The following is a 48,375-nucleotide window of genomic DNA, read 5'->3' as shown; positions in this document are numbered from 1 at the left end:
ATGACCGTCCTCCTTTGTGGATCATCGCAGACCCACCTTGGCACATTGATGCCGTCGGGGGGCGGTCACATCATCAAGGACTTGCAGAAACTCAGTCAGCCGCTGGACTGAAGAACACGGAATTTGACTTGTTTGCGCATATTCTGTTTGCTAACTGCGGCCTTGCTCGGTTTCTGGCGGTTGTCAGGTTGCAGGTTCTAAACCTGTCACCCCGACCAGTGATCTGGCAATCCGACCGGCCCGAGAGGCGCAATCCCGACCCGGCTTGGCGGCTGTCAGTCTTGCCGTGAGGGCAGGCCGATCCCTTGACCGGCGCCATGCCTGTTCCGGGTCCGCCCTGATGGAAATGCCCGTGCGTGAACTGCCATGGAGTGCGAAGAGATCAACATGTCACCAGTATGTAATTTCGGTTTCGGCAGGGTGCGGGCGTGACGCCGGCGGCGCGGGTGCAGGCGGCGATCGAGGTGCTGGACCGCATAGGTCCGGAGCTGGCGGCCGAGCAGGTGCTGACCAATTGGGCGCGGGGGGCGCGGTTCGCCGGATCCAAGGATCGGGCTGCGGTGCGCGACCATGTCTACGATGTCCTGCGCCAGCGGCGCAGTGTGGCGGCGCTTGGTGGCGGCGACAGCGGCCGTCAAGCTCTGCTGGGACTGCTTCGGATGACCGGCACCGATCCCGACACACTCTTCTCCGGCACCGGCTATGGTCCCGCCGCCCTGTCCGAGACCGAGCGCCAGGCGGGGCGGACGCCCACCGGGGCCGAGGCGCTGGACCTTCCGGATTGGCTGGCCGAAATGCTGACATCCGATCTGGGCGAGACGGCGACCGCCGTCGCGGAGGCGCTCAGGAGCCGCGCGCCTGTGTTTCTGCGGGTCAACCAGGGCCTGAGCACGGTTGCACAGGCGATCGAGTCGCTCGCGGCAGATGACATCACGACCCAGCCGCACCCGTTGTCTGCGCTGGCGCTGGTCGTGACCGGAAACGCCCGTCGGGTCGGGCAGTCCACAGCATATCTGAATGGCTGGGTCGAATTGCAGGATGCGGCCAGTCAGGCCGTCGTCGACCTGCTGCCGCTGCAACACGGACAGCGGGTGCTGGATTATTGCGCCGGCGGCGGTGGCAAGACTCTGGCGATGGCGGCCCGGCTGGCCGGACCGATAGACGCACATGATGCAAACCCCGCGCGCCTGCGCGACCTGCCGGTTCGGGCCGAACGGGCCGGGGCCGACGTCGCCATTCTCGACCAGCCCGCTGGCCCCTATGATCTGGTGCTCTGTGACGTCCCGTGCTCCGGCAGCGGGGCCTGGCGGCGGTCACCCGAAGGCAAGTGGACCCTGACACCGGAAAAGCTGGCCGGTTTGCACCGGGTGCAGGCGCAAATTCTGCGTGACGCCAGTCGGCTGGTACGACCCGGAGGCTGTCTGGCCTATGTGACCTGTTCGCTGCTGAACAGTGAGAACGCCAGCCAGATCGCCGCGTTCCTGTCGGAAAATCCTGGATGGGCGCAGCGTGAGCACCGCCAGTTCCTGCCTTCCGACGGGGGAGACGGATTTTTCGTCTGCTGCCTGATCCGAGAGTGACCTAAACCTTGCGTCGCCGCGATTCTGCCACATACTCAACCTGAGCGCGATATTTGAGCTTAAGCAGGGGTTAACCTTTCTCGGTGCTACTCTGTGACGGCAATAATGCGGAAGGTCGATGCAGAGTGTTTGACGCCACGCTGTCAACTCAGGGAACGGGACCACGCCGACGTGGCATGCTGTGGCGGTTGGTCCTTGTGCTGGCGCTTTCCGGTCTCAGTTTTCTGGGTGCGTTGCTGGCGCCCGGTGACGCAGTCCGTTTCGGGCTGCTGGCGTCCGGCGCGGCGTTCGTGGTCATGGCGCTGGCCAGCGGCTTGCTGATGCTGTGGTCGCTCTGGTCGCGCAACAGGATGTTCCGGACCATTTCGGATTTTGTCGAACGCGACAGTGCGGCCTGCATCATCACCGATGATGACGGCGCCATCATCTACACCAATGCCTCGGCCCGCAGTCGTTATGCCGTCGAAGGCGACCAGACCATCGCCGCGGCGCTGCGGCCGGTCCTGGCCAATCCGGCAGGGGTGCTGTACCGGTTGCAGTCCGGAGCCAGGGACACTGTTGTGGCGACCGAGGATGTACCGGTGCGCGGCGGACACATCCGGATGAGCGCGCGCGGCATGCTGGAACGCTGCATCCTGTGGCGGGTCGAGTTCTTTGATGAAAGCGCCGCCAATGCCGCGGCGGGTTACGGTCCGCAGGTGCCGGTCCTGACGCTGGGGCGCAACGGCGCAATCCTGTCGATGAACGAGGCGGCGCGTATCCTGATCGGCAAACGCCCCAAGCGGCTGGAAGAGGTCATTCCCGATCTGCCGCTGCGCACGGGCGCGCCGAATGATGTGATGACCCGGACCGGCGCCTGCCCCTACCTCATCAGTCAGGTCGATGCCGGACCCGGGCGGCAGGAACTGGTGTTGCTCGCCGTACCCGAAACCGCCGGACCGCCGGATCCGGACACCGATTTCGAAACGCTGCCGGTGGCGCTTCTCAAGCTTGGACAGGACGGTTTGATCACGCGGTCGAACCGCGAGGCGCGCAAGCTTCTGGACACGGATTCGACCGACGACCGTGCCATGTCGGAATTCATGGAGGGGCTGGGACGCTCCATCCGCGGCTGGCTGGAGGACGCCGCAGCGGGACGCAGCCTGAACCGGTCCGAATTTCTGCGCCTCACCCGCTCGGACCGCGAAGTGTTTGTACAGGTGACATTGAACCGGGTCATGGAGCTGGGGCAACCGGTGCTGGTCGCGGTCCTGAACGATGCGACCGAACTCAAGACACTCGAAGCGCAGTTCGTGCAAAGCCAGAAGATGCAGGCCATCGGCCAGCTGGCCGGCGGAATTGCGCATGATTTCAACAATCTGCTGACGGCCATTTCCGGGCATTGCGATTTGCTGCTGCTGCGCCACGATCAGGGCGACCCGGATTACGGCGACCTGGTGCAGATCAACCAGAACGCCAACCGCGCCGCGGCGCTGGTGGGCCAGCTGCTGGCGTTTTCGCGCAAGCAGACGTTGCGCCCCGAAGTGCTCGACCTGCGGGACGCATTGTCCGATCTGACACATCTGCTCAACCGTCTGGTCGGCGAAAAGGTGTCTCTCACGCTGCGGCATGATCCCGTGCTGCCCCCCATTCGCGGTGACAAGCGGCAGCTCGAACAGGTGATGATGAACCTCGTCGTGAACGCGCGGGACGCAATGCCGCGCGGTGGCGCCATCGTGATCGAGACAGAGCGACTGGTGCTGAAGCAACCGCTGACCCGCGACCGGGCCGTGGTGGCGCCGGGGTCCTATGTGTCGGTCAAGGTCACGGATGCCGGGGAAGGCATTCCGACGGACAAGCTGCAAAAGGTGTTTGAACCCTTTTTCACCACCAAGCGCACCGGCGAAGGCACCGGTCTGGGCCTGTCCACCGTCTACGGCATTGTGAAACAGACCGGCGGTTTCATTTTTGTCGACAGCGTTGTCGGTTCAGGAAGTTGCTTTACCCTGCTGTTTCCCAGCCACGAGATTGCCCAGTCAGCCGCCGAGCAACCGGTACATAAACCGACCAGAACCAAGGTCTGCCAGGGCAATGGCGTCGTTCTGCTGGTAGAGGACGAAGCGCCGGTGCGCGCCTTTGCCTCGCGCGCCCTGCGCCTGCGCGGCTATACCGTCATCGAAGCCGAATCCGCAGAGGATGCGTTGCAGACCCTGGCGGACCAGGGCCTGCTGGTCGACATCTTTGTCACAGATGTGGTGATGCCCGGCATGGATGGTCCGACCTGGGTCCGGCAGGCCCTGGAGGCACGGCCGGACGTGAAGGTGGTTTTCGTGTCAGGGTATGCCGAAGAGGTCTTTGGCGATGACAAGAACCGGATCCCGAATTCGGTGTTCCTGCCAAAACCCTTTTCCCTGAATGAGTTGACAGACACAGTTTATCAACAACTGAGCTGACCGGCCGCACTCCAGAGGGCAAAGTCGTCGGCATTCTTGCGCCGCAGCCTGGCGTCGATGCGCGGTGACAATGACAGCGGAGCAGAGAGCGAGACATTGCTGCGCGGCAGGTCCAGACGCACCTTCAGCCTGTCCTCAAGAAACGCCACCAGCGCGGCCTGGTTTTCGTACTGAAACAAGTGCGTGACGCCGGTCCCGTTCGGGCGCGGCTCGACAAATTTCGACTGACTGCCCACGTTGGCAAAGGCCGGCTGATCGCCGCGGGTATAGGCCTCGACGAATGCGTCAAAGCTCAGATCCCTGGTTGACGTCGGCTTGCCGTCTAGAAACGGGCGCTGACGGTAACGGTACCAGCTGCCGAGCCAGCTCACCGGTTCACGGATCACCGCGATCACGTCCATCTGCCCGGCACCCATCTTCTCGAACATCGGACGGAAGAAACGGTTGTAGCGATAGACCGGCGCATGCTTGAGCTCTGGCGGATCCAGCACGCTCACCGAGGCATGAGGCGCAAGGGCTGTCTCATATGCGGTGGTCCCGGTCTTCGGCACCGCCAGAAAGACCAGCCGCTGTTTCCAGAATACCAGCAATTGTCATCTCCGCAGTCGAAACAGTGGCGTAAACCACTCTTTAACAAAATCCCGCAAAAGTGGAACGAGGAAAATTTACCTTGATATGTTCTCTTTTTGATCTCATATAGTCGAGAACAAGAGGTGAACGAAAGCAGCGATTGTCGCCCGCATGCGGGTGTGGAATAAGGACATGGAAAACATGGCAACGGCAGATCTTTTGACAATGGATAGCAAGAAGACCGCGGACAAGCAAAAGGCGCTCGACAGCGCTCTGGCGCAGATCGAACGGCAGTTCGGCAAGGGGTCGATCATGAAGCTGGGCGGCGACAATGTCATCAAGGACATTGAATCGACCTCCACAGGGTCGCTTGGTCTGGACATCGCGCTTGGCATCGGCGGTCTGCCCAAGGGGCGCATCATCGAAATCTACGGCCCGGAATCTTCGGGCAAGACCACCCTGACCCTGCATTGCGTGGCGGAAGAGCAGAAAAAAGGCGGCGTCTGTGCCTTTGTCGACGCGGAGCACGCGCTTGATCCGCTTTATGCCCGCAAGCTTGGGGTCGATCTGGACGAACTGCTGATCTCGCAGCCCGACACCGGCGAACAGGCGCTGGAAATTGTCGATACGCTGGTGCGGTCGGGCGCGGTCAGTCTGGTTGTCGTCGACTCGGTCGCGGCGCTGACCCCCAAGTCCGAACTCGAAGGGGACATGGGGGATTCCTCGGTGGGGGTGCATGCCCGTCTCATGAGCCAGGCCATGCGCAAGCTCACCGGCTCCATCAGCCGGTCGAATTGCATGGTGATCTTCATCAACCAGATCCGCATGAAGATCGGCGTGATGTTTGGCTCGCCGGAAACCACCACCGGCGGCAACGCCCTGAAGTTTTACAGCTCGGTCCGTCTGGATATCCGCCGCATCGGCGCCATCAAGGACCGGGATGAGGTTGTGGGGAACGCGACCCGCGTGAAGGTGGTCAAGAACAAGGTGGCGCCGCCCTTCAAGCAGGTCGAGTTCGACATCATGTATGGCGAGGGAATCTCGAAAACCGGCGAGTTGCTGGATCTGGGTGTCAAGGCCGGTGTCGTTGACAAGTCCGGTGCCTGGTATTCCTACGGCGACGAGAGGATCGGGCAGGGGCGCGAAAATGCCAAGACCTTCCTGAAGGAAAACAGCCGAGTCGCCAACGAGATCGAAGACAAGATCCGGGCGGCTCACGGGCTGGATTTTCACATGTCAGAGGACTCGGACAGCGGTGACGGCGACCTTGTGGATGGCTGACACCCCGTCGGGGCGCGGTTTCCCCGGCGGCCTCTGAAGCCTCCGGCGGCCATGTCCGGGACGGAAAAGACACGGATCGGGCGCCCCTGCGTGGGGCGCCTTTTGCGTTGCTCCGGCATGTGATGCCGACGCCGCCGTTACAAGGCGGTTTCCCGGAGTCCCGCCGCCACCGGCGGTGTGCAGCAGCGCAATGGCCCCCACAACAGGGCAGATCACGGTCATAGGCTTATGGACAGGCGGCAGGTGCGGCGATACACCTGCGCGAACCTTGTCATCATGATCCGGAAGTGACCTTACCAGATGCCCAGCCTGAACGACATCCGCTCGACTTTCCTGAGCTATTTCGAGAAACAGGGACACACGGTTGTGCCGTCGAGCCCTCTGGTCCCGCGCAACGATCCGACGCTGATGTTTGCAAATTCGGGCATGGTGCAGTTCAAGAACCTGTTTACCGGGGTTGAACGCCGGGACTACACCCGCGCCACCACGGCACAGAAATGTGTGCGCGCGGGCGGCAAGCACAACGATCTGGACAATGTCGGCTACACCGCGCGCCACCACACGTTTTTTGAAATGATGGGCAATTTCAGCTTTGGCGATTACTTCAAGAATGAAGCGATCCCCTTTGCCTGGGAGCTGATCACCAGGGACCTTGGCATCGACAGGAAACGCCTGCTGGTCACGGTCTATCATACCGACGATGAAGCGGTGGAGATCTGGAAGAAGACCGGCGTACCCGAAGACCGGATCATCCGCATCGCCACCAACGACAACTTCTGGATGATGGGCCCGACCGGTCCCTGCGGCCCCTGCACCGAGATATTTTACGACCACGGCGACCATATCTGGGGCGGGCCTCCGGGCAGCCCCGACGAAGATGGTGACCGCTTTGTCGAGATCTGGAACCTCGTGTTCATGCAATACGAGCAGTTCGAAGACGGCAGTCGCAAGGAACTGGCCGCGCAGTCGATCGACACCGGCATGGGGATCGAGCGGGTTGCAGCCCTGTTGCAGGGCACCAACGACAACTATGCAACCGACCTGATGCGCAGCCTGATCGAGGCTTCGGCGGACGCCACGTCCAGCGATCCCGACGGTCCGGGCAAGACCCACCATCGGGTCATTGCCGACCATCTGCGCTCGACCTCGTTCCTGATCGCGGACGGGGTGATGCCGTCCAACGATGGCCGGGGCTACGTGTTGCGGCGGATCATGCGCCGGGCGATGCGACATGCGCATATGCTGGGCTCGCAGGATCCGGTGATGCACAAGCTGGTGCCGGCGCTGGTGCGCCAGATGGGCGCAGCCTATCCCGAACTGGGCCGGGCACAGGCATTGATCCAGGAGACGCTGCGGCTCGAGGAGACGCGGTTCAAGCAGACCCTGGACCGCGGCCTCAAGCTGCTGGACGACGAACTTGCCGGCCTGGGCGAAGGGGACGCGCTGCCAGGTGCTGCGGCGTTCAAGCTGTATGACACCTACGGCTTTCCGCTTGATCTCACGCAGGATGCCATGCGCGAACGCGGCCGCACGGTCGAAACCCAGGGCTTTGATGCCGCGATGGCCGAACAGAAGGCCAAGGCCCGCGCGGCCTGGTCCGGCTCGGGAGAGGCGGCGGACGCAACGATCTGGTTCGATCTGGCGGAAAAGCACGGTGCCACGGATTTCCTCGGCTATGACACGGAAACCGCCGAAGGCCAGATATTGGCCTTGGTCAAGGACGGCGGCACGGTCTCGGCGGCAAGCGCCGGAGACACGGTGCAGATCGTGCTGAACCAGACGCCTTTTTACGGCGAAAGCGGCGGTCAGGTCGGCGACGAGGGTGTCCTGAAGACCGAGGCGGGTGTGGCAAGGATCACCGACACCAAGAAGGTGGCCGGGGTGTTCATCCATTTCGCCGAAGTGTCCGAGGGAGAGATGAAGCCGGGGCAAGCGGCGGTTCTGACGGTGGATCATGCACGCCGCACGTCGATCCGCGCAAATCATTCGGCCACGCACCTGCTGCACGAGGCCCTGCGCCGCGCGCTCGGGGACCATGTGGCGCAGCGCGGCTCGCTCAATGCGCCCGACCGGCTGCGCTTTGACTTTTCCCACGGCAAGGCGCTGACCCCCGCCGAGATCGCGCAGGTCGAAGCCGAGGTGAACGAATACGTCCGCCAGAACAGTCCTGTGGACACGCGGATCATGACACCGGACGATGCGCGCGCGATCGGTGCGCAGGCGCTGTTTGGCGAGAAATACGGCGACGAGGTCCGGGTGGTGTCGATGGGTGCCCTGCCGGGCTCGGGCAAGGGCAGCGATGGGGCAACCTATTCGCTGGAACTGTGCGGCGGCACCCATGTGCGGCGCACCGGCGACATCGGGATGTTCGCCCTGACCTCGGAGACGGCATCGTCGGCCGGGGTGCGGCGGATCGAGGCGCTGACCGGCGCGCTGGCCATGGCGGAACTGCGCAGCCGCGACAAGGCGCTGGCAGATATCGAAACGATGCTCAAGGTCACCGGGCCAGAGGCCGTGAAACGTGTTCAGGCGTTGCTGGACGAACGCCGGACCCTGAGCAACGAAGTGTCGCAGCTGCGCCGGGATATCGCCATGTCCGGTGGAACGGGGCAGGGCAATGATGTCGAAGCACAGACCATCAACGGCGTGCGCTTTGTGGCCCAGGTTCTCAGCGGCGTGTCGGGCAAGGATCTGCCGCCGCTGATCGACGAACACAAGGCGCGGCTGGGTTCGGGCGCGGTGCTGCTGATCGCCGATACCGGCGGCAAGGCGGCCGTGGCGGCAGGGGTCACGGATGATCTGAAAGCCCGGCTGTCAGCGGTTGACCTGTTGCGCGCGGCAGTCACCGAGCTGGGGGGCAAGGGCGGCGGTGGCCGCCCGGACATGGCGCAGGGCGGTGGAGCCAGCGCGGAAAATGCCGTTGGCGCGATCGCCGCTGCGGCAAAGATTCTGGAAGGATAAGCTATGCCCGCACTCTGGATCGCACATGTGCATGTGACCGACGCCGAAGCCTATGGCAAATACGCCAAACTCGCAGGGCCCGCGATTGCCGCCCATGGCGGCAGTTTCATCGCCCGCGGCGGCAAGTATGTGACGCTCGAGGGAAAGGAACGCGCGCGCCATGTGGTTGCCCGGTTCCCGAGCGTCGAGGCGGCCGAGACCTGCTATCACTCTCCCGCGTATCAGGAGGCGCTTGACCATGCGCGCGATGCCTCGGAACGCGATCTGATCATCGTCGAGATCACCGAATAGGGCCTTGGCCTTGCTGATGCGCGACCTGCTTCGGCGTCACCACGCGCCGGGGCGGATCGTCTGGATCGGAGTGCGCGCCGCGCGGCTGGCCGACCTGCGAGACGTCGAGTCCTGCGCTCTGTCGGACTCCGGTCTGGAGGGGGATCACGCGCGGCCCGGCAAACGTGCCCTGACGCTGCTCCAGGCCGAACATCTTCCTGTCATCGCCGCCCTGGCCGGGCTGGCGGAGGTCACGCCACAGATGCTGCGCCGCAACATCGTGGTCGCGGGCATCAATCTCTCGGCATTGCGGGGGGCGTCTGTCTGTCTTGGAGCGGCGGTGATCGAAATCACCGGTCCCTGCGCGCCGTGTTCGCGGATGGAAACCATGCTGGGACGCGGGATGTACAACGCCATGCGCGGGCACGGAGGCTGGTGTGCATCGGTCACCGTCCCCGGGCGCATCGCACGCGGGGACAGTGTTGTTCTGAACGATTAGAGGGTTTTGGCCATCCGCTTGCGCTCATGCGGGTCAAGGTAGCGTTTGCGCAGACGCACGGACGTCGGCGTGACTTCGACCAGTTCGTCGTTGTTGATGTAGGCAATGGCCTGTTCCAGCGTCAAGGTGACCGGCGTGGTCAGGCGCACGGCCTCGTCGGTGCCGGAGGCCCGGACGTTGGTCAGCTGCTTGCCCTTGAGCGGGTTCACTTCAAGGTCGTTCTCGCGGGCATGTTCGCCAATGATCATGCCGGTATAGACCGGAGTCTGCGCCCCGATGAAGAACTTGCCGCGATCCTCGAGCTTCCAGAGCGCATAGGAAACGGCAGTGCCATTTTCCATCGAGATCAGCACACCGGCACGGCGGCCCGGGATCGGTCCCTTGTGCTTGGCCCAGCTGTGGAACACCCGGTTCATCACACCGGTGCCACGCGTGTCGGTGAGGAATTCGCCGTGATAGCCGATCAGTCCACGGGCCGGCACATGCGCGATGATGCGGGTCTTGCCGACGCCGGCCGGCTTCATCTCGACCAGTTCACCCTTGCGGCTGCCGGTGATCTTTTCGATGACCGCACCCGAATATTCGTCATCGACGTCGATGGTGACTTCTTCGATCGGCTCTTCCACACCGTTCGCGCCGTCGCGGGTGATGACCTGCGGACGCGAGATCGACAGTTCGAAACCTTCGCGGCGCATGTTTTCGATCAGGACGCCCATCTGGAGTTCGCCACGCCCGGACACTTCGAAGGCTTCACCACCCGGTGTGTCGGCAATCTTGATCGCGACGTTGGATTCGGCCTCTTTCATCAGGCGCTCGCGGATCACGCGGGACTGCACCTTCTTGCCTTCGCGCCCGGCCAGCGGGCTGTCGTTGATGCCGAAGGTCACGGTGATCGTCGGCGGGTCAATCGGCTGCGCCTCGAGCGGTTCGTCCACGGCCAGTGCACAGATGGTGTCGGCCACGGTGGCCTTGGTCATGCCGGCAAGGCTGACGATGTCGCCGGCCATCGCCTCTTCGATGTCCTGCTGGCCCAGACCGCGAAAGGCGGTGATCTTGGTCACGCGGAATTGTTCGATCTTCTGGCCGATGCGCGACAGGGCCTGCACCGTGGCGCCGACCTTGATCTTGCCCGATTCGACACGGCCGGTCAGGATGCGGCCGACAAAGGCGTCGTTGCCCAGGGTAGTGGCGAGCATCCGGAAATCCTCGTCCTGACGCTTCAGCTGCTTGGGGGCGGGAACGTGATTCAGGATCAGCTTGAACAGCGCATCAAGGTTCTTGCGCGGCCCGTCCAGTTCGGCATCGGCCCAGCCGGAGCGTCCGGAAGCATAGAGATGCGGGAAATCAAGCTGGTCCTCATCAGCGCCGAGGTTGGCGAACAGGTCAAAGCATTCGTCCAGCGCGCGATCCGGTTCGGCATCGGGCTTGTCGACCTTGTTGAGCACCACAATCGGGCGCAGGCCCAGGGCAAGTGCCTTGGAGGTCACGAATTTCGTCTGTGGCATCGGGCCTTCGGCGGCGTCGACCAGCAGCACCACACCGTCGACCATCGACAGGATCCGCTCGACCTCGCCGCCAAAGTCGGCGTGGCCCGGCGTGTCGACGATGTTGATGCGGTGGCCTTTCCATTCGACCGAGGTGGCCTTGGCAAGAATGGTGATGCCGCGTTCGCGCTCAAGATCGTTGGAATCCATCGCCCGTTCGGTCGTGGCCTGGTTTTCCCGGTAGGTGCCGGATTGTTTCAGAAGCTCGTCCACCAGCGTCGTCTTGCCGTGGTCCACGTGAGCGATGATCGCAACGTTGCGAAGGTCCATATCGGGTCTGCCTTTTGGGATGTGTTGCGCGCGGCCTAGCGGCCAGGGCGCCAAAAGGCCAGCCCCTAATGCGTCGCAGTGCTCGAAAACAGGTTTATGGTGGCGATTCCGGCAATGATCAAGCCCATTCCGAGAATGGCCGGCAGATCGAGCCTCTGTCCGAAGGCAATCAGGCCGATCACCGCGATGAGGACAATGCCCAGCCCCGACCAGAGAGCATAGGCGATGCCGACCGGAAAGGTCCGCAGCGACACCGAGAGCAGATAGATCGCGACGCCATACCCCAACACGACGATCAGTGAAGGCAGGGGGCGGGTGAACTGCTGGCTGGCCTGCAGAGCCGTGGTGGCGATGGTTTCCGCCAGGATCGCGATTGCGAGGATAAAATAGGGCATGACGGATCCTTCTGACGGCATGTGCAGTACCTGTTGCGGGCGCGGGTCGCCTCCGGCGGGAGTATTTGGCAAGAGAAGAAGACGGCGACGGCGCAGCCTGATGCTCTGGTTCCAGATACGCAAATTCGATAGGGTCCGCCAGCGTGGTCACCGCCGCGGGCCGGGAAAGGTTCAGAGGCGGAGAGGATGCGTCGCCGTGACCGCCGGGGCGCCGCGCGATGGCCCCCGGCACGGTGACCGGGTTTCAGACCGGCAGGTGAATGGTGTAGCGGGCCCGCAGCGCCGCTTCGGTGACGGCGTCGAAACGCGCCGCACTGGGTTGCGACAGGATGCGCGTCTTCAGGGCGGTGGCCCGCTGCAGCAGGTCGGGGCGGTCCCGCTCGAGCCATTCCTTCGGCGAGGTGCGGTCACCGAGGGTGGGGTAGACGTAATCGGTCTGCATCAGGGCGAGGGTCTGGTCCGAGCCGAGGTAGTGCCCCGGCCCGCCGATGCAGGTGGCGCGCATCACCTCAAGCGAGACACTGTCTTCGCTGACCTCGATTCCACGCAGGCACCGCAGGGCCTGACCGATCAGATCGTCGCCGAGGATCAGCGATTCATGGCAGAATCCCAGCAGCGAGGCGTGCATGCCCGCCGCCTCGTAGACCATGTTGAGCCCGGACAGGCCCGCCATGACGTTGGAACACATCTGCTCCCAGCCGGCCTGCATGTCGGGCAGTTTGGCATCGGCGATTCCGGCGGCGGCGCCGCCGGGCAGGGCGTAATGCCGGTGCATCTGCGCGCAGCCGGCGGTGAGAAGCGCCTGTTCGCCGGATCCGCCCGACATCGCGCCGGTGCGCAGGTCCGACACAAACGGCCAGGTGCCGAAGATCGCCGGATGCCCGGGCGCGATGGCGTTGACATAGACCAGACCGGCGAGGCATTCCGCCACCGCCTGCACGATGGCGCCGGCGATCGAGGCGGGCGCCGTGGCGCCGGCCTGGCCGGCCGAGAGCAGCAGCACCGGCATGCCGCCGCGGATGCAGGTTTCCATCACCTCGCAGGATTCGGTGGCGAATTTCATCGGCGGCACCACGAAGCAGTTGGAGTTGCTCACGAAGGGACGCGCACGCCAGGCGTCCTCGCCGCCCGCGATGATGTGCAGCATCTCGAGCGCATCACGGGCAAAGGCGACCTCGGTAAAGGAGGTGCCGACATGTTTTGTGGTGCCGGCACAGCAGGCATAGATGGTGTTCAGGTCCATCTCGCGGTTGTCGGGGATGTCGCGGCACACCATCGGCCGCTGTACGAAGTGGATGTTGTCCAGTCGGTCGGCGATGCGGGCGGCGTCATGCAGGTCCTGCACGGTGCTGTCGCGGTAGGTGCGCCCGTCGACGTCGACCATGTGCACGGCGGCGCCGGCCGTGCCGTAATGCACGCGCGAGCCACTGAGGTGCAGATCGTGTCTGGCGTCGCGCCCGCACAGCGTCACCGACCGGTTGGCCCGGGCAATGGTGTCTTCCACCAGGGGCGCCGGGAAGCGGAGGCGGCCGTCATGACCCAACACCGCTCCGGCGGTGGTCATTGCCGCGATGCCCGAGGCCGGGGCATTGGCGAGACCGATTTCGGACAGCGCCGCCAGCGCGGCCTGATGGATGCGGGCAACGCCGGCATCGGTGAGCGGGCTGTACTGGCCGCCGCTCAGCCCGGCGCGGACCGGGCGCAGGTGATCGGCCAGAGGCGCGGTGCGGGCGGAAAAGCGGGCGGCGCGGCCGCCGGAGCGGCGGGAGGTCTGAACAGTCATTACGGGATCTTTCGCAGGAGGGCAGGGTGCGTGGTCATCCGTTGCGCTCAGGGACGCCCCCGCGCCGCGCGCCCGCGCCGGGCGCCGATGGTCCTGACAATCAGTGCGAGTCGGGCACGCGCCATTGGGCAGAGATCCTAGCTGGGTCACTGCATCCTGCGCCGAATCGTCGCGCTGTCTGTGTCATTTGCGACGGCTGGTCGTTTTTGTGCCGCGGTGCCTGGGGGCGGCTCTGCCGGTCTCTGGCGATGGACGGCCAGTCGCACGGGGCATGTCCGGCAACAGCAGGTGGCTGCGGCAGGGGGCGTTCGGCATGCCCTGGGCACTGACTGGCCGAACAGCGATACCGGCGGGCCCCATGTCGGCCGCGGGTCGGTCCGGCAGGGTTCCCGAAATACCTGTCGCGGCGCGCGGATCGCCCGCCGCGACAGGTGAGCGGTTGTTCAGCGCGGCAGGGCGGCGGCTTCGCGGGCCAGCTCTTCGATGGCTTTCCAGTCGCCCTTGGCCACCAGATCCTTGGGGGCGACCCAGCTGCCGCCGACACAGATCGTGTTGGACAGGCTGAGGTAGTCGTTGGCGTTCTTCAGCGAGACGCCGCCGGTCGGACAGAAACGGACCTGGGGGATCGGCGCGCCGATCGCCTTGAGCGCCGGCGCGCCGCCATTGGCTTCGGCCGGAAAGAACTTCTGGACGGTGTAGCCGCGTTCCAGCAGCCGCATCACCTCGGATGCGGTGGCAACCCCGGGAAGCAGCGGCAGGTCGGCCTCTTCGCAGGCGGTGAGAACGGTTTCGGTGGCGCCGGGTGACACGCCGAACTTGGCGCCAGCGGCCACGGCGGCCCTGACGTCCGCTGGGGTCAGCAGGGTGCCCGCCCCGACAACGCCGCCTTCGACCTTGGCCATCTCGCGGATCGCGTCCAGAGCGGCCGGAGTGCGCAGGGTCACTTCCAGCGCGGGCAGGCCACCGGCGATCAGCGCCTCGGCCAGCGCGCGGGCGCTGGAGGCATCGTCGATCACGAGGACAGGGACAACAGGGGCGAGGCGGCAGAGTGCCTCGGACTGGATGCTTGCATCTTTGGGGGTGAGCATGACGGCCCTTTTCAAGTTTGGTTAGGTCGGAGAGTGAGTATTTTCAAAGAGAAGAAAGCCCGGAGGGGTTCAGACCACAACCGCAGCCCCATTCGAGGCCAGTCCGACATTGCGGCGGAAGACGTCGAACAATTCGCGCCCGACGCCATGGCCATTGTCGGAGAGATCGGCGGTGACCGCGTCACGGCTGTCGAAATCGGCGGCGAGGCAGTCGATGGTGCCGCTGACCGCGTCCAGCCGGATCACATCGCCGTCCCGCACCCGGGCCAGCGGGCCGCCGTTGGCGGCTTCGGGGCTGACGTGGATGGCCGAGGGAACCTTGCCGGAAGCGCCGGACATCCGGCCGTCGGTGACCAGCGCCACCTTGAGACCGCGGTCCTGCAGAACTGCCAGTGTCGGTGTCAGGCTGTGCAGCTCGGGCATGCCGTTGGCCGACGGTCCCTGGAAGCGGACGACAACAATGGTGTCCTCGGTGAACTCGCCGGCCTTGAACGCCTTTTTGACGTCATTCTGGTCCTGGAAGACCCGGCACCGGGCTTCGATGATGTGGCGCGACGGATCGACCGCCGAGATCTTCATCATGCCATGGCCAAGATTGCCTTTGAGTTGCTGCAGGCCGCCGGTCTTCTGGAACGGATCCCTGGCCGAGCGCAGAATCTTGTCGTTGAGCGACGCACCCGCGCCGGGGGCGTAGGTCACCCGCCCGTCCGTGAGTGTCGGCTCCTGGGTGTAGAGTGACAGGCCATCGCCGGCGATGGTCTTGACGTCGTCATGCAACAGGCCTTCGGTCAGCAGGTCACCGATCATGTAGGCCAGACCACCTGCGGCGTGGAAGTGGTTCACATCCGCCAGGCCGTTGGGATAGACCTTTGCCATCAGCGGCACGGCGTTGGAAATCTCGTCGAAGTCTTCCAGTTCCAGCGCGATCCCGGCGGCGCGGGCCATGGCCGGGAGGTGCAGCACAAGATTGGTCGAGCCGCCGGTGGCCATCAAACCGACAATGCCGTTCACGAAGGCCTTGGCATCGAGGATGTCGCAGACCGGGCGGTAATCATTGCCCAATGCGGTGATTTCCAGTGCGCGTTCGGTGCCGGCCACGGTCAGAGCCTCGCGCAGCGGCGTGTTCGGGTTGACAAAAGAGGCGCCGGGCAGGTGCAGGCCCATGAACTCCATCAGCATCTGGTTGGTGTTGGCGGTGCCGTAGAAGGTGCAGGTGCCCGGGCCGTGATAGCTCTCCATTTCCGCCTTCATCAGCGCGTCGCGGCCGACCTCGCCATTGGCGAACTGCTGGCGGACCTTGGCCTTCTGATCGTTCGGCAGACCGGAGGTCATCGGCCCGGCGGGCAGGAAGATGCCGGGGATATAGCCGAAGGTTGCCGCGGCAATGATCAGGCCGGGCACGATCTTGTCGCAGACCCCGAGGTAAAGCGCCGAATCAAAGACGTTGTGCGACAGGCCGATGCCCGCAGCCAGCGCGATCACGTCGCGTGAAAACAGCGACAGCTCCATGCCCACCTGACCCTGGGTCACGCCGTCGCACATCGCGGGCACGCCGCCCGCGACCTGTGCCGTGGCGCCCTGCGCGCGGGCAGCGGCGCGGATGATCTCGGGGTAGGTTTCAAAGGGCTGATGTGCCGAGAGCATGTCGTTGTAGGCCGAGACAATCCCGATATTGGGCGCGCGGCTGTCGGAGAGCGCCGGTTTGTCACCCCCCATCGCGGCGTAGGCATGGGCCTGGTTTCCGCAGGTCAGATGCGCGCGGCGCGGGCCGTCTTCGGCGGCGCGGCGCATGCGATCAAGGTAGCGGCTGCGCATTTCGGCGCTGCGTTCTTCGATGCGGTCGGTGACTCGGGCGATGGTGGTGTGCAGGGTCATGGATCTGTCCTTGTCCCAAAATGGCGGTTCGGATCGACACTAGATGAGTTAGCGCTAACAGTAAAGGTTGCTCATGCGGCTGTTTTCGCGGGTGCGGCGGAATGCGGTGCCAGGCATTTGCAGTGGAATTCGTCGCGTCAAATACAGAAAGACTTTCCTAAATTTTTGCCCGCTCCACAAGGGCCGGGTGAAAAGTACCCTGCGCCGGTCAAAGATTCGTCCCTGCGGAGTCGTCTCCAGCGCATGTGAATGCTTTCCAGTGCCCCCGGGACCGTCTATGAGGGCGCCATGACAGAGCCCCTTCTCCCCACCGTCCGCCTGAAACCCAAAGCCAATGCCCGCGCCGTGCGGCGCGGCTTCCCCTGGGTATTCGCCAACGAAATGGTCGTCGACCGCCGCACCGGTGCGCTGCCACCGGGCAGTGTCGCGCTGCTGGAGGATGCCGAGCGCACGCCGATGGGGCTGGTCGCGGTCAATCCGGCCTCGAAGATCATGTGCCGGATGCTGGATCCGGCGGGCACACAGGCACCGGACAAGGCTTGGTTCGCCGAGCGGATCAGCCACGCTCTGGCGTTGCGCACACGGTTGTTCGATACGCCCTATTACCGGCTGATCCATGCCGAAGCCGATGGTTTGCCCGGCGTGATCATCGACAGGTTCGGTGATCTGGCGGTGGTGCAGCCGAATGCCGCCTGGGCGGACCTGTACCTGGAGGCGATGGTGGAAGCGCTGGTCGACGTCACCGGAGTGACCACCGTTCTCAAGAATGCCGGTGGCCGTGGCCGCACTCTGGAAGGGCTGGACGATGTCGATGCGGTTCTGGTCGGCACGGCCCCCGCAGCGCCGTTGCCGGTGCGGATGAACGACGCCACCTATCTGGCTGATGTCACGGGCGGACAGAAGACGGGACTGTTTTTTGACCAGCGTTCCAACCATGCGTTTGCCGCGCGTCTGGCAGGCGGCGCGCGGGTGCTGGACGTGTTTTCCCACGTTGGCGGCTTTGCCCTTGCGGCTCTGGCGGGCGGGGCCGAGTCGGCGCTTGCGGTCGATGGATCCGCTCCGGCGCTGGCGCTGGCCTCTGACGCCGCGGCGCAGATGGCGGCGGGCGATCGGTTTGCCACCCGCCAGGGCGATGCCTTTGACGTGATGATGGGGCTGGCCGAGGAAGATGCGCGATTCGATCTGGTGATCTGCGACCCGCCCGCCTTTGCCCCGTCCAAACCGGCACTGGAAAAGGGGCTCAGAGCCTATGAGCGGGTGGCGCGGCTGTCGGCCGGGCTGGTGCAGGAGGGCGGTTATCTGGTTCTGTGTTCTTGCAGTCATGCGGCGGACCTGACCGTGTTTACAGGTGCTTGCCTGCGCGGAATCGGTCGTGCGGGACGACGCGCCCAACTGGTGCACACTGGCTTTGCCGGGCCGGACCATCCGCTGATGCCGCAATTGGCAGAAAGCGGTTACCTCAAGGCGCTGTTCTTCCGGTTGTGAAGGTTCTGATCGACACCTGTGTGATGTATCCGACGGTGATGCGGTCGGTTGTGCTGGGCGTTGCGGCCACCGGCGCGTTTACGCCACTCTGGTCCGCGCGCATTCTTGAGGAATGGGCGCGGGCGGCGCGCAAGCTGGGACCGGGCGGCGAAGCGCAGGCGCGTGCTGAAATTGCGCTGCTGCGGGTGCAATGGCCCCGGGCCGAGGTCGTGTGGAAGCCGTCCCTTGAAGCGGGCCTGTGGCTGCCGGATCCCAATGACGTGCATGTGCTGGCGGCGGCGGTGTCCGGTTCGGCGGATGTGATCCTGACGCTGAATGCGTCTGATTTTCCGCGCAACGTTCTGGCCGACGAGGGGCTGAGCCGCGCCGATCCGGACGCCTTTCTGCTGGGGCACTGGCAGGCACATCCCGAGAGGGTCGCGACAGTCTGCGCGGATGTGTTGGCCGAAGCGCAGCGGCTCTCCGGCAAGGATTGGGAGATGTGGGCCTTGCTGAAAAAGGCGCGACTGCCGCGGTTGGCCAAGGCTGTTTCCGGATAATGCTGCGCCCGGGAAACTTTTGCTACTGACTTGGAAATAAAGGGATTCCTGTGGAAGTTTCCGGCCCGGACCCGATGCGATCCGGTGCATGGGTTGCAGAGCGGCGCACCGGCTGCTAATCCGCCTGAAACCCGATGAATTTCATCGGATACAATGCGAGGCAGGCGTGAGCGTACCCCCCCCGAGACTGGAAATCCGAAATCTGGTCCGCCGCTTTGATGGCAAGGCGGTGGTGAATGATGTCTCGCTGAGCATTCTGCCGGGCGATGTCACCTGTCTTCTGGGGCCCTCGGGGTGTGGCAAATCGACGACGTTGCGGATGATCGCCGGCGTCGAAATGCAGGACACCGGGCAAATCTATGTCGATGGGAATCTGATTTGCGACACCCAGTTCCGTGTGCCGCCCGAGCGCCGCTCGATCGGATTGATGTTCCAGGATTTTGCGCTTTTTCCGCACCTGACCGTGGGGGACAATGTCGCCTTTGGTCTGAGCGGCACCAAAGCCGAAAAACGCAGGCGAGTCTCGGAACTTCTTGAACGTGTGGGACTGTTTCACTTTATCGACGCCTATCCTCATGCCCTGTCGGGAGGAGAACAACAGCGGGTCGCGCTGGCGCGGGCGCTGGCGCCCCGTCCCCGGGTGATGCTCATGGACGAGCCGTTTTCCGGGCTCGACAACCGGCTGCGCGACGGCATCCGCGATGAAACCCTGGCTCTGCTCAAGGAAGAGGGCACCAGCGTGCTGTTGGTCACCCACGAGCCCGAAGAGGCGATGCGCATGGCCGACGAAATCGCGCTGATGCGCGACGGACGGATCGTGCAGCGCGGCGCGCCCTACAACATCTACAAGGCGCCGGCCGACAAGGAAGCGGTCGCTTTCTTCAGTGATATTAACGTCTTGGAAGGGGTTGTTCAGGGCGCTCTTGTGGACACCGCCTTTGGTCAGTTCCTGGCGCCGGGCTTCGCGGATGGCAGCGCGGTGGACATCGTGTTCCGGCCGCAACATGTCGGCATTGATTTTGACCGCGCCGGTCGCGGTCCGAACCCGACGCCGCTGCAAGGCAGTCCGGCGCGCGGCATCGTCGAGCGGGCGCGGTTCATGGGTTCGGAAAGCCTTGTCGAGTTCCGCATGGATCATGACAACGAAGTGCTGAAGGCGACAGTTCCGAACGTCTTCCTGCCCAAGGTCGGCGTCGCCATGTGGTTGACCGTTCGGCGCGACCGCTGCTTCATCTTTCCCCGCAAGGGGTGATGACTGTCGGCGCATCCACCGAAACGGTGGCGTTCAGCTGGCGGGAACGTAGTCTTTCAGCCGCTTTCCCGGTTCGTCGACAAACAGACCCGGAACGGTGCTGAGCGCCGTGATCCTGTCGATGCGGAAACTTGCAAAATCCCGGGTGGTTTCATCCCAGACAACACAGGTCCAGATCCGGCCCCAGTAATCGATGTGCAACGGGCGGACGACATGTGCAGAATTGGCATCCGCCAGTGTCACCATGAGCTTTTGCCGCGCGCGGATCGCGGACCGGAACGCCGGCATATGGCGAAAGCCCTGCGCCGCTTCGGCAAAGGGGTAGGTGGCAAAGCCGAAACGACCCGGTGCAGGTCCGGCATCCTGCGGCAGGACGGCGTCGATCTTGGCGCTGAGCCCGCGCGCCGCATCGGCGAGGTCGGGCAGGGCACCGGCGCCAACGGCGGCCAGGCCCAGATGCAGGGCCTCGAGCTCTGTCTCGGTCAGGTTCAGCGGCGGCAGGGTGATGGCCGCACGGGCGGTATAGCCGTGTCCACGGGCGCCTTCGACCGGAACGCCCGAGGCCGCCAGCGTGTCCATGTCACGGTAGATGGTGCGCACCGACACCCCAAGCGCCTCGGCAAGGTCTTCGGCGCGGTGCAGGTCTCCGTCCTTGAGGCGCATCATCAGGGCATAGAGGCGGTCTGCGCGTTTCATCGGGTGCCTTTGCATAGGGTGATTCGGCTGTCGATCTGACCGAATACTGACAAAAACCTGTCAGCTGACAACCTCTTGACATACGGCGCGCTCAAATGCTCTGCAATCCACCGTGATCGGCGGGTATAAGCGCTTTTCGCTGGTGCGGAAAACCACTAGAACCCGAGGGTGATTTTCGCGGGCCGTCAGCGCCCGCACAGGTAGGAGAGAGAGATGCTCAACAATATCGGCCTTCCCGGCCTTCTGCTGATTGCGGTTGTGGTGCTGGTCCTGTTCGGACGCGGCAAGATTTCCAGCCTGATGGGCGAAGTCGGCAAAGGCATCACCGCCTTCAAGAAGGGTGTCAGCGACGGCAGCAAGGAGCTTGAGGACGAGCAGGCAGAAAATGCCAAGGACGTCACACCGCAAGAGAAAGACAAGGTGTAACGCCACATGTTCGATCTTGGCTGGTCCGAGCTGTTGCTCATCGGGGTCGTTGCCCTGATCGTGGTGGGTCCAAAGGACCTGCCGGTGCTGTTCCGTAATGTCGGGCGCTTCATGGGCCGGGCCAAGGGCATGGCGCGCGAATTCTCCAAGGCGATGAACGACGCCGCGGATGAGACCGGCGTGAAGGATGTGGCCAAGACCTTCAAGGCGGCGACCAATCCGGTGTCGTCGGCGATGGACGGGGTGCGGGATGCGGCAAAGTCGATGACCAGCCTCGACCCCGACAGCGAAACCGGCAAGCTGGCGCAGGAGCGCGAAGCGGATCGCAAGAAGATCGAGGTGTCGACCGCGCGGGCCGCTGCCGACCGCAAGAAGCGCGAAGCCGAGGACGCGACCAGGCGCGCAGACGAGATGGAAGCCGCGATGAAGGCCGAACAACAGGTTGGACCGTCCAGCGATGTGCCCAAGGGTGACGCATGAGTGTGAAGGACGACATCGAGGATTCCAGCGCGCCGCTGATCGAGCATCTGGCCGAATTGCGCACGCGGCTGATCCGGTCCGCCGTGGCGTTCATCATCGGCATGGTGCTGGCCTTTACCGTGGCCGAGCCGATCCTGCAGTTCCTGCTGGGCCCGATCGAAGAGACATTGCGCGCCCTCGGTGATCCGTCGCCGACAATGCAGTACACCTCGCCGCAGGAATATCTGTTCACGCTGTTCCGGATCTCGATGGTGTTCGGCTTTGCGCTGGCGTTTCCGGTGATCTCTTTCCAGATGTGGCGGTTTGTGGCGCCCGGGCTCTACAAGTCCGAAAAGGGGGCCTTCCTGCCCTTCGTGATCGCCTCGCCCTTCATGTTTCTGCTGGGGGCGAGCTTTGCACATTTCATCGTCACACCGCTGGCGATGGCCTTCTTTCTCGGATTCGCGGATGTGAGTTCGATCTTTGCGAACCTGCTGCAGTCGGCACCGGTGAACCTGCCCGAAGGGTTGGTTGACGGCTTGCCGGCCGATGCGGCGGTGGTGCCCGAAACCACCGAAGGCGTGCGCATCACCTTTTTCGGCAAGGTGAACGAGTCGCTGGACATCACGCTGAAATTCATCATGGCCTTCGGGCTGTGCTTTCAGCTGCCGGTTCTTCTGACGCTGATGGGCAAGGCCGGGCTGGTGTCTGCGGCGGGTCTGGGGGCGGTGCGGAAATATGCGATGGTGGGCATTCTCGTGCTGGCCGCCGTGGTGACGCCGCCGGACGTGACAACACAGGTGATCCTGTTTGTGGTGGTCTACGGGCTGTACGAGATCTCGATCTTTCTGGTGCGCCTGGTCGAACGCAAGCGGGAACGCGATCTGCGGGCCCAGGGTCTGTGGTTCGAGGATGACGCCGAAGAAGACGCTATGGCGGCCGAGTTCGAGGATGACGGCAAGTGAGCGCGGCATTGCAGCGGATTGCGGCGGCGCTGGAGCGGATGGCGCCTGCGCCGATGCAGGCGCCGGATTTTGACGCGGCTGACGCTTTCGTCTGGCACGTGGCGCCGGACCGGCTCGAGCCGGTGGCCGAGGTGTCGCGGGTCGATCTGGGGCTGTTGATCGGGGTCGACCGCAGCCGCGACACCCTGCTGACGAATACCGAACAGTTTGCCCGGGGCTTGCCTGCGAACAACGCCTTGCTCTGGGGCGCGCGGGGCATGGGAAAATCCAGCCTCGTCAAGGCGGTCCATGCCGAGGTTCTGGCGCGCGGGCAGGCGTTGAAGATCGTCGAGTTGCAGCGCGAGGATCTGCCCTCGGTCAGCCGACTGCTGAACCTGCTGCGCCGGTCTCGCCACCGTTTCCTGCTGTTCTGTGATGACCTGTCGTTTTCCAATGATGACCAGCATTACAAGAGCCTGAAGGCGGTGCTGGATGGCGGCATCGAGGGACGGCCGGAAAATGTGCTGTTCTACGCCACCTCGAACCGACGGCACCTGATGCCGCGGGACATGATCGAGAACGAACGATCGACCGCAATCAACCCAAGCGAGGCTGTCGAGGAGAAGGTGTCGCTGTCAGACCGGTTCGGGTTGTGGCTGGGGTTTCATCCCTGCACCCAGGACGATTATCTGGCGATGATCGACGGCTACTGCGCCGCGCATGGGCTGTCGGTGGACAGGGATGTGCTGCGAGCCGAAGCGATCGAGTGGCAGGCGACGCGTGGCGCCCGCTCGGGCCGGGTGGCCTGGCAGTTCTTCGTCGACCTGGCCGGACGCCATGCGGTGCGCATTCCGTGACGTGATGTCGGCGGCTGTCATCCGCCCATGTGCCCGGGAGTGCCGTGATCCGGAGGAGCGCCTTTGGCGCACCGGAATTCTCGGCGCCGCCGCTGGCGGTGCCTCGGGCTGGCGCGGATGTCTGTGGCGCGGCTCAGGATGTGACCACTGCATTGGCTGCTGAGGCTTTCCCCCGGCCAGATCCATCCGCTTCGGGCGCGCGGGCGATCCGGAACGCCATCTGGCAACCTGGTTGGCTGCAGGACCGACCCCGCGCCGCGCTGGCAGGGCCCATCACACCTGTCGGTACAGGTTGCCCACCCGTGTCGGAACCGGCGCTGTGACGGGGAAAAATGTCAGTGGCGCCAGTATCACCTTGGTAGCATCGGGGCGCCGTTGGCCCCGGTCAGACCATCATTTCCTTGGTCGCTGACAGGGTCACCTCGGGATAGTCGCGTGCGACCCGGTCAATGTCCCACTGCAACCGCGTCAGATAGACCACGTCACCGTCGTTGTCATGGCCGATGTGCTGCTTGTTTGCAGCCATGAAGGCGTCAACCTTGTCTTTGGGCCCGTCCACCCAGCGCGCCGACGTGAATTGCGAGCCTTCAAAGCGCACCGGCAAACCGTATTCCAGTTCGATGCGGCTGCCCAGCACCTCGAACTGCAGGGCGCCAACGACGCCGACGATGAACCCCGACCCGAAGGACGGCTTGAAGACTTTGGCGGCGCCTTCCTCTGCGAACTGCATCAGGGCCTTTTCCAGGTGTTTGGCCTTCATCGGGTCCCCGGCGCGCACGGTCTGCAACAGCTCGGGCGCAAAGGAGGGAATGCCCGAGACGCGCAGCATCTCGCCTTCGGTGAGGGTGTCGCCGATGCGCAGCTGGCCGTGGTTGGGGATCCCGATGATGTCGCCGGCCCAGGCTTCTTCGGCAAGCTCGCGGTCGGCGGCAAGGAAAAGTACAGGATTGGTGATCGCCATGGGTTTCTTGCTGCGCACATGCGTGAGCTTCATGCCGCGTTCAAAGTGTCCCGACGCGAGGCGGACAAAGGCGACACGGTCGCGGTGTTTCGGATCCATGTTCGCCTGAACTTTGAAGACAAATCCGGAAACCTTTGTTTCTTCAGGAGAAATATGTCTCGGCGTCGCCTTCTGGACTTGCGGTTCCGGACCATAGGTGCCGATCCCGTCCATCAGTTCCTTGACCCCGAACGAATTGATCGCCGAGCCGAACCAGATCGGGGTCATGTGCCCTTCGAGCACCGATTGCCGGTTCAGCGCGGGCAGCAGTTCGCGCGCCATCTCGACCTCTTCGCGCAGTTTGGCGAGCTGTTCGGCGGGCACGTGCTTTGCGAGCAGAGGGTCGTCGAGACCGTTCATTTCGATTGTGGCTGCGACCTTGTTGCGGTCGGCACGGTCCATCAGTTCCAGACGGTCGCGCAACATGTCGTAACACCCGAGGAAATCGCGGCCCATGCCGATGGGCCAGCTGGCCGGGGTCACGTCGATGGCCAGGTTTTCCTGGATCTCGTCGATGATGTCGAAGGTGTCGCGCGCTTCGCGATCCATCTTGTTGCAGAAGGTCAGGATCGGCAGGTCGCGCAGGCGGCACACCTCGAACAGCTTCTGGGTCTGGCTCTCGACACCCTTGGCGCCGTCGATCACCATCACCGCCGCGTCAACCGCGGTCAGGGTGCGATAGGTGTCTTCGGAAAAATCCGAGTGGCCGGGCGTGTCGACCAGATTGAAGCGGAAGTTGCGATAATCGAACGACATCGCCGAGGCCGAGACGGAGATGCCACGATCCTTTTCCATCTGCATGAAGTCGGAGCGTGTGCGCCGCGCCTCGCCCTTGGCGCGGACCTGACCGGCCATCTGGATTGCGCCCCCGTACAGAAGGAACTTTTCGGTCAGCGTCGTCTTGCCCGCATCCGGATGCGAGATGATCGCAAAGGTGCGGCGACGGGCGATTTCCGTCGGCAGGTCGGGGCGGTTTGAGGGCGTGTCCAGCATGGCTAGCCTATAGGCGTGCAGACGGGCCATTTGCAAGTCCGCACACGCGACACTTGATCGACTCGGCCTGGTAATCTAGTGTGAGAACATAGTGTGAACATTTAGGGGGAAGTCATGACATTGAGGGAAATCGCCGAGACGCTGGTAAACGGATGCCGCAATCACACGGAATCGGAAAACCTGGGCCGACTGTATGCCAGCGATGCGGTGTCGGTCGAAGCGATGGACAACGGCATGGGGCGCGAGGCCAAGGGACTGGATGCCATTCGCGGGAAACACGCCTGGTGGAACGAGAATATGGAAATGATAAGCGGCAGCGTCAGCGATCCGATGTTGCATCCCGACGACCGGTTTGCCGTTGTTTTCGATTTCAAGGGCCGGGAAAAGGCGAATGGCAAGGAGTTCGAGATGAAGGAAGTCGCCGTCTACACGGTGGCTGGTGACAAGATTGTGCGCGAAGAGTTCTTTTACTGATCGCGCAGGGACGGGATTGCCGGTTCCGGTCGCAGGACAGGCATCGGCAAGCCGGGCCGGACAGAGGCCCATTCAAGGACCGGCGGACGTGTCGACCGTGCCGGGGGCTGATCCGTACGAACCTTGGCAAGGCTTCAGTCGGCGGGGGTTCAACCGCCCGAAGATTTCCGCAGCAGTTCAGCGACGTCCGGGCGGCTGAGCAGGGATTCCTGTACTTCGATCTCGAGCAGTGACCCGTCGCTGTGTCCTGACAGCAGCGCTGCCAGCCGGTCATCGAGTTCCTCCGGCAGGGCCGCACGGGTCAGGGTATCGACCAGCATGGATTCGGCGGCAATGCCTTCGGCATAGATGATCTGGTGATGGTCGAACAGCATCTGGAAGTAGTCGACAAAACCGCCATAGAGCCGGGTGACCGTGGTGCCGTTCACCAGATGCCGCGCCTTGACCAGAAGTTCTGCCCGTCCGGCGCCGAGCTTGTCGGTGCGCTGGTAGATGAACAGCCGGTGATCGGGGCTGACCAAAAGGTCACCGGTATTGTGCAGCGTGCCCGCGCGGATCAGGATCGGTGCAAATGCGCCGACGGCACGGGTGGTGGTGTGGCCAATCCAGCGGACCTGCTGGGCGCCATCGTCGCGCGTGAGAACCCGGTCGCCGACCGACAGGGCCTCGACCGGTGTCTGCTGTCCCGATGCCAGTGTGATCATTGTGCCGCGGGTGAACGAGACACAGGCGACCTGCGCGAACTTGCGCAGCGCCGTGTCGGGATTGATTCCGACCAAGGCATAGTCGACGCGCGGATCCAGCGGCGCAAGTGGCAGCACGTAAACCGAGGCGATGTCACCCCCGGAATCCGTCTCGACCAGCACCAGACATTCGGTGGTCTGCCCGTCGCCGGACATGAAGGTCACGCAGCAGTCGAGGTGGATGTCGGCTCCGGCCGCGCCGGTCTGACTGTCACGGGCGATGCGGAACGGCGCCTCTGCCTGGATCACCAGACCCAGCGGCACCTGCACGGCCAGCGGCGAGAGGCGGTAGATGTCGTCCAGCATCAGGTCGTCTGCGGGGCCAAGCCCGTCACCCTGATTGGCCCCATTGACCACGCGCAGGTGTTCGGCGCGGAAAACGCCGATGCTCTGGGTGGGTCGGTTCCGGTCGGAGTCTGTCATGATATCGGGTTTTGGATCACGCCGAGGGTTGCGGCAAGTAAGGATTATAATGCCATTGTATGAAAAGGAAATGTGGCATCAAATGGACCCCGGCCCGGTAATTCGGGGACCGGCACAACAGGACAGGTAAATGGGGGCGCGGATGGAACTGGGTATTGCGGGTAAACGGGCGCTTGTGACCGCCTCGAGCAAGGGGCTGGGACGCGGCTGCGCCGAGGCTTTGGCCAGGGCCGGTGTCGATCTTGTGCTGAATGCCCGCGGCGCCGAGGCGTTGGAAACCACTGCCGAGGCGTTGCGCGCCTATGGCGTGTCGGTGACGGCGGTGGCTGCCGATATTGTCACAGAAGACGGACGCGCGCGGGTGCTGGAGGCTGCGGGCGCGGTGGACATTTTGGTGACCAATGCCGGCGGGCCGCCTCCGGGGATGTGGTCGGACTGGGAGCGGGACGATTTCATCCGCGCACTGGACGGCAACATGCTGGCTCCGATCGCGCTGATGAAGGCGCTGTTGCCCGGCATGATGGCGCGCGGCTGGGGGCGGGTGGTCAACATCACCTCGCAGTCGGTAAAGTCGCCGATTGCCGTTCTGGGCCTGTCGAATGCCGCCCGCGCCGGGCTTACCGGCTATGTCGCCGGGACATCGCGGCAGGTTGCGCCCAGCGGTGTGACGATAAACAATCTGCTGCCGGGCATTCACGCAACCGACCGCGCAACGTCACTGGATTCCGGCGTCGCCGAACGCGAAGGCATCCCGATCGAGCAGGCCCGCGCCAACCGCTGCGAGACCATTCCGGCGCGGCGGTATGGTACGGCAGAGGAATTCGGTGCGACTTGTGCCTTTCTTTGTTCGCAGCACGCCGGTTTCATCGTCGGTCAGAACATCCTGCTGGACGGCGGTGCCGTGAACGCGACGTTGTAACCCATGGCGCGCGGACCAGACGGGCAGGGCGGAGGTGCCGGCTTTTCACTGGCGGATCAGCTGTTCAACGCCCGCACCATCGCGCAACTGTCGCGGGAGTACGCCGCGCTGCCGGGCTTTGACGGCGCCGCGTTTGCCACGCAGGCTCTGGCCGGGATGCCGGGGCGCGGGCTGCTGGAGCGGCTGGAGTTTCTGGCGGATGGCATAGCCGCGCAGTTGCCGCGGGAGTTTCCCGCAATGGCCGAGGCGCTGGAGGCGGCAATGCCGCCGCCGCTGGACCCGGCCCGCACCGACAACGACTTTGGCCAGTTCATCCACGCCGTGCCCGGCATTCTGGCGGTACGCCACGGGTTGGAAAACCATACCGAGCGGGCGCTCGACCTCATCTACCGCGCCACGCAACGGTTTTCGATGGAATTCTATATCCGGCCGTTTCTGAATGCCCGGCCGGGTCCGACGCTGGACCGGCTGCGCCAGTGGGTCGGGGATGACAATTACCATGTCCGCCGTCTGGTCAGCGAAGGCACCCGGCCCCGGCTGCCATGGGCGCGCAACATCACGCTGGATCCTCTTGTGCCGCTGGCGTTTCTGGACCGGCTGCACAGCGATCCGACGCGGTATGTGACCCGGTCGGTCGCCAATCATATGAACGACATCTCAAAGCTGGCGCCGGACGCGGTGACAACCCGGTTGCGCCAGTGGCGCGAAGACGGCAGGCAGTGCCCCGGGGAACTTGACTGGATGACCCGCCATGCCTTGCGCACCGCCGTCAAGCGGGGTGATCCGGGGGCGCTGGCCCTGCTGGGGTATGGTGATGCCACGGCTCTGAGCGTTTCCGTGCAGCTGGACAGGACGCGCGTTGCTGTCGGCGAACGGCTGGAATTTGACGTCACCGTCGGGGCCGAGACAGACACCCGGGTGCTGGTCGATTACCGCATTCACTTTGCCCGCCCCAACGGCAAGACCGGCTCCAAGGTGTTCAAGCTGGGCACGGCGGACATCTCTGCCGCCGCACCGGGCCGGTGGCGCAAATCGCACCTGATCAAGGGCGATGCCACGACGTTTCGATGGCACAGTGGCCTGCACCGTCTTGTTGTTCAGGTCAATGGGCTGGATCGGGCGGAGGTGGCGTTCGAGGTGCAGGCCTGATCCCGGTTCGACCCGGGCCGGACGCGACCGCCCCGGCGATCAGGAAACCGGGGTCCAGCGCGCCTCGAGCGCTTCGAGCGCGGCGATGCGTTCCGACGTTTTCGGATGGCTCAGCAACCAGGCGGGCGCCGCTCCGGATCGCGACTGGGTGAGGTCTTCGAGCTTGAGAAACAACGACTTCTGCGGCGCGACACCGATCCCGGCCTTGGTCAGCAGCGCGGCGGCATAGGCATCCGCCTCGTATTCGTCCGAGCGCGACAGCTTGGCCGCCAGAAGGGACATCACCGCATTGGCCAAGAACGCGCCAATCCCGGGCAGAACCCGGTTCAGCAGCATGATCATCGCCGTGCGCAGGGCATTCTGGCCGGAAAAGTCGATCATCCGCCGTTGCGAATGACCCAGCGCGACATGGCCCATCTCGTGCGCAATGACCGAGGACAGTTCCTCGGCCGACACTTCGCCGTTCTGATATTTGCGGTAAAACCCCCGGGTGATGAAAATCCGCCCGTCAGGTGCAGCCAGCCCGTTGACCGGATCGATTTCGTAGATGTGCACCCTGATCCGGTCCAGGTTCAGCGCCGCCGCCATCCGGTCCGTCAGCCTGCGCAGCCGTGCATCGGCCAGTTCGGTGGACCGGGAATCCAACTCGCGCGCGGTACGCCAGGCCGAAAACCGGTACATGGCCAGGGCATACAGGATCGCCAGCAGGATCGGGGTGAACTTCAGCATGCTTCAGATATGGCCTTTCGGCTGCGCGCCGCCAAGGGGGCGCACCGCTGTTTCTGCGACCGCGCATTGACTTCTGTGTGTGCGATGCCGACATCGGTCAGGCTGGCTGCCCTGCAATCGCCATGCCGGGTCTGGGTGCAGCCGTTGTCGGCCTGCCCTGATCACGGTCTGACCGAGGCTGTCACATCTGGAAGCTGTCGGGGCCACGCGGTGCTTTGTTCCCTATGCGTTCTCAATTTTAAGTTGGCGAAACCGTCGACGTCAACTATGTCTTAACCGTTGCAGATCGGGGGTCTCATGGCCGAGCAGAAGTACATCGAGGTGCGCGGCGCGCGCGAACACAACCTCAAGAACATCGACGTGGACATCCCGCGTGACCAACTGGTTGTGATCACCGGGCTTTCCGGCTCGGGCAAATCCTCGCTCGCCTTTGACACCATCTATGCCGAAGGCCAGCGCCGCTATGTTGAATCGCTGTCCGCCTATGCGCGGCAGTTCCTCGACATGATGGAAAAACCCGATGTCGATCACATCTCGGGGCTCAGCCCTGCGATTTCCATCGAGCAAAAGACCACATCAAAGAACCCGCGTTCGACCGTTGGCACGGTGACCGAGATCTATGACTATCTGCGGCTGCTCTTTGCCCGCGCAGGCACCCCCTACAGCCCTGCCACCGGCCTGCCCATCGAGGCACAGCAGGTGCAGGACATGGTCGACCGGGTGATGGCGATGGAGCCGGGCACACGCGCCTATCTGCTGGCGCCCATCGTGCGCGACCGCAAGGGGGAATACCGCAAGGAATTCCTTGAGTTGCGCAAGCAGGGCTTCCAGCGGGTCAAGGTAGACGGCCAATTTTACGAACTGGATGAACCGCCGACGCTGGACAAGAAATTCCGCCACGACATCGACGTTGTCGTCGACCGGCTGGTTGTCAAGGAAGGGCTGGAAACCCGGCTGGCGGATTCCTTCCGCACCGCGCTGGATCTGGCGTCCGGAATCGCGATTCTCGAAACCGCGCCCGGCGACGACGAGCCGGAACGGATCACCTTCTCAGAAAATTTTGCCTGTCCTGTCAGCGGTTTTACAATTCCGGAAATCGAACCGCGGCTGTTTTCCTTCAACGCGCCCTATGGCGCCTGTCCGTCCTGTGACGGACTGGGAATGGAGTTGTTCTTCGACGAGCGACTGGTGGTGCCCGACGCAGACCTGAAGATTGGCGACGGCGCGCTGGCGCCGTGGCGCAAAGGCAAGTCGCCCTACTTTACTCAGACGATCCAGGCCATTGCGAAACATTACGGATTCAGTCCCAGCGCCAAGTGGAAAGATTTGCCTGACAACGTTCAGCAGGTGTTTCTGCGCGGATCGGGTGAAGAGGAAATCAGTTTCCGCTACGACGAAGGCGGGCGCATCTACCAGGTCTCGCGGGTGTTCGAGGGGGTGATCCCCAATATGGAGCGCCGTTACCGCGAAACCGATTCCAACTGGATCCGCGAAGAGTTCGAACGCTATCAGAACAACCGCCCCTGCGGCACCTGCAACGGCTACCGGCTCAAGCCGGAGGCGCTGGCGGTCAGGATTGGCGGCCAGCACATCGGCCAGGTCGTCCGGATGTCGATCAAGGAAGCCTATGACTGGTGCGGCACCGTGCCGGATGCCTTGTCGAAACAGAAAAACGAAATTGCCCGCGCCATTCTCAAGGAAATCCGCGAACGTGTTGGTTTTCTTAACAATGTCGGGCTTGAATACCTCACTCTGTCGCGCAATTCCGGCACCCTGTCCGGGGGCGAAAGCCAGCGCATCCGCCTGGCCTCGCAGATCGGTTCTGGTCTGACGGGGGTGCTGTATGTGCTGGACGAGCCCTCAATCGGGCTGCACCAGCGCGACAACGACCGTCTGCTGGGGACGCTGAAGAACCTGCGCGACCAGGGCAACACCGTGATTGTGGTCGAACATGACGAAGAGGCGATCCGCGAGGCGGACTATGTCTTTGACATCGGTCCGGGGGCCGGGGTGCATGGCGGCCAGGTGGTGAGCCATGGCACGCCCGATGCCATTGCGTCTGACCCGAAGAGCATTACAGGTCAGTATCTTACGGGCACGCGTGAAATTGCGGTGCCGACCATGCGACGCAAGGGAAACGGCAAGAAACTGAAGGTTGTCAAAGCCACCGGCAACAATCTGCGCGACGTCAGCGCCGAATTTCCGCTAGGCAAGTTCGTCTGCGTGACGGGGGTGTCGGGCGGTGGCAAATCCACACTGACCATCGAGACCCTGTACAAGAATGCCGCGACCAAGTTGAACGGCGCCCGAGAGACGCCCGCGCCATGCGAGACCATCAAGGGATTTGAGCATCTCGACAAGGTGATCGACATTGATCAGCGTCCGATCGGTCGGACTCCGCGTTCGAATCCAGCGACTTACACCGGGGCTTTCACGCCGATCCGCGACTGGTTCGCCGGTCTGCCCGAGGCCAAGGCGCGCGGGTACAAACCCGGACGCTTCAGCTTTAACGTCAAGGGCGGGCGCTGCGAGGCCTGTCAGGGCGACGGCGTGATCAAGATCGAGATGCACTTTCTGCCGGATGTCTACGTGACCTGCGAGACCTGCAAGGGCGCGCGCTACAATCGGGAAACGCTGGAAATAAAGTTCAAAGGCAAGAGCATAGCCGACGTTCTTGATATGACTGTTGAAGATGCCCAGACATTCTTTCAGGCGGTGCCGTCGATCCGTGAAAAGATGGACGCTCTGATGCATGTGGGCTTGGGCTACATCAAGGTCGGGCAGCAGGCGACCACCCTGTCCGGGGGCGAAGCGCAGCGGGTGAAACTCTCCAAGGAGTTGGCGCGGCGGTCGACCGGTCGAACGCTGTACATCCTTGACGAACCGACCACTGGCCTGCATTTCGAAGACGTGCGCAAGTTGTTGGAAGTGTTGCATCAACTGGTTGATCAGGGCAACTCGGTAGTCGTGATCGAGCACAATCTGGACGTGATCAAGACGGCCGACTGGCTGATCGACATCGGACCCGAAGGCGGCGACGGCGGGGGCGAGATTGTGGCTGTCGGCACACCGGAACAAGTTGCCGAAGAGCCGCGCAGCCATACCGGGCGGTATCTCAAGCCGATGCTACAGTCGCGCAAGGTCGCTGCCGAATAGACTGAAAAAAATGCAAAAAAGCCTGCCGTCGTGATGACGGCAGGCTGGGCGATGTTCCGGTTCAGATCAGAATATGGCGCGCGCCACACGGATCAGTTGCAGTGTTTCATAGGCCTGATCGTCAAGCTGGATCAGTTCGCCGTTCAGAACCGCATAGTTGTAGCCGTCTTCAAGCTCGGGCAGACGGTAGGTGCGGCGCAATTCTTCCTGTGTCAGAGCGGCGGTGGGCGCGATCCGCAGGCTGTCATTCAATTCCGCGACGCGGGACAGTTCGGACACCTTGGTCAGTGCGGCATAGTCCGCGCTTTCGAGCAGGACCGGAAGACCGTCGATCAGAGCGTAACGCTGGCCCTCCGGTGCGGGCTCGAGATCAAACAGCTGAGCGATCTGTTCCGAGGTCAGCAGCAACCGGACATCTTCGGGAAAATCACCGTCGTCCCGGTAGTTGTCCCCAAGGTAGAGGTCGCGGCGCGCGATCAGCAGATCGTCAAGATCGTCGTCATCGTAGCTGACCCATTCCTCGTAGGTGACTCCCTTCTTGGCCAGACCGGGCGGCACACAGGGGGGGTCTTTTTTTGCCAGGCCCGGAGGGCAATTGCGATACGTCAGCAATTCACGTTCCGGCAGATCCTGAATCACCACCTGCTGCCCCAGCAGCGCCAGAGGCACGGCGGCAAGCAGGGCGGACATGTCGCGGCCGTCCGGAGCCCGGGCGGACAGCAGGGCATCAACCAGGGTGCGGCGTTCATCGTCGGAACGAACAACACGCTGGACAAAGCGGCCTTCGGTCAGGTCCTTGTGGTCCTTTTCCGCCTCTTTCAGAATTTTCTTGACCGCTTTTTCTTGTTTCTTTTCGGCCTTTTCATGTGATTTCGCGGCAGCTTCACGCGCTTTGCGGTGTTTCTTTCCGGCCTTTTCGCGATCCTTGCGCCGCTTCTTGTTCGCCTTCTTGTCCTTGCCTTTGCCCTCCTTGATCAGGATCAGGGAGTCCGGTCCGGTGATGGGCAGGAATTCGGCGATCGAGGTGGCCGGGACAGCAATGGGGCTGGCCTGCGTTCCGGAAGTGGCGGCGAAAACGATAAGCGTGGCAGCTGTCAGGCAATGTTTCATCTCGGACCTCTTGTCATGTCCGGACCACATCGCGGCGCCGGATTCCTGGGTGGACCAACCCGTAAACAGCGGTCCCTTACCCCCTGAACCCGTGACCACGCCATTAAGTTCCGGTGCAGCGGGGCGGCAGGCGATGTGCCGCCTACGGCCGCGCCGTTATCCGCGCCGCCGGCCTTCGAAGCGCGGCAGCATGGCGGAAAAATCGCGCCCCTTGCCATCTTCTTCCTCGACAAACCGGCGGTAGAGGTCGGTGGCGGCCTGACCCAGCGGCGTATCGGCATCTGCGGCCTCGGCGGCCTGCTGGGACAGGCGCAGATCCTTGAGCATGAGATCGGCGGCAAAGCCGGGCGCATAACCGTTGTCCGCCGGTGATTTCGGACCGATGCCGGGGGCGGGGCAGTAGGCGTTCATCGACCAGCTGTAGCCTGACGACGTCGAGACCACATCGAACATCGCCTGACGGTCGAGACCGAGCTTGTCGGCCAGAGCAAAGGCTTCGCAGGTGGCGATCATCGTCACGCCAAGGATCATGTTGTTGCAGATCTTCGCCGCCTGACCGTTGCCGGAGGCGCCGCAGTGCACGGTCTTTTGCCCCATGATGTCCAACAGCGGCGCGGCTTTTGCCAGCGCGTCATCGGATCCGCCCACCATGAAGGTCAGGGTGCCGGCCGTCGCGCCACCGATACCGCCCGACACCGGCGCATCCAGCGGCAGCAAACCGGCGGCCTCGGCCTGTGCTGCCACGGCGCGGGCGCTCTCCACGTCGACGGTCGAGCAGTCGAGGAACACCGCGCCCGGTTTCATGGCCGGTATGATCTCGTTCGCGACGGACCGCAGGATATCACCGTTGGGCAGCATGGTGATGACCACGTCGGCGCCGTCCACGGCGTCCACGGCCGAATGGGCGCTCGACACGCCCTGGACCGCCACTGATGCGGTGTCATAGCCGGTAACATGATGTCCGGCGCGGTACAGGTTGGTGGCCATCGGCCCGCCCATGTTGCCGAGCCCGATAAAGGCGATGTTCATCATTGTCTTCTCCTCATGAAAGTCGAGTCTCACACCGCGCAACGGTTGCAGCATCGCCGCCATTCCTGTCAGCGGCACGGTGTCCAGGCTGTGTTTCCAGGCGGGGGTGCGGTCCTTGTCGATGATCGCGGCGCGGATCCCTTCGAGCAGGTCGCCGTGTTCCATCGCCCGGTGGGTAAAGCGGTATTCAAGCTCCAGCGCCTTGCGCACGCTGGGGGTGCCCTGACGCAGCCGGTGCAGGATTTCCAGGGTGCAAGCCATCGACAGCGGCGCGTTGCGTCCCAGCGCCGTCAATGCCTGCGTGGCAAAGGCACTGTCCGAGGCGCGCAATGCATTGACCACATCGCGCAGCCGTTCGCCGGCGAACAGGGCGTCGATTTCCGCCAGCGACACGGCGAGCGTGCCCTCGGGAGGCGTGACCGCAGCGGCCAGCAGCGCGTCAACCTCGCCGTCCTGTTCCAGAGCGGCGATGATGCCGGGCCAGTGTGCCTGGGGAACATACAGATCCGCGAATCCTGCCAGTATCGCATCCGCCGGCCCCATGCGTGCCGCCGTCAGTCCAAGGTATTCGCCCAGCCGCCCCGGTGCCCGGGCCAGCAGAAAACTGCCACCGACATCCGGCACCAGACCGATGCCGCATTCCGGCATCGAGATCTGGCTGTTTTCGCAGACGACCCGATGTCCGGCGTGACAGCCGATGCCGACGCCGCCGCCCATGGTAAACCCCTGCATCAACGTCACCACGGGTTTCGGATATTCGGCGATCAGCGCGTTCAGCCGGTATTCGTCGCGCCAGAAGGTCTGACCATAGGCAAAGTCGCCCGCGATTCCCCGGGCATAGAGTTCGGCGATATCGCCGCCGGCGCAGAATGCCCGATCGCCCTCGGCGTCGATCAGCACCAGGGCCACGGCGGGATCATCGCGCCACTCCAGCAGGGCCGCTTCGATCTGGCGGCACATCTCGTAGCTCATGGCATTCAGCGCCTTGGCCCGGGTCAGGGTGATGCGGCCCGCGCGGCCGGAATGGCGAATCAGGATGTCGGACAAAGGGCTCTCCGTCGTGTCTGGGGTGTGCGGCCGCGCACACCGGAGTTTCGGGTGCCGTAACACCGGCTGGCGGTCACGCCTTGAGCATTTCACGCGCGGTGATCAGGCGCATGATCTCGTTTGTGCCTTCTAGGATCTGGTGCACCCGCAGATCGCGGACAAGCTTTTCGATGCCGTAATCGCCCAGATAGCCGTAACCTCCGTGCAGTTGCAGGCACTGGTCAACGATGCGCGACCCGGCCTCGGTCACAAATTTCTTGGCCATCGCGCAGAATTTGGTGGCATCCGAGGCGCCGGTGTCCAGCTTCCAGGCGGCCTGGCGCAGAAACACCCGCGCCGCCTGCAATTCGATTTCCATATCGGCCAGCCGAAACTGCAACGCCTGAAACTGGTCGATGGATTGGCCAAAGGCGCGGCGCTCGCGCATGTAGGACAGTGTGAGATCCAGCGCGTTCTGCGCCGCACCCAGGGAACAGGCCGCGATATTCAGGCGTCCGCCGTCCAGACCCGCCATCGCATACCGGAAGCCTTTGCCCTCGTCGCCCAGCAGGTTGCAGGCGGGCACGTGGCAGTCGTCGAACTGCACCGCCCGGGTCGGTTGCGACCGCCAGCCCATCTTGTCCTCGAGCCCGCCAAAGCTCAGCCCATCGCAGCCGTCCTCGACCAGAACCGCCGAGATGCCGCGCGGACCGTCCTCGCCGGTGCGCACCATCACCACGTAGGTGTCGGAATAGCCGCCGCCGGAAATGAAGGCCTTGCTGCCGTTCAGGATGTAGCCGTCATTGGTCCGCTCTGCCCGCGTGCGCAGCGCGGCGGCGTCCGAGCCGCAGCTCGGTTCCGTAAGGCAGTAGCTCAGCACGGTTTCCATGCTCAGCACCTGCGGCAGCACCCGTGCCTTCAGATCATCGGATCCATAGCTGTCGATCATCCGCGCGCACATGTTGTGGATGGACAGAAAGGCCGCAACGGACGGGCAGGCCATTGAAAGTGCCTCGAACACCAGCGTCGCGTCCAGACGGCTCAGCCCCGAGCCGCCGCTGTCCTCGGACACATAGAGCCCGCCAAAGCCCAGATCCGCAAGTTGCGGCCACAAGTCCTTGGGAATGCTTGCTTCTGACTCCCAACGGCGGGCGTGTGGTGCAATCTGTTCCTGACCAAAGGCGTGGGCCATGTCAAAGATCGCGGACTGCTCCTCGCTCAGTGCAAAATCCATACCTTCCCCTCCTGTATCGACCTGCAGTAGCGCCACATGTGGCAGGTCTTTTTGGTCATGTGCAAGAGGTGGCGGAACCGGTGGTGCCACCGCGGCCCGGCCACCCCTTGTCCTGACAGGTGACGACATAACTCAAGGGTTGTTTATAACTCTTAGTTATGCAACCATTGGGTGTTATTTAACGGGAGATTTTCATGCGACTTTTGACCCCACTGACGGCGGCTTTTTGCGCCACTGCTATCAGCGTATCGGCGCAGGCCACCTTGCCGGATGACGCCATGGACAGCTGCGGCATTGCACCCGCCACGCTTGACGGCTGGTTCAGGGACGGCACAGCCAGCACCGGCGGCGCGGTGATCGCGGCGGACGGTTTCGCCTTTCCGCCGGTCCAGAACACCGCCTGTGATTTTTACCAGTGGGGCGCGCAGATGTTCCTGTGGATCACCAGCCCGGCGGCGACGGCTTCGGTCACTTTTGACACCCCGGAATTTTATGACGTCGTCGAGACTGCTGGCGGCACCTTTGAATTCCAGTCGAACGCCGGGTCCAAACCCAACCCGATGCTGATCCGCACCGTCAAGGCGCAGGACATCGGCGGCACAGGGCAGGCAGGCGGTGGCGATGTACTGCTGAGCGAGCAGGGGTCGCTGACCTACTATGGCATCCACACCAACGACATCTATGCCGGCTATCTGACCGGCCAGAAGGCCGGCGCCTTTGACGGTCTCGGCATTGCCGGGAATTTCCCCATCACTCAGGCCGACGTTCAACAGGTCGAAGCCTACATGAAGCAGACCTACGACAACCCACAGGCCATGACGATGGAGATCAAGACCGCCTGGGTCGACGCCGCGACGGTGGACGCCGCCCAGTTCATCACACTCGACGCCGTGGTCCCGAGGTTTGACCGTGCATCCGACACCAGGTGGCCGCTCAGCGGTACAGAAACCATGACGCTGGCGCTGGTCGGCGTGCATATCGTGGCGCCGGTTGCGGGGCATCCCGAACTCGTCTGGGCCAGCTTTGAACATGTCAGCGTGGCACCGGCACTGGAATATGCCTACCTCGACGCCTCTGGCGCGGTAAAACTGCAACCCTTCGACAGCAGCGGCGACTGGACTTTCTTTCCGTCAGACGCTGCTCAGCCGACGACCTCCCCACTTGTCCCTGCCGTCGCCGCGATGGAGTCGACGACCGGCGACATCGTTGCCGATACCGGGCAGACCATTGCGCCCGTCGCGGTGGTTCAGGAGAATCCCTGGGGCCTGTCTCCCGCGGATCCGGCCAATGCCAAGGCCAACAGCGATCTGGTCAGCCTGAACGCGTCGCTGCGCAACATCCTGATGGGGGCCTTGGGGGACAAGCGCGGCAACTATCTTCAGATCGGGGGCATCTGGACCGTGACCGGGCAGTTGCCCACCGGCGGCGGCGACGGGAATATCCGCGGCGGCAACCGGCTTGCCAATGCCACCATGGAAAGTTTTCACCAGTACCCGGACAAGAACAACAATTTCCAGTCCGAAAACTGTTTCACCTGCCACAGTGTCAGTTCCGGCGCGACCGATGGCATTGCGCTGAGCCATATCTTTGGCGGCCTCGCTCCGCTCGGGAACTAGCGCCCGGTGGGCGAGCATCACAGATCGGCGTGAAACTCCTCGATCAGATGCGCCACCACCGCGCGCATCTGGTCCTTGTCGCTTTCGCCCTGCGCCTCTGCTCCGGCGCGACTCGCGCGCTGGCGGCTGGCCGAGGTTCCGCCCGAGACGATGTCACGGACCCCTTCGACTTCGGCCAGACAACACAGGATTCCCGCATCTTCCTCGATCAGCACCAGAAGCTCTTCGGCCAGCTCGGGTCAGGGCACAATTTCGCCCCGGCCGAAATCGACCAATCCTTCGGTCACCCCGTAGCGCTGCGCACGCCAGCGGTTTTCGCCGATCAGAAAACGGTCGTAGATCCGCCAGCGCTGGTTCTTGACGCGCAACCGCCAGAGCATCCGCATCAGGCACTGGTTCAGCGCCGCCAGCGTCAGCGTATGTTCCAGCCGGGGCTGCACGTCCATGATCCGGGTTTCCAGCGTCGGGAACTGGTGCGACGGGCGCAGATCCCACCAGATCTTTGAACTGTCTTCGATCAGGCCCAGATCGGTCAAGGCCGTGACCGACCGGTGGTAATCCTCCCAGGATTCGAACTGGGGCGGCAGCCCGGTGCGCGGCAGGTTGTCAAAGACCGAGATCCGGTACGAGGCCATGCCGGTGTCTTCGCCCTGCCAGAATGGCGATGACGTCGACAGCGCCAGAAGGTGGGGCAGAAAATACGACATCTGCCGCATGAGATCCGCGCGCAGGGTATCGTCGTTCAACCCCACATGCACATGCATCCCGCAGATCAGCATCCGCCGCACGACACCGCCCAGCGCCTGTTGCAGATCGTTGTAGCGCTGTTTGTCGGTATGCGGCTGCGATTTCCAGTCCGCCAGCGGGTGACAGGACGCGGCGATGGGGACGAGATTGAAATCTGCAGCGTGTTTCGAAACGGCACTGCGCAGGCGGCGCAGATCCTCGCGCGCTGCGGCCACATCGGTACAGACCTTGGTGCCGACCTCGATCTGGCATTGCAGAAACTCCGGGCTGACCTGGTCTTCCAGTTCGGCCACGCAGGCGGTCATCAGCGCCTCGGGGGCGTCGGCCAGCGCAAGCGTGTCGCGGTCCACAAGAAGGTATTCCTCTTCGATACCAATCGAAAATGCCGGTTCCTGCATGGCTGTTCTCCCCTTTGAAGGGGCAGTCAACCGCAAGTCGCGACACAGGGCAAGCGGGCGTGCCGACGCCCGGGGGCCCATCCGCGCCCTTGGGCGCCCGGCCGACAGCCCTGTTCGCCACAGATCGCGACGCCCCAAAGGACAAGGGGCGGCGCCTGCGCACCGCCCCGGGGAATTTGATTTTGGTCGCGCCTCACTCCATGGGTTTGAAGTTGAACTCACCACCGTCCTTGATGCCCGAGAACCAGCGCGCTGTGACGGTCTTGGTCTTGGTGTAGAACCGGAAGGCGTCGGGGCCGTACTGGTTCAGGTCGCCAAAGGCCGATTTTTTCCAACCGCCAAAGGTGTGATAGCTGAGCGGCACCGGGATCGGAAAGTTGATACCGACCATGCCGACGTTCACACGGTGGGCAAAGTCGCGGGCGGTGTCGCCATCAGCGGTATAGATCGCCACGCCGTTGCCATAGGGGTTGTCGATGACAAGGTTCAGCGCCTCTTCGTAGGTGCCCGCGCGCACCGTGCTCAGGACCGGACCAAAGATCTCTTCCTTGTAGATGTCCATGTCCGGCGTCACGTTGTCGAACAGCGACGGGCCGACAAAATAGCCATCCTCATACCCTTGTAGGCTGAAGTTGCGGCCATCGACCACCAGATCCGCACCCTGTTCGACGCCGGAATTCACCAGCCCTTCGATCCGCTGCTTGGCGGCGGCGGTGATGACGGGGCCGTAATCCACATCCTCGCCGGATGTATAGGGTCCGACCTTCAGTTTCTCGACCCGCGGCACCAGCTTTTCGATCAGCTTGTCGGCGGTTTCCTTGCCGACCGGAACGGCGACGGAAATCGCCATGCAGCGTTCGCCCGCGGCACCGTAGCCGGCGCCGACCAGGGCATCGGCAGCCTTGTCCAGGTCCGCATCCGGCATGATGATCATGTGGTTCTTTGCGCCGCCAAAGCACTGCGCACGCTTGCCGTTGTTGGCGGCGCGGCCATAGATGTACTGCGCGATCGGGGTCGAGCCGACAAAGCCCACCGCCTGCACGGTTTCATTGTCGAGGATTGCGTCCACAGCTTCCTTGTCGCCGTTCACCACCTGCAAGACGCCATCGGGCAGGCCCGCCTCGGTCAGCAGTTCGGCCAGACGCAGAGCCGTCGACGGACAGCGCTCGGACGGCTTCAGGATCATCGCGTTGCCGCAGGAGATGGCGGGGGCCATTTTCCACAGCGGGATCATCGCCGGAAAGTTGAACGGCGTGATGCCGGCCACAACGCCCAGCGGCTGCCGCATGGAATACAGGTCGATGCCGGGGCCGCCGTCATCGGTAAATTCGCCCTTGAGCATGTTCGGCGCGCCCATGCAGACCTCGACCACCTCGAGACCGCGCTGAACGTCGCCGCGGCCGTCGGGCAGGGTCTTGCCATGTTCGCGGCTGACCAGTTCGGCCAGCTCGTCCATGTGTTCATTGATCAGCGCACCGAACTTCATCATCACCCGCGCGCGGCGCTGCGGGTTGGTCGCGCCCCAGGTTTTCTGTGCTTCCGCGGCCTTGGCCACGGCGTCATCCAGTTCGGCCGCAGTGGCGAGCGGCACGCGGGCCTGCACTTCGCCGGTCGCGGGGTTGAAGATGTCGGTAAAGCGGCCCGAGGTGCCTTTGACATGGGCACCGTTGATATAGTGGGTCAGTTCTTTCATGGGGTGGTCCTCCTGAGTTGCCGACACTCTAGGCTTGCAAAAATGTGTGCGACAGGGGAAAAATACCAAAGAGGCTTTGCATTTTTGCAAAACGGAGACGCAGTGACCGGGACATGGGATGACATGCGGATCTTTCTGGCGGTGGCGCGCAGCGAAAGCTTGTCCGCCGCCGGACGGCTGCTGCGCATGGATCCGGCCACGGTGGGCCGCCGCATTGCGCGGCTGGAACACTCGCTCGGGGCGCCGCTTTTTGCCAAGTCACCGCAGGGCTACGCAATGAGCGAGGCCGGCGCACGCCTGCTGCGCCATGCCGAAGAAGCTGAACAGGCAATGCAGGCCGCAACAGAGGCCGTGGCCGGCGGGGCCGGGGGGCTGTCAGGGCAGATCCGGATCGGCGCGCCGGATGGCTGCGCAAATTTTCTGCTGCCGCAGGTCTGCGCCGCCATCGCCGATGAAAATCCCGAACTCGAGGTGCAGATCGTCGCATTGCCGCGGGTGGTGAACCTGTCCAAGCGCGAAGCCGACATGGCCATCGCCGTTTCTGCGCCCACTGCCGGGCGGCTGAGCGTGCAGAAAGTGACGGATTACCGCCTCCACCTCGCTGCCAGCGCGGAGTACCTGGAGCAGCACCCGCCGATCCGCAATCTGGCCGACCTCAAGGGGCACCGGATTGTCGGCTACATCGCCGACATGGTTTTCGACAAGGAACTCGACTACCTGTCCGATCTGGGTGTGACGCGCCATGCGCTGGCCTCGAACTCGGTCGCGGTGCAGTTCCACTGGCTGCGGCAGGGCGCGGGCCTGGGGATCGTCCATGATTTCGCACTGCCCGCGGCGCCCGGACTGCGCAGGGTGTTGTCCGATGAAATCAGTCTGACCCGCAGCTTTTACCTTGTACGCCATGCCGATGATCGCCGGCTGGAGCGCATGAACAGGTTTGCTGCCGCTTTGGCAGACGGGTTGCGTCGCGAAACGGCGCGCCTCGAAGGTCTGACTTGACAGACTCGGTCCGCACAGAGGACGCTGGAAAAAACCAGATATTTCAGAGGAGGATCACGGCCATGCAGGTATACAACATTCTCAAGAGCAAGGCGGATGACGTGGTTTTTACCGTCACCCCGGACGCGCTGGTTTCGGACGCGGCCAAGATCCTGGCCGAAAAACGCATCGGTACGGTGGTCATCTCGTCCGATGGGACAACCGCCGACGGCATTCTGTCCGAACGTGACATCGTGCGCCAGCTGGCCAACCACGGCGGGGCGTGCCTGACGGCGCCGGTGAGCGCCTACATGACGACCAAGTTGGAGACCTGCACCCGTGACGAAGAAGCCGATGCCATTCTGGCGCGCATGACCGAAGGCCGGTTCCGCCACATGCCTGTGGTCGAGGACGGCAAGCTGATCGGCCTCATCACCATTGGTGACGTGGTCAAGGCGCGGCTGAGCGAACTTGCGATGGAGAAAACCGCGCTGGAGGGGATGATCATGGGCTACTGAACCCTGTGAAACCTGTGCACCCGGGTCGCGCCGTTAAGATTTGGGGTTGCAAAGCCTTGCGCAATATTGTTGCGTGCGCCGGACCAATCACAGGGGGTATCCCATGCAAATCGGCCTGTATCCGGGAACCTTCGACCCGATAACGCATGGGCATATCGACATCATCCGCCGGGCCACGGTTCTTGTGGACCGGCTGGTGATCGGGGTTGCGATCAACCGCGACAAGGGGCCGCTGTTCTCGCTCGAAGAACGGGTCGAGATGATCCAGAACGAATGCCAGAGCCTGGCGGAACAGACTGCGACAGAAATTGTCGTGCATCCCTTCGACAATCTGCTGATTGACTGTGCCCGCGATGTCGGGGCACGGGTCATTGTGCGCGGGCTGCGGGCCGTTGCGGATTTCGAGTACGAATTTCAGATGGTGGGAATGAACCGCGCCCTGAACGACCAGATCGAGACGGTCTTTCTGATGGCCGAAGCCCGGCACCAGGCGATCGCCTCAAAGCTGGTCAAGGAAATCGCCCGGCTGGGCGGAGATGTCGGGAAATTTGTGACACCGCCGGTGCGGGATGCTTTGCGCGCCCGCTATGAGGCTTCTCAGAAGCCATAGACCGCGCGGCGGGCCACTTTGGATTCGATTCCCGCGATGTCGAGGTCCAGGCGGGTGTGCAGCGACAGCGCACGCAGTGCCTTGACGGTCTGGTTGTAGGTGATCATCTGGCGAAGACGGGCGAATATCTGTGTCATGGGTTTGTCCTTGGATCTGGCCGACGGCGTCGGACCTGTAAGTAAGCTGGCAACCGGGGTGATCGTTTAACGCCCGTATATCGCCTGGTGCGCGATGCTCTTGGCATCGCCCGGATGAATGTCGAGATCGAGCGCCACATCGAGCGGCAGTCGGCGCAGCGCGCGTAGGGTGCGACGATACTCGGCGTGTTTGGCAACACGGATTTGCAGGTTGGAGAGCAGGGTCATCAGGTGTCTCCTTTGGTCTGTCTCTGTTTCTGTTGTCGCTAACATATTCCTGCTGCACTGCAGCACAACTGCGGTAAACGCACTGTCCGCCATGCAGGAAATGCAGGGCTCGATTCAGCATTTGGTAAAACCCGGGCGGTATCACTTGGCTGTACCAGGCACAGGAGAACCCTGATGGACAGCGTGAAAACAGACGCATTCGCCACGTGGCCGGGCAAAACTCCGGCATCCGTACCCCAGGAAACCCGGAGGGGAGACTTCGAGACGGCGGTCAGACGGGCACGGCCCGATCCCGCAACGGCGGGTCAAAGGCCCGATTTGGCGCATCTGCAGGCGGGCAGTCCCCTGGCCAGGCCGCTGAGGGCTCCGCCAGCCGTGCAATCCGGTCTGCTGCCGTCGGCGGCGGTGGGATATGGCGCGGCGCGCGCGGCATTCGGCGGCGACACCGAATAGGCCGGTGCCGGGGCATCCTCTGGCGGGACATCCTGTGCCCGAGAGCACACATGCCTGACCGCGGCCAGCCGCCAATGGGGCGCCGGGGCGCCAGAGGGTCGGGTGGATCTGTGCTGTGAACGGGCGCAGACTGTCCGTCCGGGGGGCTGGCGGCAATGCTCTGGCGCATCCGTCAGTTTCCCCGGCGTGATCAGCGGGCGCCGCAGGATGCGGCGCGCCGATCCGGAACAGCCCTTCCACCACGGCACAAGCGCCGCAGCGGTCGGAATCATGTTGATCCCCCGGCAGATGATGGAAACGTCGTCTAGAACGGTGACGCGGAAGTTCGGACAGCCCAGCAGCAGGGCCAGTGTCGCCGAGAGAACCAGCGAGATGGTGGATGCCGTCACGGGCTGATGCGCCAGGGAAAAGCGGTCAATGTCGGTAGGAAACACCCCCGGCATCGCCCTGTTGCGGCGGTCGGAGGGTGGGCCACAGGATTTATCGCCGTCCGGTATGCAGTTCCGGCGCCCGCCGGATCCGCGTCAGGTTTGGCCGGGGCCAAAGATCCTGCTGATTGCGAACGGGAACAGCGCCATTCCGCCGGCGTTCCGGAGCGACGTCAGGCTGAGTCCCCGCGCCTCAAGCCCGCTGCGCCCAACCAATGTACAACAGCGACAGCGCAAAGGACTCGGCGATCAGGCAGAACGCCACCGCCCGGCGGGCGGCGGCGTCAAGTCCGGCGGTCACCAACAGAAGGACGGGCAGGGTGCCGGTGCGGTCCGTCACCACCCGCAGGGTGATGAGTTCACTCAGGATCCGAGCCTGCGACAGCGCGGAAAACTTTCCTTGGCTGCCGCAGCTGTGATCAGATCAATTTGCCCATCGCAACGGCCGTGTCGGCCATCCGGTTGGAAAAGCCCCATTCGTTGTCGTACCAGCTGAGGATCCGGCACATCGTGCCTTCCATGACCTTGGTCTGATCCATGTGGAAGATCGACGAGTGCGGGTCGTGGTTGAAATCCATGCTGACCAGCTGGCGGTCGGTGTAGCCGAGAATGCCCTTGAGCGGACCATCGGCAGCGGTGCGGATCGCCTGGTTGATCTCTTCGACCGTGGTGTCGCGTGTCGCTTCAAACGTCAGGTCAACAACCGAGACGTTCGGAGTCGGCACCCGGATCGCCACACCGTCCAGCTTGCCCTTGAGCTCGGGCAACACCAGGCCGACAGCCTTGGCCGCGCCGGTCGACGTCGGGATCATGTTCAGCGCCGCCGCCCGGCCGCGGTAAAGATCCTTGTGCATCGTGTCCAGCGTCGGCTGGTCGCCGGTGTAGCTGTGGATTGTGGTCATGAAGCCGCGCTTGATGCCGATGGCATCGTTCAGCACCTTGGCAACCGGCGACAGGCAATTTGTCGTGCAGGAGGCATTCGAGACGATGATGTCGTCCTTGGTCAGGGTGCCGTGATTGACGCCGTAGACGATGGTCTTGTCTGCATCGGTCCCGGGGGCGGAGATCAGAACCCGCGAGGCACCATTTTCAAGATGCGCCTGGCACTTTTCCTTGGAGGTGAAGATGCCGGTGCATTCCATCACCACATCGACGTCGCTCCAGGGCAGGTCGGCGGGGTTGCGCAGCGCGGTCACCTTGATCGGACCACGGCCTACGTCGATGGTGTCTTCCGTGGTCTTGACCGCGGCGGGAAACCGACCGTGCACGCTGTCATATTGCAGCAGATGGGCGTTTGTCTCGACCGGGCCGAGATCGTTGATCGCGACAACCTCGATATCGGTGCGGCCCGATTCGATGATGGCACGCAACACGTTGCGGCCAATCCGTCCAAATCCGTTGATGGCAACCTTGGTGGTCATGGGAATGCTCCCTCCCTCTTGCGTTTACGCGGCCGGACCGCCGGGTCCGAAAATCCGTTACCGCTAACAATCAAAATGACCTGCTCAAGTCAAGAGAGGGCGCGCCGCGTGATCCCGTGATCAGCGCCAGAATGCCATCCAGTCGAGCAGCCCGAAAAACTTCTTACCAAGAAACAGCAGATGCTCGGCCCCGTAAACGATGTAGTCCCCGATGATCAGCGCACAGAGCAGAACCGCCAACGTCAGCGCGATCGAATTGGTCATGGCTGACAAGCCCCTTGCAGTTCCGCATTCTTCGCATCGGTGTGCCACGGCCCCCGGCGGCTGTCACGTCTGTTCTGCCGGGGCCTGCGCCAGAAGCGGCCTGCCCATCAGGTCCTCGATCAGCAGGGACAGCAATCCGCCGCGTCCGGAGACGTCGGCCTTGCGGTAAATCGCATTCAGATGCGACTTTACCGTTCCCTCGGCTGATCCCCGCAGGGCGGCGATTTCAGTGATGCTCATGCCCTTGATGGTGAACTGCGCCACGTCCTGTTCCGCCGGGGTCAGTCCCCAGAGGCTGAAGTGGTCGAGGATGATGTCGTGAAAGGCCCCGGCTGCGATGCTCACCTGCCGCTCCAGATAGGCCTTGCGTCGCAGCAGATCCATCAGAAAGCGGGTTTCGACCACGACCGCGGCGATCAGTGCCAGCGTGGCCGCGGCCTCGAAAAAGAAATCGCCCTGGATCACCTGCGCCCAGCCCTCCATGACGCCGTCAAAGAGGAGGTCGGCAAGATAGAACGCCGCGCAGAGGCTCTGCACGGCGATTACGATGATCAATGTTGCCGGAGTATTGGCGATCCGTGGTGTCATGGAACGATGTTAGCATCCCTCGGAATATCTTTGACACCCGTAATCATCGCCCGGGACAGATTGACCCCGGTGCGCAGGCTTTCCCACAGCACCGCGCCGACATGGACGGCGATTGACCCTGTTGCCCAGACCACCAGTGTCTCGTGCAGGCTTTCGACCCATTTTGCTCCGGCATATGCGGAGGTGGTCATCAGAAATCCGCTCAGGGCAATCAGCGCGATGCTGGCCAGCAGGTTCAGGATCATCAGCGCGCCCAGCGGCGAATGTCCCAGGTACACCCGTTTGCGGCGTGTGGCGATGTCCGACAGATGCGCCATCACCGCAGCAAAATCCGGCACGAACACCGAAAATTTCGCCGAGCGCGGGCCGAACACTCCCCAGGCCAGCCGCAGCGCGATCAGGGCGGCAACCACATAGCCCAGATCCTGATGCAGGCGGCCCTCGGGCGCGGTCAACAGGGCAGTGCAGACGAAGCCGGCCACAAGGGCCCAGTGAAAGACCCGAAGGAAGGGGTCCCAGATACGGTGGTGTCGCATGATGCGTGTTCCTTTGCGGCAGGGATCGCGGACGGGTCCCCGCAGGCACTGGGGTTCGACCGGACGCGTTGTGCGGGATAGCGCGCGCAAACACATCCGCCCATGGATCGCCGGTTGCAGACCGCCGCCGGATCCACGGCCTATAACCCCGGTTCAGGCCGGACATCGGCGCCACGGATTGCGGAACCGACCCGGCGCGCCACATCGTCCGGACACGAAAACGCCCGGGCCCATCGGACCCGGGCGCTGCATAACGCCTAGCCGTACATCATGACATCAGTGCAACAACCGCCCCATCGCGCCCGCCACATCGGCCATCCGCGCCGAGAACCCCCATTCGTTGTCATACCAGGCCATCACCCGCACCAACCGTTTGCCGACCACACGTGTCAGGTCAGGGGCAAAGATCGACGACTGCGTGGTGTGGTTGAAATCGACCGAGACCTTGGGTTCGGGATCATAGGCCAGCACCATACCCATGCGCCCCAGGGCCAGTTCCCATTCATTCTGCCCATGTCGGGCAGGTTTATCGGGTTCATTATCGATGGCATGCCTATTTTGGCGCGGAC

The 48,375-nt window shown here is 63.4% G+C and carries 43 protein-coding genes and 3 pseudogenes; 21 read left to right on the top strand and 25 right to left on the bottom strand.

The genetic code is table 11. The features are described from left to right. Positions 1-428: 428 nt before the first annotated feature. Together FOY53_RS18335 and FOY53_RS18330 are read left to right on the top strand one after the other, a co-directional pair. Positions 429-1,580 carry an RsmB/NOP family class I SAM-dependent RNA methyltransferase gene (locus FOY53_RS18335; protein WP_146591575.1) on the top strand — a complete coding sequence of 384 codons (1,152 nt, stop codon included), beginning with the start codon at positions 429-431 and terminating at the stop codon, positions 1,578-1,580. A gap of 176 nt (positions 1,581-1,756) precedes the next feature. Then, on the top strand, positions 1,757-4,012 hold the full coding sequence (locus FOY53_RS18330; RefSeq protein ID WP_146591573.1) for an ATP-binding protein: 2,256 nt from the start codon (positions 1,757-1,759) through the stop codon (positions 4,010-4,012). Here the strand turns inward: FOY53_RS18330 and FOY53_RS18325 are convergent. Further along, positions 3,997-4,602 (bottom strand): gamma-glutamyl kinase, encoded by a 606-nt coding sequence (locus FOY53_RS18325; protein WP_146591571.1) that lies wholly within the window; start codon positions 4,600-4,602, stop codon positions 3,997-3,999. The two genes, FOY53_RS18330 and FOY53_RS18325, sit on opposite strands and share 16 nt — an antisense overlap. Positions 4,603-4,783: 181 nt before the next feature. On the opposite strand from FOY53_RS18325, the gene recA reads away from it, so the two are divergent. From recA to FOY53_RS18305, 4 genes are all read left to right on the top strand, one after another. Next, a complete protein-coding gene (recA, locus tag FOY53_RS18320; RefSeq protein WP_146591569.1) occupies positions 4,784-5,863 on the top strand; it encodes a recombinase RecA in 1,080 nt (359 codons plus the stop codon). A gap of 300 nt (positions 5,864-6,163) precedes the next feature. Then, entirely contained in the window at positions 6,164-8,824 is a 2,661-nt protein-coding gene (gene alaS / locus FOY53_RS18315; RefSeq protein ID WP_146591567.1) for an alanine--tRNA ligase, read from the top strand. Positions 8,825-8,827: 3 nt separating this feature from the next. Next, positions 8,828-9,115: a DUF1330 domain-containing protein gene (locus tag FOY53_RS18310; protein WP_146591565.1), complete on the top strand. Its 288-nt coding sequence runs from the start codon at positions 8,828-8,830 to the stop codon at positions 9,113-9,115. A gap of 16 nt (positions 9,116-9,131) precedes the next feature. Further along, positions 9,132-9,593 (top strand): MOSC domain-containing protein, encoded by a 462-nt coding sequence (locus FOY53_RS18305; protein WP_146591563.1) that lies wholly within the window; start codon positions 9,132-9,134, stop codon positions 9,591-9,593. Here FOY53_RS18305 and typA read toward each other — a convergent pair. From typA to edd, 5 genes are all read right to left on the bottom strand, one after another. Next, positions 9,590-11,407, bottom strand: a complete 1,818-nt coding sequence (typA, locus tag FOY53_RS18300; protein WP_146591561.1) for a translational GTPase TypA — start codon at positions 11,405-11,407, stop codon at positions 9,590-9,592. The genes FOY53_RS18305 and typA overlap by 4 nt on opposite strands. A 65-nt stretch (positions 11,408-11,472) precedes the next feature. Continuing rightward, complete coding sequence (locus FOY53_RS18295; protein ID WP_146591559.1) at positions 11,473-11,802, bottom strand: DMT family transporter; 330 nt, start codon at positions 11,800-11,802, stop codon at positions 11,473-11,475. A gap of 244 nt (positions 11,803-12,046) precedes the next feature. Then, positions 12,047-13,585, bottom strand: a complete 1,539-nt coding sequence (locus FOY53_RS18290) for a trimethylamine methyltransferase family protein (protein ID WP_146591557.1) — start codon at positions 13,583-13,585, stop codon at positions 12,047-12,049. 443 nt (positions 13,586-14,028) lie between these two features. After that, complete coding sequence (locus FOY53_RS18285; protein WP_146591555.1) at positions 14,029-14,673, bottom strand: bifunctional 4-hydroxy-2-oxoglutarate aldolase/2-dehydro-3-deoxy-phosphogluconate aldolase; 645 nt, start codon at positions 14,671-14,673, stop codon at positions 14,029-14,031. Between the two features lie 69 nt (positions 14,674-14,742). Then, positions 14,743-16,548, bottom strand: coding sequence for a phosphogluconate dehydratase (gene edd / locus FOY53_RS18280; RefSeq protein ID WP_146591553.1), 1,806 nt, complete (start codon positions 16,546-16,548; stop codon positions 14,743-14,745). 288 nt (positions 16,549-16,836) lie between these two features. Here edd and FOY53_RS18275 point away from each other — a divergent pair, with 288 nt between their 5' ends. The 3 genes from FOY53_RS18275 to FOY53_RS18265 all read left to right on the top strand — a co-directional run bounded on the left by FOY53_RS18275 (position 16,837) and on the right by FOY53_RS18265 (position 19,824). Further along, positions 16,837-18,033, top strand: coding sequence for an RSP_2647 family RNA methyltransferase (locus FOY53_RS18275; RefSeq protein WP_146591551.1), 1,197 nt, complete (start codon positions 16,837-16,839; stop codon positions 18,031-18,033). After that, on the top strand, positions 18,030-18,572 hold the full coding sequence (locus tag FOY53_RS18270; protein ID WP_146591549.1) for an RSP_2648 family PIN domain-containing protein: 543 nt from the start codon (positions 18,030-18,032) through the stop codon (positions 18,570-18,572). The genes FOY53_RS18275 and FOY53_RS18270 overlap by 4 nt, the downstream gene beginning before the upstream one ends. Positions 18,573-18,738: 166 nt before the next feature. Further along, positions 18,739-19,824: an ABC transporter ATP-binding protein gene (locus FOY53_RS18265; protein ID WP_246107462.1), complete on the top strand. Its 1,086-nt coding sequence runs from the start codon at positions 18,739-18,741 to the stop codon at positions 19,822-19,824. Between the two features lie 33 nt (positions 19,825-19,857). Here the strand turns inward: FOY53_RS18265 and FOY53_RS18260 are convergent, their stop codons facing one another. After that, positions 19,858-20,520, bottom strand: a complete 663-nt coding sequence (locus tag FOY53_RS18260; protein WP_146591544.1) for a helix-turn-helix transcriptional regulator — start codon at positions 20,518-20,520, stop codon at positions 19,858-19,860. A 213-nt stretch (positions 20,521-20,733) separates the two neighbouring features. On the opposite strand from FOY53_RS18260, the gene FOY53_RS18255 reads away from it, so the two are divergent. Genes FOY53_RS18255 through FOY53_RS18240 form a run of 4 tightly spaced genes read left to right on the top strand, consistent with a single transcriptional unit; the run spans position 20,734 to position 23,206 of the window. Next, positions 20,734-20,946 carry a twin-arginine translocase TatA/TatE family subunit gene (locus FOY53_RS18255; protein ID WP_146591542.1) on the top strand — a complete coding sequence of 71 codons (213 nt, stop codon included), beginning with the start codon at positions 20,734-20,736 and terminating at the stop codon, positions 20,944-20,946. A gap of 6 nt (positions 20,947-20,952) precedes the next feature. Continuing rightward, positions 20,953-21,426, top strand: a complete 474-nt coding sequence (gene tatB, locus FOY53_RS18250; protein WP_146591540.1) for a Sec-independent protein translocase protein TatB — start codon at positions 20,953-20,955, stop codon at positions 21,424-21,426. After that, positions 21,423-22,370 carry a twin-arginine translocase subunit TatC gene (gene tatC / locus FOY53_RS18245; protein ID WP_146591538.1) on the top strand — a complete coding sequence of 316 codons (948 nt, stop codon included), beginning with the start codon at positions 21,423-21,425 and terminating at the stop codon, positions 22,368-22,370. The genes tatB and tatC overlap by 4 nt, the downstream gene beginning before the upstream one ends. Beyond that, the gene (locus FOY53_RS18240; RefSeq protein ID WP_146591536.1) at positions 22,367-23,206 is read left to right on the top strand and encodes an ATP-binding protein; all 840 of its coding nucleotides are present in this window, start codon (positions 22,367-22,369) and stop codon (positions 23,204-23,206) included. Before tatC ends, FOY53_RS18240 begins: the two co-directional genes overlap by 4 nt. A 385-nt stretch (positions 23,207-23,591) precedes the next feature. On the opposite strand, the gene FOY53_RS18235 is transcribed toward FOY53_RS18240, so the two are convergent. Then, a complete protein-coding gene (locus FOY53_RS18235; protein WP_146591534.1) occupies positions 23,592-25,199 on the bottom strand; it encodes a peptide chain release factor 3 in 1,608 nt (535 codons plus the stop codon). Positions 25,200-25,313: 114 nt separating this feature from the next. Here FOY53_RS18235 and FOY53_RS18230 point away from each other — a divergent pair, with 114 nt between their 5' ends. Next, the gene (locus tag FOY53_RS18230) at positions 25,314-25,673 is read left to right on the top strand and encodes a nuclear transport factor 2 family protein (RefSeq protein ID WP_146591532.1); all 360 of its coding nucleotides are present in this window, start codon (positions 25,314-25,316) and stop codon (positions 25,671-25,673) included. A 149-nt stretch (positions 25,674-25,822) separates the two neighbouring features. Here the strand turns inward: FOY53_RS18230 and FOY53_RS18225 are convergent, their stop codons facing one another. Beyond that, positions 25,823-26,839 (bottom strand): Hint domain-containing protein, encoded by a 1,017-nt coding sequence (locus FOY53_RS18225; protein ID WP_146591530.1) that lies wholly within the window; start codon positions 26,837-26,839, stop codon positions 25,823-25,825. A 142-nt stretch (positions 26,840-26,981) separates the two neighbouring features. Between FOY53_RS18225 and FOY53_RS18220 the strand changes: the two genes are divergently transcribed. Next, entirely contained in the window at positions 26,982-27,758 is a 777-nt protein-coding gene (locus FOY53_RS18220) for an SDR family oxidoreductase (RefSeq protein WP_146591528.1), read from the top strand. Positions 27,759-27,761: 3 nt separating this feature from the next. Next, complete coding sequence (locus FOY53_RS18215; RefSeq protein WP_146591526.1) at positions 27,762-28,907, top strand: YhaZ family DNA alkylation repair protein; 1,146 nt, start codon at positions 27,762-27,764, stop codon at positions 28,905-28,907. Between the two features lie 39 nt (positions 28,908-28,946). Here FOY53_RS18215 and FOY53_RS18210 read toward each other — a convergent pair whose 3' ends face one another. Next, on the bottom strand, positions 28,947-29,636 hold the full coding sequence (locus FOY53_RS18210) for a M48 family metallopeptidase (protein ID WP_146591524.1): 690 nt from the start codon (positions 29,634-29,636) through the stop codon (positions 28,947-28,949). A gap of 297 nt (positions 29,637-29,933) precedes the next feature. On the opposite strand from FOY53_RS18210, the gene uvrA reads away from it, so the two are divergent. After that, the gene (gene uvrA, locus FOY53_RS18205) at positions 29,934-32,792 is read left to right on the top strand and encodes an excinuclease ABC subunit UvrA (RefSeq protein WP_146591581.1); all 2,859 of its coding nucleotides are present in this window, start codon (positions 29,934-29,936) and stop codon (positions 32,790-32,792) included. A 66-nt stretch (positions 32,793-32,858) separates the two neighbouring features. Here the strand turns inward: uvrA and FOY53_RS18200 are convergent, their stop codons facing one another. From FOY53_RS18200 to FOY53_RS18190, 4 genes and pseudogenes are all read right to left on the bottom strand, one after another. Beyond that, the gene (locus tag FOY53_RS18200; protein ID WP_246107461.1) at positions 32,859-33,902 is read right to left on the bottom strand and encodes a transketolase; all 1,044 of its coding nucleotides are present in this window, start codon (positions 33,900-33,902) and stop codon (positions 32,859-32,861) included. A 156-nt stretch (positions 33,903-34,058) separates the two neighbouring features. Then, positions 34,059-34,931, bottom strand: a complete 873-nt coding sequence (gene mmsB, locus FOY53_RS24085; RefSeq protein WP_342784269.1) for a 3-hydroxyisobutyrate dehydrogenase — start codon at positions 34,929-34,931, stop codon at positions 34,059-34,061. Positions 34,932-34,982: 51 nt separating this feature from the next. Next, positions 34,983-36,041: pseudogene (locus FOY53_RS24080) on the bottom strand (enoyl-CoA hydratase/isomerase family protein); the annotation flags it as partial. Between the two features lie 10 nt (positions 36,042-36,051). Further along, positions 36,052-37,191 carry an acyl-CoA dehydrogenase family protein gene (locus FOY53_RS18190; protein ID WP_146591520.1) on the bottom strand — a complete coding sequence of 380 codons (1,140 nt, stop codon included), beginning with the start codon at positions 37,189-37,191 and terminating at the stop codon, positions 36,052-36,054. A gap of 194 nt (positions 37,192-37,385) precedes the next feature. On the opposite strand from FOY53_RS18190, the gene FOY53_RS18185 reads away from it, so the two are divergent. Next, complete coding sequence (locus tag FOY53_RS18185) at positions 37,386-38,807, top strand: hypothetical protein (protein ID WP_146591518.1); 1,422 nt, start codon at positions 37,386-37,388, stop codon at positions 38,805-38,807. Between the two features lie 17 nt (positions 38,808-38,824). On the opposite strand, the pseudogene FOY53_RS18180 reads toward FOY53_RS18185, so the two are convergent. After that, a pseudogene (locus tag FOY53_RS18180) lies at positions 38,825-39,952 on the bottom strand (carboxylate-amine ligase). Positions 39,953-40,145: 193 nt separating this feature from the next. After that, the gene (locus FOY53_RS18175) at positions 40,146-41,645 is read right to left on the bottom strand and encodes a CoA-acylating methylmalonate-semialdehyde dehydrogenase (protein ID WP_146591515.1); all 1,500 of its coding nucleotides are present in this window, start codon (positions 41,643-41,645) and stop codon (positions 40,146-40,148) included. A gap of 102 nt (positions 41,646-41,747) precedes the next feature. Between FOY53_RS18175 and FOY53_RS18170 the strand changes: the two genes are divergently transcribed. The 3 genes from FOY53_RS18170 (at position 41,748) to coaD (ending at position 43,751) form a co-directional block, all read left to right on the top strand. Next, complete coding sequence (locus FOY53_RS18170; protein ID WP_146591513.1) at positions 41,748-42,644, top strand: LysR family transcriptional regulator; 897 nt, start codon at positions 41,748-41,750, stop codon at positions 42,642-42,644. A gap of 62 nt (positions 42,645-42,706) precedes the next feature. Next, positions 42,707-43,141 carry a CBS domain-containing protein gene (locus FOY53_RS18165; RefSeq protein ID WP_146591511.1) on the top strand — a complete coding sequence of 145 codons (435 nt, stop codon included), beginning with the start codon at positions 42,707-42,709 and terminating at the stop codon, positions 43,139-43,141. Between the two features lie 103 nt (positions 43,142-43,244). Next, positions 43,245-43,751 carry a pantetheine-phosphate adenylyltransferase gene (gene coaD, locus FOY53_RS18160; RefSeq protein ID WP_146591509.1) on the top strand — a complete coding sequence of 169 codons (507 nt, stop codon included), beginning with the start codon at positions 43,245-43,247 and terminating at the stop codon, positions 43,749-43,751. On the opposite strand, the gene FOY53_RS18155 is transcribed toward coaD, so the two are convergent. From FOY53_RS18155 to FOY53_RS18130, 9 genes and pseudogenes are all read right to left on the bottom strand, one after another. Next, the gene (locus FOY53_RS18155; RefSeq protein WP_246107460.1) at positions 43,739-43,888 is read right to left on the bottom strand and encodes a glyceraldehyde-3-phosphate dehydrogenase; all 150 of its coding nucleotides are present in this window, start codon (positions 43,886-43,888) and stop codon (positions 43,739-43,741) included. The genes coaD and FOY53_RS18155 overlap by 13 nt on opposite strands. A gap of 66 nt (positions 43,889-43,954) precedes the next feature. Then, the gene (locus FOY53_RS23195; RefSeq protein WP_186766660.1) at positions 43,955-44,116 is read right to left on the bottom strand and encodes a hypothetical protein; all 162 of its coding nucleotides are present in this window, start codon (positions 44,114-44,116) and stop codon (positions 43,955-43,957) included. Positions 44,117-44,421: 305 nt separating this feature from the next. Continuing rightward, a complete protein-coding gene (locus FOY53_RS18150; protein ID WP_186766659.1) occupies positions 44,422-45,003 on the bottom strand; it encodes a hypothetical protein in 582 nt (193 codons plus the stop codon). A 187-nt stretch (positions 45,004-45,190) separates the two neighbouring features. Beyond that, entirely contained in the window at positions 45,191-45,337 is a 147-nt protein-coding gene (locus FOY53_RS23190) for a hypothetical protein (protein ID WP_186766658.1), read from the bottom strand. A gap of 79 nt (positions 45,338-45,416) precedes the next feature. Further along, on the bottom strand, positions 45,417-46,418 hold the full coding sequence (gap, locus tag FOY53_RS18145) for a type I glyceraldehyde-3-phosphate dehydrogenase (protein WP_146591505.1): 1,002 nt from the start codon (positions 46,416-46,418) through the stop codon (positions 45,417-45,419). A 120-nt stretch (positions 46,419-46,538) separates the two neighbouring features. Beyond that, positions 46,539-46,682, bottom strand: a complete 144-nt coding sequence (locus FOY53_RS23185) for a hypothetical protein (protein WP_186766657.1) — start codon at positions 46,680-46,682, stop codon at positions 46,539-46,541. Positions 46,683-46,745: 63 nt separating this feature from the next. Then, on the bottom strand, positions 46,746-47,270 hold the full coding sequence (locus FOY53_RS18140; RefSeq protein WP_146591502.1) for a helix-turn-helix transcriptional regulator: 525 nt from the start codon (positions 47,268-47,270) through the stop codon (positions 46,746-46,748). Continuing rightward, the gene (locus tag FOY53_RS18135) at positions 47,267-47,806 is read right to left on the bottom strand and encodes a cytochrome b/b6 domain-containing protein (RefSeq protein ID WP_146591500.1); all 540 of its coding nucleotides are present in this window, start codon (positions 47,804-47,806) and stop codon (positions 47,267-47,269) included. The genes FOY53_RS18140 and FOY53_RS18135 overlap by 4 nt, the downstream gene beginning before the upstream one ends. A 276-nt stretch (positions 47,807-48,082) precedes the next feature. Then, positions 48,083-48,375, bottom strand: a pseudogene (locus tag FOY53_RS18130) (glyceraldehyde-3-phosphate dehydrogenase); the annotation flags it as partial.

The organism is Puniceibacterium confluentis (assembly GCF_007923445.1).
Classification (GTDB): domain Bacteria; phylum Pseudomonadota; class Alphaproteobacteria; order Rhodobacterales; family Rhodobacteraceae; genus Puniceibacterium; species Puniceibacterium confluentis.
Note: the sequence above shows the minus strand (reverse complement) of the source record. Positions and strands in the feature narration are given on the sequence as shown.

Excerpts from the sequence above, each read along its gene's own strand:
- FOY53_RS18185 (WP_146591518.1), top strand. The coding sequence starts at position 37,386 with ATGCGACTTTTGACCCCACTGACGGCGGCTTTTTGCGCCACTGCTATC.
- FOY53_RS18140 (WP_146591502.1), bottom strand. The coding sequence starts at position 47,270 with ATGACACCACGGATCGCCAATACTCCGGCAACATTGATCATCGTAATC.
- FOY53_RS18285 (WP_146591555.1), bottom strand. The coding sequence starts at position 14,673 with ATGCTCACCCCCAAAGATGCAAGCATCCAGTCCGAGGCACTCTGCCGC.
- FOY53_RS18230 (WP_146591532.1), top strand. The coding sequence starts at position 25,314 with ATGACATTGAGGGAAATCGCCGAGACGCTGGTAAACGGATGCCGCAAT.
- FOY53_RS18260 (WP_146591544.1), bottom strand. The coding sequence starts at position 20,520 with ATGAAACGCGCAGACCGCCTCTATGCCCTGATGATGCGCCTCAAGGAC.
- edd (WP_146591553.1), bottom strand. The coding sequence starts at position 16,548 with ATGACCCTGCACACCACCATCGCCCGAGTCACCGACCGCATCGAAGAA.
- FOY53_RS18295 (WP_146591559.1), bottom strand. The coding sequence starts at position 11,802 with ATGCCCTATTTTATCCTCGCAATCGCGATCCTGGCGGAAACCATCGCC.
- FOY53_RS18225 (WP_146591530.1), bottom strand. The coding sequence starts at position 26,839 with ATGACAGACTCCGACCGGAACCGACCCACCCAGAGCATCGGCGTTTTC.
- alaS (WP_146591567.1), top strand. The coding sequence starts at position 6,164 with ATGCCCAGCCTGAACGACATCCGCTCGACTTTCCTGAGCTATTTCGAG.
- FOY53_RS18155 (WP_246107460.1), bottom strand. The coding sequence starts at position 43,888 with ATGACACAGATATTCGCCCGTCTTCGCCAGATGATCACCTACAACCAG.
- FOY53_RS18220 (WP_146591528.1), top strand. The coding sequence starts at position 26,982 with ATGGAACTGGGTATTGCGGGTAAACGGGCGCTTGTGACCGCCTCGAGC.
- recA (WP_146591569.1), top strand. The coding sequence starts at position 4,784 with ATGGCAACGGCAGATCTTTTGACAATGGATAGCAAGAAGACCGCGGAC.
- FOY53_RS18175 (WP_146591515.1), bottom strand. The coding sequence starts at position 41,645 with ATGAAAGAACTGACCCACTATATCAACGGTGCCCATGTCAAAGGCACC.
- FOY53_RS18290 (WP_146591557.1), bottom strand. The coding sequence starts at position 13,585 with ATGACTGTTCAGACCTCCCGCCGCTCCGGCGGCCGCGCCGCCCGCTTT.
- FOY53_RS18235 (WP_146591534.1), bottom strand. The coding sequence starts at position 25,199 with ATGCTGGACACGCCCTCAAACCGCCCCGACCTGCCGACGGAAATCGCC.
- FOY53_RS18305 (WP_146591563.1), top strand. The coding sequence starts at position 9,132 with ATGCGCGACCTGCTTCGGCGTCACCACGCGCCGGGGCGGATCGTCTGG.
- FOY53_RS18215 (WP_146591526.1), top strand. The coding sequence starts at position 27,762 with ATGGCGCGCGGACCAGACGGGCAGGGCGGAGGTGCCGGCTTTTCACTG.
- FOY53_RS18165 (WP_146591511.1), top strand. The coding sequence starts at position 42,707 with ATGCAGGTATACAACATTCTCAAGAGCAAGGCGGATGACGTGGTTTTT.
- tatB (WP_146591540.1), top strand. The coding sequence starts at position 20,953 with ATGTTCGATCTTGGCTGGTCCGAGCTGTTGCTCATCGGGGTCGTTGCC.
- FOY53_RS23185 (WP_186766657.1), bottom strand. The coding sequence starts at position 46,682 with ATGACCAATTCGATCGCGCTGACGTTGGCGGTTCTGCTCTGTGCGCTG.
- FOY53_RS18135 (WP_146591500.1), bottom strand. The coding sequence starts at position 47,806 with ATGCGACACCACCGTATCTGGGACCCCTTCCTTCGGGTCTTTCACTGG.
- gap (WP_146591505.1), bottom strand. The coding sequence starts at position 46,418 with ATGACCACCAAGGTTGCCATCAACGGATTTGGACGGATTGGCCGCAAC.
- FOY53_RS18275 (WP_146591551.1), top strand. The coding sequence starts at position 16,837 with ATGACAGAGCCCCTTCTCCCCACCGTCCGCCTGAAACCCAAAGCCAAT.
- FOY53_RS18190 (WP_146591520.1), bottom strand. The coding sequence starts at position 37,191 with ATGGATTTTGCACTGAGCGAGGAGCAGTCCGCGATCTTTGACATGGCC.
- coaD (WP_146591509.1), top strand. The coding sequence starts at position 43,245 with ATGCAAATCGGCCTGTATCCGGGAACCTTCGACCCGATAACGCATGGG.
- FOY53_RS18210 (WP_146591524.1), bottom strand. The coding sequence starts at position 29,636 with ATGCTGAAGTTCACCCCGATCCTGCTGGCGATCCTGTATGCCCTGGCC.
- FOY53_RS18200 (WP_246107461.1), bottom strand. The coding sequence starts at position 33,902 with ATGAAACATTGCCTGACAGCTGCCACGCTTATCGTTTTCGCCGCCACT.
- uvrA (WP_146591581.1), top strand. The coding sequence starts at position 29,934 with ATGGCCGAGCAGAAGTACATCGAGGTGCGCGGCGCGCGCGAACACAAC.
- typA (WP_146591561.1), bottom strand. The coding sequence starts at position 11,407 with ATGGACCTTCGCAACGTTGCGATCATCGCTCACGTGGACCACGGCAAG.
- mmsB (WP_342784269.1), bottom strand. The coding sequence starts at position 34,931 with ATGAACATCGCCTTTATCGGGCTCGGCAACATGGGCGGGCCGATGGCC.
- FOY53_RS18310 (WP_146591565.1), top strand. The coding sequence starts at position 8,828 with ATGCCCGCACTCTGGATCGCACATGTGCATGTGACCGACGCCGAAGCC.
- FOY53_RS18255 (WP_146591542.1), top strand. The coding sequence starts at position 20,734 with ATGCTCAACAATATCGGCCTTCCCGGCCTTCTGCTGATTGCGGTTGTG.
- tatC (WP_146591538.1), top strand. The coding sequence starts at position 21,423 with ATGAGTGTGAAGGACGACATCGAGGATTCCAGCGCGCCGCTGATCGAG.
- FOY53_RS18330 (WP_146591573.1), top strand. The coding sequence starts at position 1,757 with ATGCTGTGGCGGTTGGTCCTTGTGCTGGCGCTTTCCGGTCTCAGTTTT.
- FOY53_RS23195 (WP_186766660.1), bottom strand. The coding sequence starts at position 44,116 with ATGACCCTGCTCTCCAACCTGCAAATCCGTGTTGCCAAACACGCCGAG.